Raw genomic sequence first — 57,671 nt, 5'->3', positions numbered from 1 at the left:
CGCGGCGAAGCTGCTCGGCCTCGTCAAGAACGGCTAGGAGAGACATGACCCACGCGAACGGCATCGAAGAGATCAAGGCCCTCGCGGGCGCGGACCTCGGCCACGGCGACTGGGTGGAGATCACCCAGGACCGGATCGGCCGGTTCGCCGACGCGACCGACGACCACCAGTGGATCCACGTCGACCCCGAACGCGCGGCCGGGGGCCCGTTCGGCGGGACCATCGCGCACGGATACCTGACGCTGTCCCTGCTGATCCCGCTGTTCTCAGATCTGCTGGAGATCACCGGCGTGCGGATGAGCGTGAACTACGGACTGGAGAAGGTGCGGTTCCCCAGCCCCGTCCCGGCCGGCGGCAAGATCCGCCTCGCCGGGAAGGTCGCCGAGGTCACCGACATCGCCGACGGGGTCCAGATGGTCCTCGACTTCACGATCGAACTCGACGGCTCCGCCAAACCGGCCTGCGTCGCGCGCGCCGTCTACCGGCACTACGCCTGACGAGGAGGAGAAGGCCATGCGGTCCCAGCGCAACGTCCAGCTCCGCCGAGCGGTCGCTTCGAGCTACCTCGGCAGCCTGATCGAGTACTACGACTTCCTGCTCTACGCCACGGCTTCCGCGGTGGTGTTCACCAAGGTGTTCTTCTCGGATCTCGACCCCGCGCTCGCGACGGTCGCCAGTTTCGGCACCTTCGCCACCGGCTATCTCGCCCGGCCGCTGGGCGGCGTGCTCTTCGGACATTTCGGCGACAAGCTCGGCCGCAAGCGGATGCTCGTGATGACCATGACGCTGATGGGTGTCTCCAGCTTCCTCATCGGGCTTCTGCCGACCTACGACCAGATCGGGCCCGCCGCGCCGGTCGGCCTGATCCTGTTGCGGGTGCTGCAGGGCGTCTCGGTCGGCGGCGAATGGGGCGGCGCCGTCCTGATGTCCGCCGAACACGCCACAACGCGGCGCGGCCTGTGGGCCAGCTTCGCGAACGCGGGCGCGCCGAGCGGGATGGTCGTGTCGACCCTGGTGATGACGGCGACGGTGGCCATCACCGGCGAGGCTGCGTTCCTGGACTGGGGCTGGCGAGTGCCGTTCCTGCTCAGTGTCGTGCTCCTGGCGATCGGGTTGTTCGTCCGCTCCCGGGTCGAAGAGACCCCGGCTTTCCTCGCCGCCAAGACGAAAGCGCCGCGACGCCGGTTCCCGCTCGTCGCCGTGCTGCGCGACCAGCCGAAGACGTTGCTGCTGGGCGTCGGTGTGGGGCTCGCCGCGTTCGTCGTGCAGGCGACGCTGACGACGTTCGTGCTCGCATACGGCGTCCAAGCGGGACATGGGCGGCAAGCCGTGCTGAACGCGCTCACCGTGTCGTCCGCGTGCGCCGTCGTGGGCATCATCGGCTGGTCGGCGGTCTCGGACCGGTTCGGCAGGCGGCCGGTCGTGATGATCGGCGCGGTGGTGACCGCGGTGTACGGGTTCCTGCTGTTCCCGCTCGTCGACAGCCGCAGCGGCGCACTGCTGCTCGTGGCGCTGGTGATCGGACAGGGCGTCTTGCACCCGATGATGTACGGGCCGCTGGCCGCGCTCTACACCGAACTGTTCGCCACCGAGAACCGGTACACCGGCGCCTCATTGGGATATCAGCTCGCCGGCCTCGGCGCGGGCTTCGCGCCGGTGCTGTTCGCCGAGTTCCAGCGCGCGTCCGGCGAGCCGTCGACGACGGCGGTGTCCTGGACGATCGCGGCGTTCTGCCTGCTCTCGGCAGGCTGCGTGCTGGCGCTGAAGGAGACGAACCGGCGAGACTTGATCGAGACGTCGCCCGCCAGGACCGCCGCTGTGGAAACCGTCGAATAGGAGACCGCGGATGCTCGACGAGGGAATCGGCGGCTGGCCCGCCCGCCGGGCGCGGATCTCGCCCGGGCGCACCGCCCTGCTCTTCGAAGACGAACCGACGACGTACGCCCGTCTCGCCCAGCGCGTCGCGAAGCTGGCTTCGCGACTGAGCGCGGCGGGCGTCCGCAAGGGCGATCGGGTGGCCTATCTCGGGCCGAACCATCCGGCGTTCGTCGAAACCCTGTTCGCGACCACCTCGCTCGGCGCGATCTTCGTCCCGCTCAACTTCCGGCTGACCGCCCCGGAGATCGAGCACATCCTCGACGATTCCGGTGCCACGGTGCTGATCCACGCGCCCCGAACCGTCCCCGACAGGCCCGCGGTCCGAACAGTCACACTGGACGACTACGAAACCTGGCTCGCCGAGCCAGGTGAGACCCCGGCAGACGTGACCGTGGCGGCCGACGACGTCGCGCTGATCCTCTACACGTCCGGTACGACGGGACGGCCGAAGGGCGCCGCACTCACGCACGCCAACCTGCTCTGGAACACCTTCAACCTGCTGATCGGGGTCGACGTCGGGGGAGACGAGGTCACCCTCGTCACCGCGCCGCTGTTCCACATCGCCGCGTTGGCGCAGACGCTGCTGCCCACCCTGGTCAAGGGCGGCTGCGCACTCATCACCCCATCGTGGGATGTGGACGGTTGCTTCGACCTGATCGAGCGGCACCGGGTGACGTGGATGTTCGGCGTGACAACGATGTACGCCACCTTGGCCGCGTCCCCGCGGTGGCCTTCCGCCGACCTGTCGTCGGTGCGGAGCGTGATGTGCGGCGGCGCGTCCGTTCCGGAGGAACTGGTGCGGACGTATCAGCGGCGCGGGCTCGTGTTCTGCCAGGGATACGGGATGACCGAGACCGCGCCGGGCGTGACGTTCCTGGAGGCGCGGGAGAGTGGTGGGCGGGCGGGCTCGGCGGGTGTTCCGGTGTTCTTCGCCGACGTCCGGCTGGAGCCGCCGGGAACGGGCGAGGTCCAGGTCAAGGGGTCGAACGTGACACCCGGCTACTGGCGGAACCCGGTCGCGACGGCGGCCGCGTTCACCGAGGACGGATGGTTCCGCACCGGCGATCTCGCGACCGTCGACGAGGACGGGCACTACCGGATCGTCGACCGGCTGAAGGACATGTTCATCTCCGGCGGGGAAAACGTGTACCCGGCCGAGGTGGAGAACGTCCTTTACGAACACCCGGCGGTGGCCGAAGCCGCGGTGATCGGTGTCCCGGACCACAAATGGGGCGAGGTCGGCCGCGCCTTCGTCGTCCTGTCGGGTGACGCCGGCGACGACGAGCTGCGACGGTTCCTGCTGGGACGGCTGGCGAAGTACAAGGTGCCGGTGCGGTTCGAGTTCGTCGAGCGGCTGCCCAGGACCGCGTCGGGAAAGGTGCGCAAGGCCGACCTGCGGACGGGCGCCTGAACCTGTCGGCCGGTGCGCTTACACTGTGGCCGCCGAGTTCTGGGGGTTTCAGGTGAGTGTGCAGAGTGACGAGTTCCACCGGATGTTGGAAAAGCTCGCGGACGTCGAGCGTTCCGACGCGAAGGAGTGGGAGTCGTACAGCGTGCGCGGCAAGCGGTTCGGGTACTACTGGCCGCGGACCCAGACCGTCGGCCTGAAGCAGACGCTGTCGGAACAAGAGGCGCTCGTGGCCGAACGCCCGGACGTCTTCGAGGTCCAGTTCACCGCCGGAGGATTCGGCTGGGTGGTCGTCCACCTCGACGGCATCGAGTCCGACGAACTGACCGAACTGGTTTACGAGGCCTGGCGGCTGTCGGCCCCCGAGGAACTCGTCGCGCAGGTTCCGCCGCCCTGTTGAGCGTTACTGCGATCGTGTGTTGACGTGCGTCACTGTTTCCGTGGGGTAGTGGTCGGGAACATTCCAGGTGGCTGTGCGTTGTAGAGAGTGTCGGTACGGATGGTGCCCCCGGGCCTCAAACTCCGCCTTCATGGAATACCGGTTCGGCCGGAGCCATGATGTGCCACTCGCCGAGAGGCGGCCCTCCGTACCGGCTTTTAGCTCCCGCTTCCGCTCGCAGGTAACCCCCAGGCCTTCGCTGAGCGGGAGCGGGTCTTTTCTTTATCCGGCGCGGATATTCGGCGTTGCTACGATCGAGTGTTGACGCACGTCACGTCAGGGAGAGCTCCGCGGCGCGGAACATTTCACGCGGCGGATCGTTGTACAGGGTGTCGGTACGGATGGTGCCCCCGGGCCTCAAACTCCGCCTTCATGGAATACCGGTTCGGCCGGAGCCATGATGTGCCACTCGCCGAGAGGCGGCCCACCGTACCGGCCACCGAACTCCCGCTTCCGCTCGCAGGAACCCCCAGCCTTCGCTGAGCGGAAGCGGGACCTTTTCTTTAATCACTTTGCCCGTGTCGGCATTCGATCTTCGTTAGGTAATCCCGGTTCCGTGATGCTCAAATACGCCGCCGCCAGCGGTCTGCCTCGTGACAGGGTCGACTGGTGCGATTGCGGCGGATCAGCAGGTGGCGGTGGCCAGGCGCGGTACTGGGCAGGATGTGAGCAGTCGTAGAAGCGGTGGTGTCTGATGTCCGGAGTCCAGAAAGCGCGTGATCATGCGGGTGGCCGGTCCGGGTGAACTTGCCCGCGAGGCGGTCCCTCAGATCCTCGAACGCTTCCTGCCAGTACGCTGTGACCTGGGGCCGCCGCGTGATCGTTTATCTTCACACACCGATGATCATCTGTGACCGCACCTGCCACTGTCAGCAGGAGAACGGCTCGTCGAAGGAGACGCAGTGCTGGGATTGCTGGGCTTCTACGACGAACTCGAAACCCGCTCCGGCCAGCCGAACGGATCGATCCGCGATGCCGTCCGGTCCGTCGGCGAGCCGGACGAGGCGGACCTGGTGGCCTACCTGGACGCCGGCCACGTCCTGATCGACGTCATGGAAGCGGGTCACGACGTCATCACCGGCAGCACCCACCGGCACTCTCCGGGATGCTCGTCACCGGTGACCGACGGCACCTGGTTGTGGCGCCAGGACTTCCCGCACTACCTGGAAGCCCACCACGTCTCGCTGCCCCGGACGTTCGTCGAACACGTCCGCGGCCTGAACTACCGAATGCCCACCATCACCGTCGCGCAGTTCGCTCCACACTACGACGAGACCATGCCCCTGGTCGGTTGGGCCTCGGCCGTCCCGTGGCGATCGACGGCGACCACGCTCGTACCTGAACCCCGACCAGTGAGCAGCAAAGCCCAGTTCGACGCGGCGACGCTGGCCCCCGACCGGAACCGGCCGCGAGACGGCGGGGGCAAGCGGCGTAAGCCACGGAAGGCGTAGGAACCAACAGCTCAGGAGCGATCTGCAGCTGGAGTACCAACTGAGAGGTAGAGCCCGTGTCGGCACTCGGGCATGCCGAAGGGCCCGTCGCCGGTGGCTGGCGGGCTCTTCGGGGTCAGGCGGCGCGGTGGAGGGTGTTGCGCCGGGGTAGTCGGAGCGGGTCTCGGTATTGGGGTGGGATGAACTCGGGTAACCCGTCAGCGGCCATTCGGACTTCCCATTCGCCGTGATGGATCAACCGGTGGTGGAAGCTGCAGAGTAGGACGAGGTTGCGCAGGTCGGTCCGTCCGCCGTCTGCCCAGTGGTGGATGTGGTGGGCGTGACAGCCCTTCGGCCGCCGGTGACAGCCCGGGAAGGCGCAACCCCCGTCGCGGATGTTCAACGCCCGTCGTTGGCCGGGGGTGACGAAGCGTCTGAGCCGTCCCACATCGAGGGGTTCTCCGGCTGCGTTGAGGACGACGGGCAGCATGAGGCAGTCGCAGGCGGCCATGCGGGCGTCGCGGGCGGTCATCTCTCCGACGAAATCGACGCACGCGGTCCCGAGACCGGTTTTCAGTTCATCGAGTCCGATGGTGACGTGCACCAGGGTCCGGTAGCCGTTGGTGCCGGGCTGGTCCGGGCAGGCGATCGCGAGATCCAACAGATCAGCGAACGCATCACCCTGACGTTCCGCCTTGCTCCGGAAGTCGCCTTCGCCGAACTCGTCGACCGGGCGAGGCTTGCTATAGGCCTCGATGAACGCTGCTGTGCGGGCGCCGAGTTCGTCGTCCAACAGGCCTTTGAGGTTCCAGAAGCCGTCTTTGCGGCGCTCCACAGTGAGTTCGCGACGGGGCTGGGTGGGTTCGGGGTCCTTGGGTTCTTTGCCGTCGGGGTCGAGCCATGCCAGCATCTGCTTCGCACATTTCGCGATCTCCGAAGGCCCGGCGTCCCGGCCAAGATTCGCGAGCTGATTCTCCGCACACGCCCGATCCTCCACCGAGGTCTCGGCCGGGATCTTCCGCAGCACGTCCAAGATCTGATCGATCCGCTGCTCACCGACCAGCCCCTCGGCCGCGACCGCCGCAGTGGCAGGCGCGAACGGCGGAACCTCGCTGCCATCAAGCGCACGCGTCGGATTCAACGCGACCGCACGCTTCACCACATCCCCCGCCTCACCACGGGTCAGACCCGCGAGATCAGCGAACCACGCCTCCGTAGTCCCATAGCCGTACAAATCCTTGGCGCCCCGAGACTCGATCTCCGCCAAGAACCGTCCCAACCCGGCCGCGGCGACCCGCATCACTCGCAGGAAGTGTCGCGCCCCATGGGCAAGCTCCAGTTTCCCGGCACGCCACAACTCCTGCGGCAGCTCGGGAAGAACGGGAACCTCGGTCTCGGACACCCCACAATAATACCCTAAACCTGTCGAACATGCGTTCGTAATGTTATGTGACGGCGAAATGGTGCGAATAACACTAGAGGGTGATTTGGCCGAATGTCGTGACTACAGAACCGCCGGAAAGGGGTCGCGGGTGGTAAGTGGCGTTAGAACGCGACTTACCACCCGCGACCTCCGGAGCCCCCGACGCCCAGCCCCACCAACCTTCAACGTTGCGAAAGTGCCCTTCGCAACACCGGCCGCGGGCAAGCGATCGACCGGCTCAAGCGTCCACGAGCGACCCTCCGGCCAACCGCATCCTCCTGTTTACCTTGATCTCCTTCAGGAACCGCTCATCGTGACTCACCACTACGAAAGCCCCCTGATAAGCCCCCAGCGCGCTCTCCAGCTGCCCGACGCTGACGAGGTCGAGATTGTTCGTCGGCTCATCCAGGAGAAGCAACTGAGGCGCGGGTTCGGCGAAGAGGACGCAAGCGAGCGTCGCGCGCAGCCGCTCGCCTCCCGAGAGCACACCGACGGGAAGCTGACTGCGGGCGCCGCGGAAAAGGAACCGCGCCAGCAAGGTCATCCGTTGCGACTCCGGTAGTCCCGGAGCGAACGTCGCGAAATTCTCGGCGATGGTGCGGTCCAGGTCCAGGAGGTCCAGGCGCTGCGAGAGATACGCGATCCGGCCTTCGGCTCGCTTCACCGTGCCACCACTGGGCTCGAGGTCTCCGTTGAGCACTCGCAGGAGCGTCGACTTCCCGGAGCCGTTGCCGCCGGTGAGCGCGATCCGTTCGGGGCCGCGGATCGTCAGGTCGACGCCGTCGCCTGAGAACACGTTCCGGTCGCCGTAGCGGACCTGGATGTGCTCGCCGTGAAAGACCGTGCGTCCGGCCGGGACGTTCGTACCCGGCAGGATCAGCGCGATCTTGTGGTCGTCGCGCAGCGAGCGCTCGGCCTCGTCGAGACGGCTCTTCGCTTCGCTGACCCGTGCGGCGTGGGTCTCGTTCGCCTTGCCGGCGGATTCCTGGGCGTTGCGTTTCATGGTGCCCGCGAAGATCTTCGGCAGCCCGGCGTTGCCGAGGTTGCGGGTCGCGTTGCCCGCTCGCCGGTCGGCTCGCTCCCGCGCCTGCTGCATCTCCCGCTTCTCGCGTTTGACCTGCTGTTCGGCACTGCGGACGTTGCGTTCGGCGACCTCCTGTTCTGCCTTGACCGCCGCCTCGTACTGGGTGAAGTTCCCGCCGTGGTACCGGAGATCGCCGCGATCGAGTTCGGCGATCCGGTCCATTTTGTCGAGCAGTTCCCGGTCGTGGCTCACCAGCAGGAGGCAGCCGGACCAGTCTTCGAGGACGCCGTAGAGCTTGCGGCGGGCATCCAGGTCGAGGTTGTTGGTCGGTTCGTCAAGGAGGAGGACGTCGGGTCGCTTGAGCAGCTGCGCGGCCAGGCCGAGGGAGATGATCTGCCCACCGCTCAGCGTGCGCAGGCTCCGATCCAGCGCGATGGCGTCGAGGCCGAGCCGGTCGAGCTGGGCGCGAGTGCGTTCCTCGATGTCCCAGTCGTTGCCGATGGTGGTGAAGTGCTCGTCGCTCGCGTCGCCGGACTCGATCGCGTTCAACGCCGCGAGCTGCGGAGCGATGCCCAGGACCTCGGTCACGGTCAGGTCCGCTGTGAGCGGCAGCGACTGCGGCAAGTAGCCGAGGACACCCTGCGCGGACACGGTCCCGGAGAGCGGCCGCAACTCGCCGGCGATCAGTTTGAGGAGTGTGCTCTTGCCCGCCCCGTTGGGCGCGACCAGGCCGGTCCGGCCACCGGGCACGGTGAAGGAAAGGTCGTCGAAGACCGGGGTGTCATCCGGCCAGGAGAAGGACAGGGCGGACACGACGACGAAGGCGTCTGACATGGAGAAGACCTCGCGAAGAATGCGGGCGCCTCAAGGCTGCACCGCGGCGGACGTGGCGTTGAGGGAACGACGACATGGCCACATCGGCGTTTCCCGCCGGTGGCCTGGCAACTCCGGCTCACCCGGAGATGTCGTCTTCACCTGCCACGTCTGGTCTCCCGCATCGTTGATCAGCTGCGCGTCCACCATAACAAAACCGGTCGCGGCCCGCCGGGGGATATCCGGCGGGCCGCGACCGCGGATCAGCTCAGGCCGTTGAGGCTGATCGCCCGTGCGTACCAGAGCGCGCTCTGCTTCGGGGTCCGCCGCTGGGTCGCGTAGTCGACGTGCACGAGGCCGAACCGTTTGGCGTATCCCTCGGCCCACTCGAAGTTGTCGAGCAGCGACCAGTAGAAGTACCCGCGTAGGTCGACGCCCGCCTCGATGGCTTCGTAGGCGGCACGCAGATGCGAGTCGAGGAACGCGATCCGGTCGGTGTCGGCGATGTCGCCGCCGATCATGGTGTCCGGATAGGACGCGCCGTTTTCGGTGATGTACAACGGGATCGGCCGGTATTCCCGGTGGACCTGGAGAAGGCACTCGGTGAGCCGCGAGGGCTGCACCTCCCAGCCGGAGTCGGTGCGCGGCGCCGTCTCGTCGGGCACGAAGTGGACGTCGGGGACGCCGAGCCAGTCGGGTCCCGCCGGTTCGCTGCCGGGCCGGGGCGAACCGGCGACCTGGTAGCCGCGGTAGTAGTTGATGCCCAGCCAGTCGATCGGGGCCGCGATCGTGTCGAGGTCGCCCTCCCGAATCAGCGATTCGATGCCGAGCGGCGCGAGGTCGGTGAGCAGGTCGGCGGGGTAGCGCCCGCGCAGGATCGGGTCGAGGAAGAGCCGGTTCTGCAGGCCGTCGATCCGGCGTGCCGCCTCGGCGTCCACAGTGGACGAAGGATCCGCGGCGGAGACCGGATACAGATTCAAGGTCACGCCCGAGGACGCGGCGGGCGCGTGCCGTCGAAGGACGTCCATCGCGAGGCCGTGGCCCAGCAGCAGATGGTGCGAGGCGGCGACGGCGGCGCGCGGCTCCCGCCGTCCGGGCGCGTGGATCCCGCCCGCGTAACCCAGCATCGCCGCGCACCACGGCTCGTTCAGCGTCGACCAGTTCGCCACCCGGTCGCCCAGATGCGCCACGATCGTTTCGGCGTACTCGGCGAACCGGAACGCGGTCTCGCGCGAAGCCCAGCCGCCCTGGTCTTCCAGCGCCTGAGGGAGATCCCAGTGGTAGAGCGTCGCCCACGGTTCGACGCCGGCTTCGAGGAGCCTGTCGACGAGCCGGTCGTAGAACGCGAGGCCCGCCGGATTCGGCGCGCCGCCGTCGGGCCGGATCCGGGGCCAGGACAGGGAGAACCGGTAGGCGCCGAGCCCGAGCCGACGCATCAGGTCCACGTCTTCGGAGTAGCGGCGGTAGTGGTCGGCACCCGGTTCGCCGGTGTCGCCGCCGACGACGGCACCGGGACGGCGGGCGAAGACGTCCCAGATCGAGTCGGTGCGGCCGTCGGCGTCGGTGGCCCCTTCGACCTGGAAGGCCGCGGTGGCGGCGCCCCACACGAATCCGGGCGGGAACAGCAGCGCGGTCTTCGCCCGGACACTGTCGGGATGAGCGGACATGGTCACCCTTTCACGGCACCTTGCATGATCCCGGCCACGATCTGGCGGCCGAGGAGGAGGAAGACGATGAGGATCGGGATGGTGGCCAGGGTCGTCCCGGCCAGCACCAGCGAGTAGTCGACGTAGTAGCCGCTCTGCAGCTTCTCCAGGGCGAGCTGGACGGTGGGATTGCCGGCGTCCAGCACGACGAGCGGCCAGAGGAAGTCGTTCCATGACGTCATGAACGTGAACATCGCCAGGATCGCCGCCGCCGGGCGGACCGCGGGCAGGCAGACGTTCCAGAAGATCCGGATCATGCTGCAGCCGTCGACCCTGGCCGCCTCGATCAGTTCGTACGGTACCGCGTCCACTGTGTACTGACGCATCCAGAAGACGCCGAACGCGGTCACCAGGTTGGGCACGATCACCGACTGCAGTCCGCCGGCCCAGCCGAACTCGGACATCGCCATGAACAAAGGGATGATGCCGAGCTGGGTCGGGACGGCGAGCGTGATGACGATGAACACGAACAGCCCGTTCCGGCCGCGGAAGCGCAGTTTGGCGAAGGCGAATCCGGCCAGCGACGAGAACAGCACCGTGGTGAGGGTGACCGTGCCGGACACGATCAGGCTGTTCGCGAGCGCCTTCCAGAACGGCACGGTGTCGAACACCCTGGCCGCGTTGGCGAAGAAGTTGCCGCCGGGCAGGAAGGGTGGGACCCGTTCGGTGAGCATCCCGCTGTCCCGGCTGGCCACCAGGAACGACCAGTAGAACGGGAAGAGCGAGCCCAGGACGAAGATCGTCAGCACGATGTAGGTCGCGCGGCGCGGCTTGCCGAGCGCCGAAACGCTCCGCTTGACACTGCTGGTGAGCACGGTCATTTCTTCTTCACCGCCGGAGTCCGGGCGAGCCTGCCGGTGAGGAAGAAGTTCACCAGCGCGATCAGCACGATGATCAGGAACAGCACCCACGCGATGGCCGACGCGTAGCCGAGTTCGTAGTTCTCGAAGGCCGTTTGGTACAGGTAGAGCGTCACGGTCTGGAACTGGTTGGACGAGCCGCCGTTGTTAGACCCGGGCATGGCGTCGAACAGTTTGGGCTCGGTGAAGATCTGCAGCCCGCCGATCGTCGAGGTGATCGTGACGAAGATCAGCGTCGGCTTCAGCAGCGGGAGCGTGATGCCGAAGAACCGGCGAGCGGGGCCCGCCCCGTCGATGAGGGCGGCTTCGTGCAGTTCCTTGGGGATGGCCTGCATCGCCGCCAGCACGATCAGCGCGTTGTAGCCGGTCCAGCGCCAGTTCACCATGATCGCGATCGCGGCGTGGCTGCTGAACCGGCCCGCCTGCCAGTCGACGGGGTCCAGTCCGATGGTCTGCAGCAGGCCGTTGACCAGGCCGTACTTTGGTCCGAACAGGTTCGCGAAGATGATCCCGAGCGCCACCAGGCTGGCGGCGTAGGGGAGCAGGATGCCGACGCGCCACCCGGTCGCCCCGCGCAGCCTGGCGCTGAGCAGGGCCGCCAGCATGACGGCGATGATCAGCTGCGGGACGCTGGAAAGCAGGAAGATGCTGACGGTGTTCTCGAGCGCGTTCCAGAACTGCGTGTCGGCGAACAGCTCCTTGAAGTTGTCCAGTCCGATGAAGTCCGGGGCGTCGTCGCCCGCCTCCCAGCTGAACAGCGACACATACGCCGTGTAGAGCAGCGGGAACAGCCCGACGATCCCGAACACGAGGAAGAACGGGGCGATGTAGAGGTACGGCGAGACCTTGACGTCCCACCGGCTCAGCCGGTGCCGGAGGGTGGGCCGGGGCGACGTGCGCACCCCGGCCTTACTCCCTTCCGGCGCGATCTTGTCGACGACGGTCATCGGTCAGCGCGTGATCTTCTTCGCGGCGTCGAGCAGTTGCGTCCAGCCCTCGTCGGCCGACTTGCCCTGTTCGACGGCCTGCAGTGCCGGGCTCGACGCGTTCTCCTGGATCTGGCCGTCACCCGGGCCCTTGTACTGCGGCTTGGCGACCTTCTTGGCCTGCTCCGCGAACAAATGCCCGACCTTGAGGTCACCGAAGTACGCGTCGGTCTCGCTCAGCAGCGCCGGGTCCTCGAGCGCCTTGACCTGGCTCGGGAAGGTGCCCTTGGCCTGGAACGCCTTGATCTGCTGCTCGGGCGCGGTCAGCCAGGCGGCGAGTTCGGCCGCCTCTTTCGGGTGCTTCGACTGCGTGGGCACGGTCAGGTACGAACCGCCCCAGTTGCCGCCACCACCGGGGAAGGCCGCGGTGACCGCCCACTTGCCGGCGTTCTCCGGGCCGGAGTGCTCCTCGATGACACCGAGCATCCACGCGGGACAGACCTTGGTCGCGAAGGCGCCCTGTTTGAACCCGGAGTTCCACTCGTTGCTGAACGCGGTCAGCTTGGCCGACTGTCCCTTCGCGACGGCCGCGGTCACCTTGGTCCAGGCGTCCTTGATGCCTTGGTTGCCTTCCAGCGCCAGCTTGTCGTCGTTGCCGATGTAGCCGGTGGGCAGCTGGTTGACCATGGCGTTGAAGTTCTGCGACGCCGAGTCGAACCATGCCTTGCCGCCGGTCTTGGAGACGTACTGCTCGCCCGCGGCGAAGTAGCTGTCCCAGGTCGCGAACAGCGGTTTGACCGCTTCGGGGTCGGTCGGCAGGCCGGCGGCCTGCAGCATGTCCTTGCGGTAGCACATGGCCAGCGGGCCGATGTCCGTGCCGTAGCCGATGACCTTGCCGTCCTTGGTCTTCGCCGCGTCGTACTTCCAGCCGAGCCAGCGGTCGGGGGAGGCGTCCGCCGGGCCGATCTTGGGCAGGTCGTTGAACTTCGAGCCCTTGTCGAGGACGTTCGACAGGTGCCCCTCCTCGACCGCGGTGACGTCGGCGAGGCCGGATCCGGCGGCGAGCTTCGTGATCAGATCCTGGTGGTACGGGCCACCCTGTCCGGTCTTGCGGTGGGTGACCTTGATGTTCGGGTGCAGTCGTTCGTACTCGGGAATGAGATTCTCGTAGCCGAATTCGGTGAACGTCGCCAGCGTCAGTTCGATCTTCGCGTTCGGGTCCGACGCGGCGGGTGCCCCGCCGTCGTCACCCCCGCAGGCCGCCACTCCGAACGCCGTCATGGTGATACCCAGTGCCAGCACCAGGCCGTTCCGGATGCTTCTCACGTGTCAAACCCCTTGCCGATGGGTGGGAACGCCGTCGCGTGACCGAAAGTGGGAGCGCTCCCAGAGGATGCGCAGAGTCTGTCGCCGCGCCATGGCCGTGTCAAGGGCTTGTAATAAGAGCGTTTCCATCAGGGGAGCGCTCTCAGTGTTCCGGGCGCGCGGACACTAAGCTGTGGGGGTACGGATGGTGCTGAAGGGTGAAGGTGACGCGGGTGGGGCCTCGACCAGGGGAAGACGACCGGCCGACGTTGGAAGACGTCGCCGCGTCGGCCGGGGTCAGCCGGTCGACGGCTTCCCGCGCGCTCAACGACGACGGCTACGTCAGCGCGCGTTCCCGCGAGAAGGTGCAGGCCGCGGCCCGCGAACTCGGCTACTCCCCGAACCAGGCGGCCCGGTCGCTGGTCACCCGTCGGACCGGCGCGGTCGCGGTCGTGCTGTCCGAGCCGGAGGCGCGGCTGCTCGACGACCCGTACCGCACCGCGGTCATGCGGGCCGGCTACCGCGAGCTGGCCGACATCGGCTGCCAGATGGTGCTGATCTTCAGTGACACCCGTGAGGACCTCGACCGCACGGTGCGCTTCCTCGACGGCGGGCACGTCGACGGCGTGCTGGTGTTCGCGCCGCACCGCACCGACCCGCTGCCCAAGGCGTTGCGGCAGCTGCGGATCCCGGTGGTCTACGGCGGGCAGGCGGCCGGACTCAAACGCGGCGTCCACGTCGTCGACTTCGACAACGAGGGCGGCGCCAAGCTGGCCGTCGCGCATCTGGTCGAGGCGGGTCACCGGCGGATCGCCACGATCGCGGGGCCGCAGGACCAGAGCGCGGCGATCGACCGGCTCTCGGGCTGGCGCAAGACCCTGCTCGACGCCGGATACGACCCGGCGGACCTGGTCGAAGAGGCCGACTTCACCCTCACCGGCGGTGCGAAGGCGATGTCGAACCTGCTTGAACGGCGTCCTGACCTCGACGCCGTCTTCGTGGCCAGCGACATGATGGCCCTCGGCGCACTCCGGACCCTGCATTCGGCCGGACGGCGGATCCCCTCGGACGTCGCCGTCGTCAGCTTCGACGACAACGCGACCCTGGCGCCGGAGATGGATCCGCCGCTGACCTCGGTGCACCAGGACCCGCGCGAGCAGGTCCACGCGATGGTCGAGACGCTGCTGGCGGTCATGGACGACCGGGATCTCAAGCCCCGCCAGCGGATCTTGCCGGTCTCGCTGACCCGTCGCGCGTCGAGCTGAACCCCGGGCGGCCGTGACCCGACTGTGACTCGGGTAGCGCTTGACCCCACTCGTGTTATCGCTAACACTTGCGGCACTCGTCACACGGGATGGAGACAGGCGATGGCGCGCGACACCACCGAAAGCGGCAAAACGGTCGTGTCCTCCGTGGGCAAGCAGGCGAGCCTCACCGACGTCGCCGCGCTCGCGGGTGTCTCGCATATGACGGTCTCCCGAGTCATCAACGGCACCGGCCCGGTGCGCGCCGAGACCCGCGTCCGGGTCAACGCCGCCATCGAAAAGCTCGACTACCGGCCGAATTCGGTCGCCCGAGCCCTGGTCACCGGCCGTTCGGGCACGCTGGGTGTGGTCGCGCTGGAGGCCAACCTCTACGGGCCGGCCAGCACGCTGAGCGGGATCGAGCACGCCGCCCGCGAGGCCGGCTACGCGACGACCATAACGAGTATCAGCCGTCCGGGCCGGTCGTCCATCGCCGACGCGGTGGAGCGGCTGCGGCGACAGGCCGTCGAAGGCATCGTCGTCATCGCCCCGCATGTCACCGCCGGTCGCGCTCTCGAAGCCGCGCCCAGTGACGTCCCGCTGGTGGCGGTCGGCGGTGGGGAAGAGGCGCCGGTGCCGGTCATCTCGGTCGACCAGTACGACGGCGCCCGCCGGGCCACCGAACATCTGCTCGGCCTCGGGCACGAGACCGTCTGGCATGTGGCGGGACCCGAGGACTGGCTGGAGGCGCTCGACCGCGAGCGCGGCTGGCGGGAAACCCTGCAACGGCACGGCGCGCGGATCCCGCCCGTCGTGCGGGGTGACTGGAGCGCGCGTTCCGGGTACGCGGCGGGGCGATCCCTCGTCGGCGAAAAGGGGCTGAACGCGGTATTCGTGGCCAACGACCAGATGGCCCTCGGTTTTCTCCGCGCCTGCACCGAGGCCGGGGTGAACGTGCCGGGGGAGGTGCGGATCGTCGGTTTCGACGACGTCCCCGAGGCGGCCTACTACACGCCTCCGCTGACGACGGTGCGCCAGGACTTCGTCGAAGTCGGCAGGCGCACGTTCGACCTGCTCCGCCGCCGGATGAACGGCGGCGAGGAACGTGCGCGTGACCTGGTGGTCCCCGAGTTGATCGTGCGGGAGAGCACCGGCATCTCGTAGTGCCGGAGCCTGTCCCGGCGCTGTTCCACCAGCAGAGTGTTAACGCTAACTCAAATGATCAGTGCGGATCTAGGAGTCGATGTGGCGAGAAAATCTTTGACGTCGATCGTGGCCGGGATGGCGGGCCTGCTCGTGCTCACCGCCTGCGGCGGTGGCGGCGGAACGGGAGTCGGCGGCGGCGCCATCACCCTCGGTTTCGCCCAGGTCGGCGCGGAAAGCGGCTGGCGGACGGCGAACACGAAGTCCGTCCAGGAGTCCGCGAAGGCGGCCGGGATCGAGCTGAAGTTCTCCGACGCGCAGCAGAAGCAGGAGAACCAGATCACCGCGATCCGGTCCTACATCCAGCAGAAGGTCAAGGTCATCGCCTTCTCGCCGGTCGTCGAATCCGGCTGGGACACCGTGCTCAAGGAGGCGAAGACGGCGAACATCCCGGTCATCCTCACCGACCGCGCCGTCGACTCGCAGGACAAGACGCTCTACAAGACGTTCCTCGGTTCGGACTTCGTCGCCGAGGGCAAGAAGGCCGGCCAGTGGCTGACCAAGGAGTTCGGCTCCGCCGCGGGCGACGTGAACATCGTCGAACTGCAGGGCACCACGGGATCTGCGCCGGCGAACGACCGCAAGAAGGGCTTCGCCGAGGTCATCGCTTCGCAGCCGAAGTACAAGGTCGTCGCGTCGCAGACCGGTGAGTTCACCCGCGCCAAGGGCAAGGAGGTCATGGAGGCCTTCCTGAAGTCCCAGCCCAAGATCGACGTGCTCTACGCGCACAACGACGACATGGCGCTCGGTGCCATCGAAGCGATCGAGGCGGCCGGGAAGGTCCCCGGTAAGGACATCAAGATCGTCTCCGTCGACGGCGTCCGCGACGCGCTGCAGGCACTGGCCGACGGCAGGATCAACCACGTCGTCGAATGCAATCCGCTGCTCGGCCCGCAGCTGATGGACCTGGTGAAGAAGGTCGCCGCCGGTGAGCAGGTGCCGCCGCGTATCGAGACCGCCGAGACCGAATTCGACCAGGCGGCCGCGAAGGCCGCGCTGCCCCAGCGTCAGTACTGACGAAGGCCGGACGATGACAGAGCCCACCGCGCTGCTGCGGATGAGCCATATCCGGAAGGAATTCCCGGGTGTGGTCGCCCTCGACGACGTCTCCTTCCGGATGTTCCCCGGCGAGGTGCACGCGCTGATGGGCGAGAACGGCGCCGGGAAGTCCACCTTGATCAAGGTGCTCACCGGTGTGTACGGGGTGGACGCCGGAACGATCGAACTCGCCGGGAACCCGGTCGCGTTCAGCGGCCCGGGCGAGGCGCAGCGTTCCGGCGTCAGCACCGTGTACCAGGAAGTGAACCTCTGCCCGAATCTGTCGGTGGCGGAGAACATCTGCCTCGGCAAGGAGCCGCGACGGCGCGGCCGCATCGACTGGCGCGAGATGCGCCGCCGGGCGGCCGCGCTGCTGGCCAGGCTGGACGTCGAAGTCGACGTCTCGGCCGAACTGGGCGGCTGTTCGATCGCGGTACAGCAACTGGTCGCGATCGCGAGGGCGCTCGACGTCGACGCGCGTGTCCTGGTCCTCGACGAACCGACGTCCAGTTTGGACACCGGAGAGGTCGAGCAGCTGCTGAAAGTGGTGCGGGCACTGCGAGGGGAGGGGATGGCGATCCTGTTCGTCTCCCACTTCATCGAGCAGGTCTTCGCCGTCGCGGACCGGATGACGGTACTGCGCAACGGGAAGCTCATCGGCGAGTACCGCACCGAGGAGATCACGCCGGTCGATCTGGTGACCAGGATGATCGGCAAGGAACTCGCCGCGCTCGAAGACATCGAGGAGGCGGGTCACAGCCGGTCCGAGGTCGACGGCGCGCCGGTGTTCCTCGAAGCGGACGAGGTCGGCCGCAAGGGCGGTGTCGCTCCGTTCTCGCTCGACATCCGCGAAGGCGAGGTCGTCGGGCTGGCCGGGCTACTCGGATCCGGCCGGACCGAACTGGCGCGGTTGCTCTTCGGTGCCGATCACTCGGACAGCGGTTCGGTGCGGATCAACGGAGAGCAGGTGTCGCTGAAGACACCGCGGACCGGACTCGACCAGCGCATCGCGTTCTGCTCGGAGAACCGCAAGACCGAAGGCCTCGTCGAGGAACTCACCGTGCGGGAGAACATCGTGCTCGCGCTGCAGGCGTCGCGGGGCTGGGCGAGGCCGATCCCGCGGCGGCGCCAGGACGAGATCGCCGCTCGCTACATCAGGACGCTCGACATCCGGCCCGCGAATCCCGAGGCGAAGGTCGGTGACCTGAGCGGCGGCAACCAGCAGAAGGTGCTGCTCGCGCGCTGGCTCATCACCGAACCGCGGCTGCTGATCCTCGACGAGCCCACCAGGGGCATCGACATCGGCGCCAAGACGGAGATCCAGCGGCTGGTGACGCGGCTGTCGAATGAGGGGATGGCGGTGGTGTTCATCTCCGCCGAACTCGAGGAAGTGCTCCGGCTGAGTCACCGCGTCGTCGTGCTGCGCGACCGCGCGGTGGTCGCGGTGCTGGACAACGACTCCCTGACCGCGGACCAGGTCATGACGACGATGGCGGAAGGGGTCGGCCGATGACCCGCTTGTCCAAGCACCGGTTGTTCTGGCCCGTCCTGGCGTTGCTGGCCTTGCTGCTCGGCGACCTCATCGCACAGCCGTCGTTCTTCGCCGTCGAACTGCGCGACGGGCACCTCTACGGGAACCTGATCGACATCCTGAAGAACGGGGCGCCGCTGATCCTCATCGCGATCGGCATGACCCTGGTGGTGGCGACGCGGGGGATCGACCTCTCCGTCGGCGCCGTGGTCGCGATCAGCGGCGCGCTGGCCTGCCTGCACATCAGCGGGCTCGGTGACCAGAACGGCCTCGGCGGGACACTCGCCGCTGTCGGGATGGCCCTCGGCCTGGCCGTCGCGCTCGGCGCGTGGAACGGCTGGCTCGTGGCGGTGCTCGGTATCCAGCCGATCATCGCGACGCTGATCCTGATGGTGGCCGGACGCGGGATCGCCCAGCTGATCACCGGCGGCCAGATAATCACGATCAACTCGCATCCCTACGAATGGATCGGCAGCGGGTTCACCTTCGGGCTGCCGAGCGCGATCCTCATCGCGCTGGCGGTGTTCGCCATCGCCGCGGTGCTGGTCCGCCGGTCCGCGCTGGGCCTGCTGGTCGAATCCGTGGGTGGCAACCCGGAGGCGGGCAGGCTCGCCGGCCTCCGCTCGGCCCGGCTGATCTGGCTCACCTACGTGTTCTGCGCGCTCTGCGCCGGGATCGCCGGGCTGATGATCAGCGCGAACGTGCACAGCGCCGACGGCAACAACGCCGGGCAGTTCATCGAACTCGACGCGATCCTCGCGGTCGTCATCGGCGGCACCCAGCTGACCGGCGGCCGGTTCTCGCTCACCGGTTCGGTGATCGGCGCGCTGCTCATCCAGACGCTGACGACGACGGTCTACGCGCTGGGCATCGCGCCGCAGGCGATCATGCTGTTCAAGGCGCTGGTCGTGCTGGCGGTCTGCCTGCTGCAGTCGCCCGCCTTCCGCAAGAAGCTCGCGAGACGGCGGAAGTCCGCCCCGCCGTCACCCGTCGTCCGGCCGGAGAAGGTGGAGGCAAGGGTATGACCACCGTGCTCGCCCGCGTCAAGGGCTACCGGCCTCGCCAACGGCATCTGCCGATCCTGGCGACGATGGCCATGCTCATCGGTGCGTACCTCTTCGGCGCGTCGAGCTACACGGCCTTCGGTTCCGGCCAGGTCGTCCTCGACCTGTTCATCAACAACGCCTTCCTGCTGGTGGTCGCCGTCGGGATGACGTTCGTGATCCTCACCGGCGGGATCGACCTCTCGGTCGGTTCCGTGGTCGCACTGTCCACGGTGGTCTCGGCCGATCTGCTGCAGAACCAGGGCTGGCCGGTGTTCGCGGTGATCCCGGCGGTGCTCGCGATCGGGGCCGCGCTCGGGTTCGGGATGGGCGTGCTGATCCAGGTCTTCGAGATCCAGCCGTTCATCGCGACCCTGATCGGGATGTTCTTCGCCAGGGGGCTCTGCTACACGATCAGCACCCAGGCGTACTCGATCGACGATTCGACCGTCGCGACCCTCGCGCAGACGCAGATCCCGCTCGGCGGTGAACTGCACGTCTCGATCGGTGTGGTCGTCGCGTTCGTGGTGGTCGCCGTCGCCGCGTATGTCCTTTATGGAACGCGATTCGGGCGGACGGTCTACGCGATCGGCGGAAACCCGAAGTCCGCGCTGCTGATGGGTCTGAACGTGGGCCGCACCAGGATCGCGGTCTACACGCTCAGCGGGTTCTGCTCCGCGCTCGGCGGGCTGCTCCTGGTGCTGTACAAGTCTTCCGGCGACCCGCTCAACGGCGTCGGGCTGGAACTGACCGCGATCGCGGCCGTCGTCATCGGCGGCACGCTGCTGACCGGCGGCTCCGGCTACGTTCTCGGCACCGTGCTCGGGATCATGGTGCTGGGCATCATCCAGACCCTGATCACCTTCGACGGCACGCTCAACTCCTGGTGGACCTCGATCATCACCGGGGCGCTGCTGTTCGCCTTCATCGTCCTGCAACGGCTCGCCGGCAGGCGCGCCACTTAAGGAGGGTGAGGAAAGGTGTGTGTCTCATGCGGACCCCCGGAGCCCGGCCTCAGGGGAGGTGTTGCGAAAGCCACTTTCGCAACCTTCAACGTTGCGAAAGTGGCTTTCGCAACACCAACGGTGGCTTCCGGCCAGAAATGTGAACGCTAACATCGCGGGAGAAGAAGTGAGTACAGGGGAACCGCTGGTCGTCGGCGTCGACTTCGGGACGCTGTCCGGCCGGGCCGTCGTGGTCCGGGTCCGCGACGGCGCGGAACTGGGCAGCGCGGTGTCGGAGTACCACCACGGCGTGATCGACCGGATCCTGCCGGAGACCGGCCGCGGCCTGCCGCCGGACTGGGCGTTGCAGGTCCCGTCGGATTACGTCGACGTCCTCCGCGTCGCCGTGCCGGAGGCGATCCGGGCGGCCGGGGTGGATCCCGCCGACGTCGTCGGCATCGGGACCGACTTCACCGCCTGCACGATGGTGCCGACGACGGGCCAGGGCACCCCGCTGTGCGAACTGCCCGAGTTCGCCGGTGAGCCGCATGCCTACGTGAAGCTGTGGCGGCACCATTCCGCGCAGCCGCAGGCCGACCGGATCAACGCGCTCGCGAAGGAGCGCGGCGAATCCTGGCTGCCGCGTTACGGCGGGCTCATCTCCTCGGAGTGGGAGTTCGCCAAGGCGCTGGAGATCTTCGAAGAGGCACCCGAGGTGTACGCGCGGATGCGGCACTGGGTGGAACTCGCCGACTGGATCGTCTGGCGGCTCACCGGCACCTACGTCCGCAACGCCTGCACGGCCGGGTACAAGGGGATCCTCCAGGACGGCCGGTACCCGGGCGTCGGGTTCCTGGAGGCGCTGGCCCCCGGTTTCGGATCCTTTGTGGACGAGAAGCTCGCGCACCCGCTGGGCGCGCTCGGCGACAAGGCGGGCACCTTGAGCGCCGAGGCCGCCGGATGGACCGGGCTGCGAGAGGGGATCGCGGTCGCGGTCGGCAACGTCGACGCGCATGTCACCGCGCCCGCCGTCCAGGCTGTCGAGCCCGGGCAGATGGTCGCGATCATGGGCACCTCCACCTGCCACGTGATGAACGGCGCCGAACTGCGCGAGGTGCCGGGGATGTGCGGCGTCGTCGACGGCGGAATCGTGGCAGGGCAGTGGGGTTACGAAGCCGGGCAGAGCGGTGTCGGCGACATCTTCGCCTGGTTCGTCGAACACGGCGTCCCTTCGTCCTATGTGGACGACGCGCGCGAGGCGGGCGTCACCGTCCACGAACTGCTCACCCGGCTCGCCGCGGCGCAGGAGATCGGCGAACACGGCCTGATCGCACTGGACTGGCACAGCGGGAACCGGTCGGTACTCGTCGACCACGAGCTTTCCGGGGTCGTCGTCGGGCAGACGCTCGCGACGCGTGCCGAGGACACCTACCGGGCGCTGCTGGAGGCGACCGCGTTCGGCACCAGGACGATCGTCGAGACCTTCGAACGCGCGGGTGTCCCCGTCACCGAACTCATCGTGGCGGGCGGCCTGGTCAAGAACGCGCTCCTGATGCAGATCTACGCCGACGTCACGAACCTGCCGCTTTCGGTGGCCGGTTCGGCGCAGAGTCCCGCGCTGGGATCGGCGATCCATGCCGCGGTCGCCGCCGGAGCGCATCCGGACGTCCCGGCCGCGGCCGTCGCGATGGGCTCTGTCCGCCGCGCGGTCTACCGGCCGATCGCGGAGAACGTCAAGGCCTACGACGACCTCTACACCGAGTACGCCGCGCTGCACGACTACTTCGGCCGCGGCGCCAACGACGTCATGCACCGTCTCGCCGCCCGCCGTCGCGCGGCCGCGTCCGTCCGGAAAGGACAGCACCGATGAGCCTGGCCGCCGAGATCACGGACACGTTCGAAGAACTGCGGGACACGGTCGCCCGGCTCCACAGTGAACTGACCCGGTACGAACTGGTCATCTGGACCGCGGGCAACGTCTCCGCCAGGGTCCCGGGCCACGACCTGATGGTGATCAAGCCGTCCGGGGTGTCCTACGACGCGCTGACCGCCGACACGATGGTCGTCACCGACCTGTACGGCGAGGTCGTTTACGGTGACCTCGCGCCGTCGTCGGACACCGCAGCGCACGCCTACGTCTACCGGCACATGCCGGAGGTCGGCGGCGTCGTCCACACGCATTCGACGTACGCCACCGCGTGGGCGGCCCGCGGCGAGTCGATCCCGTGCGTGCTCACGATGATCGCCGACGAGTTCGGCGGCGAGATCCCGGTCGGCCCGTTCGCGCTGATCGGCGACGACTCGATCGGGCGGGGCATCGTCGAGACGCTCCGATCGAGCCGTTCACCCGCCGTGTTGATGCGCAACCACGGCCCGTTCACCGTCGGCCGCACCGCCCGGGACGCCGTCAAGGCCGCGGTCATGGTCGAGGACGTCGCCAGGACCGTCCACATCGCCTCCGCGCTGGGCAAACCGGAGCCACTGTCCGAACAGGACGTCGACCGGCTCTACGCGCGCTACCAGGACGTCTACGGCCAGCAGGGAGAGAAGTGAGCACGCAGCGGAAGACCGAGGTCTGGTTCCTCACCGGAAGCCAGGCGCTCTACGGCGAAGAGACCCTCGAACAGGTCGCGGGTCAGTCGTTGCAGATCCAGCGGATGCTGGCCGACACCGGCCGGATCTCGGCCGGGATCGTGGCGAAAACCGTGCTCACCGAGCCGTCGGCGATCCGGCGGGTCATGCTCGACGCGAACGCGGACGACGCCTGTGTCGGCGTGATCGCGTGGATGCACACGTTCTCGCCGGCCAAGATGTGGATCACCGGGCTGGACGTACTGCGGAAACCGTTGCTGCACCTGCACACCCAGCTCAACGAGGCCCTGCCGTGGCAGTCCATCGACATGGACTTCATGAACCTGAACCAGGCCGCGCACGGCGACCGCGAGTTCGGGTACATCCAGACCCGGCTCGGTGTCCCGCGCAAGACCATCGCCGGGCACGCGGCCGATCCGGCGGTGGCGGAGCGGGTCGACGCGTGGGTGCGCGCGGCCGTCGGGCGTCAGACGATCGGCTCGCTGAAGCTCGCCCGGTTCGGCGACAACATGCGCGACGTCGCGGTCACCGACGGGGACAAGGTCGAGGCGGAACTGAAGTTCGGCGTCTCGGTGAACACCTACGGCGTCAACGAGCTCGTCTCGCTGGTCGACGCGGTGCCGGACGCGGAGATCGACGTGCTGGTCGAGGAGTACGCCGACTCGTACGCACTCGCGCCGGGGCTGGCCAAGGGCGGCGAGCGGCACAAATCGCTGCGATACGCGGCGCGGATCGAGCAGGGCCTGCGTACCTTCCTGACGCGCGGCGGGTTCGGCGCCTTCACCACGAACTTCGAGGACCTCGGCGGGCTTCGTCAGCTTCCCGGGCTCGCCGTGCAGCGGCTCATGGCCGACGGCTACGGCTTCGGCGGCGAAGGGGACTGGAAGACGTCCGCACTGCTGACCGCGGTGAAGGCGATGGGCCGCGACTCCGAGCGCGGAACGTCCTTCATGGAGGATTACACCTACCACTTCGGCCCCGGCGAACCGAAGATCCTCGGCGCGCACATGCTCGAAGTCTGCCCGAGCATCGCCGCCGCCCGGCCGTCGTGCGAGATCCACCCGCTCGGCATCGGCGGCCGTGAGGATCCGGTCCGGCTGGTGTTCGACGCGGCCCCCGGTGACGCCGTGGTGATCGGCATGGCCGACCTCGGCGACCGGTTCCGCCTGGTGGCCAACGAGGTCGAGGTCGTCGCACCGGACGAGCCGCTGCCGAACCTGCCCGTGGCGCGCGCGGTGTGGAAGCCGGCGCCGTCGCTGGCCACGTCCGCCGAAGCGTGGATCACCGCGGGCGGGCCGCACCACACCGTGCTCACCCAGGCCGTCGGCGCGGAGACCATCCGCGATTTCGCCACCATGCTCGACGTCGAACTGCTGGTGATCGACGGCGAGACGACGCCCGCGTCGATCGCGGACCGGATGCGCTGGAACCAGGCGTACTACCGGCTCGCACAAGGTTTCTGAGCGGTCCCCACCGGAGGAGAAGGAACAATGAAGTTCACCAAACTGGCCACCTTGGCCATGGCGATCGGCGTCGGCGCGGCGCTGACCGCCTGCGGTTCGAGTACCAAGATGGGAGAGCAGCAGCCGGCGGCGGGCGGTGGTGCCGCGGGCGGCCTCGTCGGCGTCACGATGCCGACCAAATCGTCGGAGCGCTGGATCCACGACGGCGACAACATCAAGGCGGCGCTGGAGAAGCTGGGTTACCAGGTCGACCTGCAGTACGCCGAGGACGACATCCCCACCCAGGTCAACCAGATCGAGAACCAGATCACCAAGGGCGCGAAGCTGCTGGTGATCGCCTCGATCGACGGCACGGCCATCACCACGCAGCTGCAGGAGGCCGCGGACAAGAAGATCCCGGTCATCGCCTACGACCGGCTGATCCGCAACACCCCGAACGTCGACTACTACGCGACCTTCGACAACTTCAAGGTCGGTGTGCAGCAGGCGACTTCGCTGCTCACCGGGCTCAAGGTGGTCAAGGAGGACGGCTCGCCGGGCGAGGCCAAGGGGCCGTTCAACGTCGAACTGTTCGCCGGTTCCCCGGACGACAACAACGCGACGTTCTTCTTCAACGGCGCCATGTCGGTGCTGAAGCCGTACCTGGACAACGGGACGCTGGTCGTCAAGAGCGGCCAGACCGCGTTCAACGTCGCGGCGATCCTGCGCTGGCAGGCGGCGACCGCCCAGCGGCGCATGGAAGACCTGCTGACCAAGACCTACAGCTCCGGCGCCAAGGTGCAGGGCGTGCTCTCGCCGTACGACGGCCTTTCCATCGGCATCCTTTCGGCACTCAAGAGCAACGGCTACGGCACGCCGGGTCAGCCGTACCCGGTCGTCACCGGCCAGGACGCCGAGGTCGCGTCGGTGAAGTCCATCATCGCCGACGAGCAGTACTCGACGATCTTCAAGGACACCCGCAAGCTCGCCGAGACCACGGTGAAGATGGCCGACGCGGTACTCAAGGGCGGCAAGGCCGAGACCAACAACACCACGGACTACGACAACGGGCAGAAGGTCGTCCCGGCGTTCCTGCTGGAGTCGGTGATCCTGAACAAGGGGAACTACCAGAAGGAACTCATCGACTCGGGCTACTACAAAGCGGAACAGCTGAGGTAGTCGACGTGACCGACGAAATCCTTCGGATGCGGGGGATCACCAAATCCTTCCCCGGGGTCAAGGCGCTGCAGGACGTGAACCTGTCGGTGCGGCGGGGCGAGATCCACGCGATCTGCGGCGAGAACGGTGCGGGCAAGTCCACGCTGATGAAGGTGCTCTCGGGCGTCTACGCGCACGGCTCGTACGACGGCGAGATCGTCTTCGACGGCGAGCCGTGCGCGTTCTCCGCGATCCGCGACAGCGAACGCCGCGGCATCGTGATCATCCATCAGGAACTCGCCCTCTGCCAGCAGCTGTCCATCGCGGAGAACATCTTCCTGGGCAACGAGAAGGCCCGCGGCGGCCTGATCGACTGGAACCGGACCAACCAGCAGGCCGGCGAGCTCATGCGGCGCGTCGGCCTGCGGGAGAACCCGGTGACGCCGGTGCTCGACATCGGTGTCGGCAAACAACAACTGGTCGAGATCGCCAAAGCACTGTCCAAAGAGGTCAGACTGCTGATCCTCGACGAGCCGACCGCCGCGCTCAACGACGACGATTCCGCGCATCTGCTCGATCTGCTGCGCGGCCTGCGGGACGACGGCGTCACCTGCGTCCTGATCTCGCACAAGCTCAACGAGATCGCCGCGATCGCCGACTCGATCACCATCCTGCGCGACGGCAGGACGATCGAAACGCTGGACGCGGCCGAGGTCACCGAAGACCGGATCATCGCCGGGATGGTCGGGCGGAAGCTCGAGAACCGCTTCCCGCCCAGGGAACCGCGGATCGGCGACGAGGTTCTCCGGATCGAGGACTGGACCGTCCACAGCCCCACCCAGCACGGCCGGGTCGTCGTCGACGGGGCGAGCCTGACCCTGCGACGCGGTGAGATCGTCGGCCTGGCGGGCCTGATGGGCGCCGGGCGGACCGAACTCGCGATGAGCGTGTTCGGCCGCTCCTACGGCAAGGACATCTCCGGGCGCCTCCTCAAGGACGGCAAGGAGATCGAGGCCCGCACGGTCGGCGAGGCCGTCGGGCACGGGCTCGCCTACGCCACCGAAGACCGCAAGCGGTACGGCCTCAACCTCATCGAGGACATCCAGCGCAACGTCTCCGGCGCCGCACTCGGCAAGCTCGCCCGCCGCGGCTGGGTGGACGAGAACGAGGAACACCGCGTCGCCGAGGAATTCCGCAGGAGCATGAACATCAAGGCCCCGGACGTGAAGAGCGTGACCGGCACGCTGTCCGGCGGCAACCAGCAGAAGGTCGTGCTGTCCAAGTGGATCCTGACCGATCCGGACGTGCTGATCCTCGACGAGCCGACGCGCGGCATCGACGTCGGCGCGAAGTACGAGATCTACACCATCATCAATCGCCTCGCCGACGAGGGGAAGGCCGTCCTGGTCATCTCGTCCGAGCTGCCGGAGCTGATCGGGCTGTGCGACCGGATCTACGCGTTGTCGGCGGGCCGGATCACCGGTGAGGTCGGCCGGGCCGAGGCGACGCAGGAGGTCCTCATGCGCGCGATGACCAGGGAACAGGAGTAAGTCATGAGCACCGCCTCCGCAGACACGATCACCGGTGTCCCGGACGAGAAGGGATCCCCGCCGGCCAGGGCGCCGCGCCGGATCTCGTTCAACCCGCGCCAGAGCGGCATCTACGTCGCGTTCGCGCTGATCGTCGTACTGTTCTCGATCCTCACCGGCGGCGCGCTGCTGGAACCGCAGAACATCTCGAACCTGATCGTGCAGAACTCGTACGTGCTGATCCTCGCGATCGGCATGATCCTGATCATCATCGCCGGGCACATCGACCTGTCGGCCGGGTCCGTGGTGGCGCTGACCGGCGCGATCTCGGCCGTGCTGATGGTGAACGTCGGCATGGCGTGGCCGCTGGCGCTGCTCGTCACGCTGGCCGCCGGCGCCGTGATCGGCGCCTGGCAGGGGTATTGGGTCGCCTACTTCGGCATCCCCGCGTTCATCGTGACGCTGGCGGGGATGCTGGTGTTCCGCGCGCTCACCCTGACCGTGCTGGGGAACCAGGGGATCGGCCCGTTCCCGGATCCGGTCCGGACGCTGGCGAACGGCTTCACCGGCGGCTACCTCGGCAACATCGGCCTCGGCCCGCTCGGCGGCGCCGACCTGGTCAGCCTGCTCGTCGGGGTGCTGGCCATCGGCGGCGCCGTCTTCACCCAGTGGCGTAAGCGCACGGCCCGGCTCAACTACCTCCAAGAGGTCGACCCGCTGCCGATGTTCCTGCTGAAGATCGCCGCGGCGGCCGTCGTCGTGCTGTTCGTGGTGGTCCAGCTGGCGCGGTACAAGAACCTGCCGTGGGTGCTGATCCTGCTTTCGGTGCTGGTGATCGGGTATTCGCTGGTGACGACGCGGGCGGTGTTCGGCCGTCATATCTACGCGATCGGCGGGAACCTCCAAGCGGCGACGCTGTCCGGCGTGAAGGTCAAGGCGGTGACGTTCTGGATCTTCGTCAACATGGGCGTGCTCTCCGCGCTCGCCGGGATCATCGTGGCCGGACGGCTCAACCAGGCCGGGCCGACCGCGGGCAACATGTTCGAACTCGACGCGATCGCCGCGGCGTTCATCGGTGGCGCCGCGGTCCAGGGCGGGGTCGGCAAGGTGGTCGGCGCGATCACCGGCGGCCTGATCATGGGCGTGATCAACAACGGCATGTCCCTCATCGGCGCCCCGACCGAGAGCGTGAACCTGGTCAAGGGATTCGTGCTGCTCGCCGCCGTCGCCTACGACGTCTGGACCAAACGGCGGTCCCGCGTCACGGGGTCGTGAGTGGCGATTCGGGTTCTAACCCGAATCGCCACTCACGACCAGCCCGACCCACACCTCACCCCGGCTCTCCTCGCAACGTCGCGAAAGGAAGTGCTGTGCGCAGCAGGTTCGTCCGGATCAGTGTGCTGTCCCTGACCATCGCCGCCGGTGTCCTCGTGCCCGTCCCAGCTTCGGGCCAGACACCGGTGACCGACTACACCCTCGCCGTGGACGCGGCGGGGCGTGGTGCCACGATCGACCGTTCGATGTACGGCGTCTTCTTCGAGGACATCAACCGTGCCGCGGACGGCGGGCTTTACGCCGAACTCGTGCAGAACCGGTCGTTCGAGTACGACAAGGCCGACAACGCGTCGTACACCTCGCTGACGTCGTGGGCACCCACGTCGCTCGGTGGGGGAACGGGCACGGTCGCGGTCGCCGACGACGATCAGCGGCTCAACGAACGGAACCGGCGTTACCTGCGGCTCGGCCTTTCCAGCGGTGAATACGGTGTCGCCAATTCCGGCTACAACTCCGGGATCCGGGTCGAAAAGGGGAAGCAGTACGACTTCTCGGTGTTCGCCCGGACCGATCGGACGGCGACGCCGCTCACCGTGGCCGTCACCGATCCGGCCGGGAAGGCGCTGGCCGATCCGCTGCGCGTGCAGGTCCGGGGCGACGGCTGGGTGAAGTACAGCGGCACCGTCCGGGCGCGGGAGTCGAGCGCGCTGGGCAGGCTCGCGCTCACCGCCTCCGGCGGCGGGACCCTGCGGCTGGACATGGTGTCGTTGTTCCCGCGCGACACCTACCAGGGCAGGCCCAACGGGATGCGGGCCGACCTCGCGGACAGGATCGCCGCGCTCAAGCCCGGTTTCGTCCGGTTCCCCGGCGGCTGCCTCGTCAACACCGGCAGCCACCAGGGTTACGAGGCGCCGAACTGGGAACGGAAGCGTTCGTACCAGTGGAAGGACACGATCGGCCCGGTCGAGCAGCGGGCCACCAACGCGAACTTCTGGGGCTACAACCAGTCCTACGGCATCGGCTACTACGAATACTTCCAGTTCTCCGAAGACATCGGCGCGATGCCGCTGCCGGTGGTGCCCGCACTGGTCACCGGCTGCGGGCAGAACCGGGCGACCGACGATCCCGCGTTGCTGCGGCGGCACATCCAGGACACGCTCGACCTCATCGAGTTCGCCAACGGCCCGGTCACCTCGACGTGGGGCAGGAAGCGGGCCGAGATGGGGCATCCGGCGCCGTTCAACCTGACGCATCTCGGTGTCGGCAACGAGGAGAACCTGCCGAACGAGTTCTTCGCCCGCTTCACCGAGTTCCGCGAGGCGATCGCGGCGAAGTACCCGGGGATCACGGTGATCAGCAACTCCGGGCCCGACGACACCGGGACGACGTTCGACCGGCTGTGGCAGCTGAACCGCGACGCGAAGGTCGCGATGGTCGACGAGCACTACTACAACAGCCCGCAGTGGTTCCTGCAGAACAACCAGCGTTACGACAGCTACGACCGCAACGGCCCCAAGGTTTTCCTCGGTGAGTACGCCTCGCTGGACAACAAGTTCGGCAACGCGCTCGCCGAAGCCTCCTACATGACCGGTCTGGAGCGGAACGCCGACGTCGTCAAGCTGGCGTCGTACGCGCCGCTGCTGGCGAACACCGACTCCGTGCAATGGCGGCCGGACATGATCTGGTTCGACAACCAGCGCTCGTGGGGTTCGGCCAGTTACGAGACACAGAAGCTGTTCATGACCAACGTCGGTGACCACGTGGTGCCGAGCAAGGCGTCCTCGACGCCGGCGACGGTGGCGCCGATCTCGGGCGCGATCGGACTGTCCACCTGGGCCACGAGCGCCGCCTACGACGACGTCAAGGTCACCGGAGCCGACGGGACGCAGCTGTTCTCGGACGACTTCTCCGGTGACGATTCTCGCTGGACGAAGGTGGCCGGCCGCGGTTCGTGGACGGTGTCGAACGGCGCCTACGTCCAGTCCGACCAGGCCGCCGAGAACACCTTGGTGACCGCAGGCGATCCGTCGTGGAGCAACTACGACTTCTCGGTGAAGGCGACCAAGACGGCGGGCAAGGAAGGGTTCCTGGTCGCGTTCGGCGTCAAGGACACCGGCAACAACTACTGGTGGAACCTCGGCGGCTGGAACAACACCGTCTCCGCGGTCGAGAAGACCGAGGGAGGCGGCAAGCAGACCCTGGTGCAGAACGACACCCGCATCGAGACCGGCAAGCAGTACGACCTGCGGGTCGAGGTCCGGGGCCGCCAGGTGACGCTGTACCTCGACGGGCGGAAGTGGGGTGCCTTTACCGACGACAAGGTCGCCGAGCCGTTCCGCCAGGTCGTCACGCGCGACGTCAAGACCGGCGAACTCCTGGTCAAGGTGGTCAACGCGCAGAACTCGGCCGCCCGCACCCGGGTCGACCTCGGGACCCACGTCCAGCCTGGCTCCACGGCCCGCGTGACGACGCTGCAGGGCTCGCCCGACGACGTCAATACCGCTTTCGTGACACCGATCGCGCCACGAGAGTCGCGGTTCTCCGGCGTGGCGAACGCCTTCGGCTACACGTTCCCACCGAACTCCGTGACCTTCCTGCGCTTCCCGGCCCGAGTGAAGGGATGACCATGTCGATCGACCGACGCGACCTGTTCAGAGCCGGCGGCGGCTTGCTGGCCGTAGGTGCCCTGGGCACCTTGCCCCAGGCTTCGGCTCAGGCCGCCGAAGCTCCGTCCACACCGTTGACCACGAGGAATCCGCTGGTCGAGCAGCGGGCCGACCCGTTCATCACCCGGCCGGTCGACGGGATGTACTACCTGACCGGGTCGGTGCCCGAGTACGACCGCATCGTCGTGCGCGGCGCTTCGACGATCGACGGCCTGGCCACGGCCAGGGAGAAGACGATCTGGCGGCGTCCGGCAGGATGGGCGGCCACATCTGGGCGCCCGAACTGCATCGCATCGACGGCCGCTGGTACGTCTACTTCGCGGCGGGCGATTCGGACAACGTGTTCCGCATCCGGACGTACGTGCTCGAGTCGGCGTCGGACGACCCGCGCGCGGACACCTGGGTGCCGCGTGGGCAGATGGTGACCGAATGGGACACCTTCACGCTCGACTCGACGACGTTCGAGCACCGTGGCAAGCGATACTTCGCGTGGGCCCAGAGCGAGCCGGGGATCGAGACCAACAGCAATCTCTACCTGGCCGAGATGGCCTCGCCGCTCGCGCTCAAGGGTGATCCCGTGCGGCTCGCCGTGCCGACGCTGCCCTGGGAGATCCAGGGTTTCAAGGTCAACGAGGGGCCCGCGGTGCTCGTCCGCAACGGCCGGGTGTTCATGACCTACTCGGCGAGCGCCACCGATTCCCGGTACTGCATGGGACTGCTGACCGCGGACGAGCGTTCGGACCTGCTCGACCCGCGCTCATGGACGAAGTCACCGCAGCCGGTGTTCACCACGAACGAAGCGACGCGGCAGTACGGTCCGGGGCACAACTCGTTCACCGTGGCGGAGGACGGCCGGACGGACGTTCTCGTCTACCACGCCCGCGACTACCGCGACATCACCGGCGATCCGCTGTACGACCCGAACCGGCACACCAGGGTCCAGAAGCTGTACTGGAACGACGACGGCACCCCGGGTTTCGGCGTGCCGGTGGGCAAGGGCGGGCCGTGCGTCCGGCTGTCCCCTTTGGACGCTCCGGCGTTGTACGTGCGGCACTACGAATACCGGCTGACGGCGGACGGAAACATTCGGGAACTCGCCGACTCGCAGTTCCGTGTCGTGGCGGGTTTCCGCGGGGCAGGCACCGTCGCGCTGCAGTCGGTGAACTTCCCGGACCGATACGTCCGGGTGGTGGACGGCGCGACGGTACGGATCGATCCGTACGACGAGAGCGACGCGTACGGCCGGGCGGCGAGCTTCACCCAGGTGCCGGGCTTGTCCGACAGGCAGGCGGTGTCCTTGCGCCTCCTGGGTGACCCTGCCACCTATTTGGCCCACGACAATGGAAGGATCTTGCCCTTCCGTCCCGGTGCCGGGGTACGAGATCGTCAACGGGTCAGCTTCCGGCTCAGCTGAACTCTCTGGGAGGTTGAACGCAGTGCTGCGAACACGCCCCATGATCCTGGTCCTGGCGATGCTCGCCGGGACGCTCGTCGCCGCCGGGTCCCCGGCCGCGGCAGGCGGTCCGCCCGCCGACGTCCAGTCCTATCTCGACGATCCTCGAAAGGTGGCCGAAGGACAGGAGCCACCGCACGCGAATCTGCGTCCGTACGCGGACGTGTCCGCCGCTGCCCGCCGGGACGAACGAAGTCCCTACACGATGTCGCTCGACGGCAAGTGGCGGATCGCGATGGCGGACAACCCGTCCCAGGTCCCGGCGGGTTTCCACGAAGACGGCTATGACGCGTCGAAGTGGCGCGAGGTCTCCGTCCCGCACACCTGGCAGACCGACGGTCTGGACCACCCGATCTTCCGTAACATCGCCACCGAGATCCAGCCCGACGATCCGCCGCGAGTACCTCGTGACGTCAACCCGACCGGCGCCTACGTCCGGGACTTCTCACTGCCCGCCGACTGGACTGAACGCGAGACATTCCTGCGCTTCGAGGGTGTCACGTCGGCGTACTTCGTCTGGGTCAACGGGCAGTACGTCGGTTACGACCAGGGCGGGTACACGCCCGCGGAGTTCGACATCTCGCCGGCGCTGCGACCCGGTCCGAACCGGATCGCCGTGCAGGTGCACCGCTGGAGCGCGGGCGCGTACCTGGAGGACGTCGACCAGTGGCGGTACTCGGGCATCTTCCGCTCGGTGACCCTGCACTCGGCGCCGGGCACGTTCGTCCAGGACATCGGCCTCACCACCGATCTCGACGCCACCTACACCGACGCCACGCTGAAGGCCGCGGTCGAGGTCGCCGCCAAACCCGGCGGAACGACGGGCAAGCACCGCGTCGGGCTCAGCCTGCGTGACGCCGCGGGCAAGGAGGTCGGAACGACGAGCGGCGACGTCGATCCGGGCGGGAAGACCGCGCTGAACCTCCCGGTGCGCGATCCCGCGAAATGGACCGACGAGACACCGAACCTGTACACGGCGGTGGTGACGCTGACCGCGCCCGACGGCCGGGTCACGCACATCACCAGCGAGACGGTCGGGTTCCGCGAGATCGAGATCCGCGACAAACAGTTGCTGGTCAACGGGAAGCGGGTGTTGTTCAAGGGCGTCAACCGCGCCGAGACCGATCCCGATCACGGCAGGCACGTGCCTCGCCGGGCCCAGGAGCGCGACGTCGCGCTGATGAAGCAACTCAACGTCAACGCGGTCCGGACTTCGCATTATCCGTCGGACCCGTACTTCTACGAACTGGCCGACCGGCACGGGCTCTGGATCGACGACGAGATCGACATCGAGACCCACAACCACGAGAACTGCGCGAGCTACTGCCAGGCGAACGACCCGGCCTGGCGGGACGCCTTCTTCGACCGGATGATCGGCATGGTCGAACGGGACAAGAACCATCCGAGTGTCTTCCTGTGGGACACCGGCAACGAGGCCGGTCTCGGTGCGCACCATTTCGCGCTGGCGGAATGGCTGGACGCGAACGAACCGACCCGGCCGATCTACCACCAGTCGAACAACCCTGACGGCGATGCTCCCTTCGCGGACGTCTGGGGACCGCGGTATCCGTCCCCGGAGAAGTTCGCCGAACAGGCGAAGAACACCACCAAACCGCTGATCTTCGGCGAGTACGCCCACGCGATGGGCAACAGTCTCGGCAACTTCCGGGAGTTCTGGGACACCATCCGGGCGAATCCCCAGACCCAGGGCGGGTTCATCTGGGACTGGGCGGAGCAGAACATCCGGCAGCCGATCCGGACCACGCCGGACACCTCGGGCAACGACATCTCGGCGCACGTGACCGGGAAGCCGGACCTGGTCGAAGGGCATCGCGGGAAGGCGCTGGGACTGTCCGGCCTGGACGATTTCGTCGAGGTCTACCGCGACCGGAAGCTCGACATCACCGGCAAGGCGCTCACGCTCGACGCGTGGGTCAAACCCGGTAAATGGACCGGCGATTTCCGCATCCTCGGCAAGGGCGACCACCAGTACGCGCTGAAGATGAAGACCGAGGACACCCTGGAGTTCTTCATCCACAGTGGAACGTGGCAGGCCGTGCAGGCGAAGGTGCCCGCCGACTTCTACGGGAACTGGCACCGGGTGAGCGGCACCTACGACGGCACCGCGCTGCGGCTCTACCTCGACGGCAAGGAGATCGGCGCCAAACCGTTCACCGGCGCGATCGACTCGTCGTCGGCGGAGGTCAACATCGGCCGTGACTTCGAAACGTCGTGGAACGACCCGTCGGACATCGGCTGGATGGGCCGCGGCGCCGTCGACGACGTCCGCATCTACGACCGGCCGCTGTCCGCTTCGGACCTGTCCGGCGGCACTCCGGTCGGCGGCGCACTGCTGGCGCTGGACTTCGACAGCGTCACCGATCGCGGGAGTCACCTGTCCTACGGTTCCAGTCTGTCCGGTGTGGACGGTCTGATCGGTTCGGATCGTTCGGCGCAGCCGGAGACCGCGCAGATGGCGTGGGCACATCAGCCGATCCGGTTCGCCTACTCCGGCGGCACGCTGTCGGTGACCAACGAGCGGCGGTTCCGCGGGACCGGCGACCTGAACCTGCGATGGCGGGTCCAGGAAGGATCGCGGATCGTCGCTCGTGGTGAACAGCCGTTGCGGGTCGGCGCCGGATCGGCAGGGAAGGTCTCCTTGCCGGTACCGGCGAATCCGGCCGATCGGGAGCGGTTCGTCACCGTCGAAGCGGTGACCGCTCAGGGCGAGCCGATGCTTCCGCGAGGGCACATCCTGGCGCACGACCAGTTCTCCCTGGGTGGCACCCGGATTCCGGGCCTGGACCGGACACCGCTCGACGGGAAGTCCGTCAGCGTCGGTGAGGACACGGCTTCGGTGACCGCGTCCGCGGCCGGCGTCACGTACAAAGTGGACAAAAACACTGGTACGTTGTCGTCGATCCGGTACCAGGGCAAGGAATTGCTGAGCACGGGTCCGAAGCTCGACGCTTGGCGGGCGCCGATCAGCAACGAGACCTTCGCCTGGGGCCGGGCCGAGGGCGAGGACTGGCGGAAGGCCGGCCTCGACCGGTTGAAGACCACGGTCACCGGTGTCCGGGTCGAGAAGGACGGGGCACGGGGTGCGCGGGTGATCGTCGACAGCCGGGTCGCGGCGCCGGACGTCGCCGGGGCGTGGTTCGACCAGACGATGACCTACACCGTCGACAAGACCGGGACACTGAGCCTCGGCAACAAGGTGGTGCCGCAGGGGAGTGTGCGGACATTGCCGTACCTGCCCCGGATCGGCGTCTCACTCGCCGTGCCGGACTCCTACGACAGGTTCGCCTGGTACGGGCGGAAGGCCGAGAGTTACGTCGACCGCAAGGACGGGACACCGATCGGCGTGCAGTCGAGCACGGTGGACCAGCAGTACGTCGAGTACCACCGGCCGCAGGATCACGGCAACCACACCGACAGCCGGTGGGCGCTGCTGACCGACGGCCGGACCGGCGGCCTGCTGGTCGGGGGAGCGAACGACGTCAGCGCGACGCCGTTCGACGACCTCGACCGCGCGGCGTACCCGTTCCAGCTGCAGCGCAACAAGGGCTGGTTCACGCTGCACGCGAGCCACGCGGTGACCGGGGTCGGGGACACGCCCAACCCGGTGCGGGAACACAGCCAGGTCCAGCAGGACAGCACCTACGAGTACACGCTGTCGCTGCGCCCGCTGACCTCGCAGGAGGCGCGGGCGGGCCTGCCGACCGGCGGCTGATGGTCCGTGAAGGCCTCCTTCCCTACCCTGAGAGTAGGGAAGGAGGCCTTCACGTCAGGCCCAGCTGGCGTCGCCCGGTCTCGGTGAGGTCGTCCCGGGTCGGGCGGCCGGTCCAGCCGGTCTCGTAGTCCTCGGCGGCGAAGTCGCCGGGGCTGGCCCCGGTGAGGAACGCTTCCCCGCACTGCGCGGCGTAGGCGGCGTTCTTCTCGCAATGGGGGCTGGCCGGGATGTACATGACGTTGCCCCAGCCCTGCTGGTCCTCCACCTCGGCGACCGAGTGGATCACGTCGCCGTGCCACCAGACGGTGTCGCCCGGCTCCACCTCGGGGATCGGCGTCAGCGCGGGCAGCAGCGGCGCGTGCCAGCGTTCGTTCACCGGCAGGGCTTCGCCGTTCGCGGCGCCGCAGAGGTCGTCGTCGGCGACGTCGTCCTGCAGGGCACGCAGCAGCAGGTACACCATCGCGGACGGGATCGGCACGACGTGCAGGACGCCCTCGGTGGGCCGCATGTCGGAGAGCGCCGTCCAGCCCTGAAAGGTGCGGAACGCGGAGCACATCACGGTGGACGGGAACTCGTTGACCTCGGTCCGGTAGGCGCCGTCCCACGGGTCGTAGGCGTCGAGATCGCCGTCGAAGACGTGGCGGAACACGTTCTGGTAGGCGGGAAGCAGCCAGCGTTCGACCGACCCGGAATCAGTGTGCGCCGAAAGGCCGGGGGAGTTCGTGCCGGGCGCGCGGCGGCGGACGCGGTCGGGGTAGGCGGTGTCGCGGGTGGGGTCGAACCAGACGCGGCCTTCGGATTCGTGCTTCCAGAAGCCGTTGAGGAAGCCGCGTACCGCGACCATGGCGGCGTCCTCGCGCGCCTCCATCTGCGGACGGGACCAGTAGATCGGGAAGATCGCCGGCTTGCCGGCCGCGAGCCCGCCGAACACGCCGTCGTCCAGGTACCGGTAGGCCTTCTCGAACTCGTTGCGTCCCAGGTAGTCCACGAGTTCGCGATCCCAAGCCTCGGCACGCTCGCGGGGGAAGGTGTTCTTGACGATCGCGCAGCCACGGCGGCGGACGGCGTCCACGAGATCGCCGGGGACCGTACCGGCGGCGACGTCCTCGAACCGGATGACCGGCCACACCTCTTCGCCACTCTCACGTCGGGCGACGATCTCCGCGACTTCGGCCCGCATCAGCCTCTCCGCTTTGGCGAACGCGGCCGCGACGTCGCCTATGCGGGCGCGGAGCCGGGCCTTGGTCTCGCGGATGGCGGCCGGGATGTCTTGGGGGAGTTCGGTGGTCAGGGTCATCGCTGAACCTCCGCTGATTTGGTAAGGTCACCTAACTAGAATGGCTCTGCCAAGGTAGACCGGCGAAAGAGGGGAGCGCAAGGGTGCCGTTGCCGCAATCCGTCCTGCGCGAGGCCACCGACCGGCGTCTGCTCGACGAGGTCGTGAGCCGGGGGCGGGTGACCAGGGCCGAACTGGCCGCGACCACCGGGCTGTCGAAACCGACCGTCTCCGAAGCCGTCCGGCGGCTGACCGAGAGCGGCCTCCTGGAGGCGACCGGAGCGCAGGAGACCGGACGGCGAGGACGGGTCGGCACCTTCTACGAACTCGGGCCGTCTGCGGGCCGCGTACTCGCGATAGAGGTCGGCCAGTCCGGTGTACGGGCCTGGTCGACCGACCTCGCGGGCACGGTGCTGGGCGAATACGAGCATCCGGCCGGAGCCGCGGGGGACACCGACGCGGTGGTCGCGGCCCTGCGCGCGGTCGTGTCCGAAGCCTCGGCAGGGAAAGGGATCCTGCGCGCTGTCGCCGTCTCGATGGCCAACCCGGTCGACCCGAAGACGCACGAGGTCGTCGCCCTCCCGGACTCACCGTTCCCCGAAGGCCTGCTGAGTCCCGTCGACGTCCTGGCCGATCTGGTGGAAGCCCCGGTGCTGGTGGACAACGACGTCAACCTGGCCGCGCTCGCCGAACAACGGGCAGGCGGGGCCGTCGGCGTATCGAGCTTCGCCTACGTCTACGTGGGCGCGGGTCTCGGCGTCGGGCTGTACATCGGCGATCGGCTCGTCCGCGGCGCGCACGGTCTGGCCGGCGAGATCGGCTATCTGCCCGGCGCGGGATCCGGGACGCTCGCCGCGGAACTGGCCGACGGTTTCGGCCGCGCGGACGCGCCGTCGAACGACGTCGAAGCGGCGCTGCGGATTCTCGACAACGGCGAAACCGGAGCACTGTGCGGCATCGTCGTGCGCGCCGTCGCGTCCATCACCGCGGTGGTCGACCCGGAACTGGTCTTGCTCGGTGGCCCGGTCGGTTGTCACCCGGCGCTTCTGGAGCCGGTGCGCGAAGCGCTCTCGCCGAGTCCGACCCGTCTCGAACGCGGAACGCTCGGAACGCTCGCTTCACTCCACGGGGCTACGTATTCGGCATTGGAACACGCACGGACCGCCGCTGTCCGGGTGATGTCGGGCTGAGTTCGGCGCCGGGTCTTCCGAAGTCGCTAGTCTCGATCTTCGACTGAGAGGGAGGACTGAATTCATGGCGGAATGGGCCGATCTGGTCGCGTTCGTACGGCACGAATATCGGGTGGTAAAGGACGAACCGGACGAAATCCGAATCCGGTTGTCCTATGGTGACGACGACTACGAAGAGCGGGCCCAAACCGTGGTCATCGCGCGCGAGATCTTCGACCGCCGCGAGGACTGGGTGCAGATCGCGACGCCGTTCGCGCGGATCGACGAGGTCGACCTGGCGACCGTGCTGACCGAGATCGGCAACACGATCGTCGTCGGCGGCCTGGTGGTCATGGGCGAACACCTGGTGCTGCGCCATTCCCTCCCACTGGTGAACCTCGACATCAACGAGTTCACCGACCCGCTCGAACTCGTCGCCGGTTCGGCCGAACTGCTGGAGCAGCAGTTCACCGGTCGAGACGACTACTGATCTCGGCGAACGAGGTGACGAGCTCGCATTCGTCCTCGCTGAGCTTGTTGATCGCCGCCCGGTAGGCCTGCGCCTGGGCGGTGCTCGGCAATTTGCCTTCGAGCAGGTCAGGGAGCCCGAGTTCGAAGCCGCACCGGGCCCGGACCCCGTAGCGATGCCGCGTCCGCGCGACCGCGGTGGCGACACGGAGTCCGTGCTCGGTGCCCGGCGGCGTGGCCTGCCGGTCGATCTCGATGGCCGCGAACCGGAAACCGTTGGCCTGATCGCATTTCGCGCAGCCAGTGGGGCCCGCGCCGAGTTCGCTGTCGCATTCGGCGCAGCGCAGGTGGCTGAAGGCCGCGTCCACCACGCGCCATTCGAACGCGGAGGTATCGGCGACGACCATCTCGGCGAGATCGGTTTCCTCGCCTGTCCCGGCGGTGACACCGTATTCGGAAAGGAAACGCCGCCAGCGCTCGCCGATACTCGCCTCGACAGCGGCCAAGGCCTCGGCGGGACGGCCGCCCCGCGGCAGAGCGGTCATGATCAGAACCCTAATCGGAGCCCGAGGGGAAGGCTATTTCGCCCGGATGAGGGTGTCGGCGTCGATGCGGACGGCCGTCGCGGGGAACGACCGTCAGCTCATGGGTTTCGCTGGGGCGGGCCTGCTGTCACGGTAGTGCAGCGTGATGCGCACCCGGGCCGTCGTCGCGGAGGTGGTCGAACCCGCCCGGTTCAAGATCGTCTCCCTTCGCGCTCGCCGATGTCGGACGGGTTCCGTGGCCCTATCGTGATTGGTGCGCTTTTTCCAACGCGGAAAGGAAAGTGACCGGGGACTGCGCGCCGGAAACGCCATGGGTCCCGTTCAGAACGAAGAACGGGACCCCGTTGACACCGATCCTGCGTGCCTCGGCGAAGTCCGCGTCGACCTCGTCCGCGTACTTCGTGCCTTCCAGTACTTCGCGCGCCTCGTCCTCGGGGACGCCGACCTCCGCGCCCAGCCGGACCAGTGTCTCGAGGTCGTCCAGGACCTCGGCGTCGCAAAGGTGTGCTTTGAGCAGCCGTTCGTGCATCGGACCACCCAGCCCGTGCCGGTCGGCGAGATGGTTGAGGCGGTGGGCGTCGAGGGTGTTGACCGCGACGGCGTTGCGGAGGTCGTAGGTGAGGCCCTCGGCGGCGGCGAGTTCGGTGACCTGCCCTGTCATCGCTTCGACCTGCTCCGGCGGTGCGCCGGTCTTCTTGGCGAGCATGTCCCGTACCGGCTCGCGATGGCCCTTCGGATGCGAGGCGTCGAGCTGGAAACTGTGCCAGCGCAGCTCCACGTCGGCGGCGTGCTCGAACTCGCCGAGCGCGGTCTCCAGGCGTCGTTTGCCGATGTAGCACCACGGGCAGACGACGTCGGACCACACGTCGATGTACATGATCACTTCCCTTGGTTACTTCTTGTTCCCAAGGTCAACTTACGCCACTGCCGGCCGGCCTGGTGGGATGGACAGGTGACCGGAAAATGGGGAGGCCTTGCGGCTCTGCTCGCGGGGTCCTTCGTACTCCTGCTCGACACGACGATCGTCGCCGTCGCGAGTCCGAGGATCCAAAGCGATCTCGGCGGGGATGTCACCGGGCTGTTCTGGGTGACGGCCGCCTACCTGCTGGCGTTCTCCGTACCTTTGCTCCTCGCCGGCAGGCTCGGCGACCTCTTCGATCCGAAACGCGTCTACCTCTTCGGCATGGCGGGCTTCGCCGTCGCGTCCGCGCTATGCGGTGTCGCGTCCTCGATCGGCTGGCTCATCGCCTTCCGCGTGCTGCAAGGCCTGGCCGCGGCCGCGATGTCACCCCAGCCGCTCACCCTCATCCGGCGGCTCTTCGCCGAAGGGGAACGTGGACGCGCCATCGGTATCTGGGGCTCGGTCGCAGCCGCCGCCACCCTGCTCGGGCCGATTCTGGGCGGGCTGCTGACGGCGAGCCTGGATTGGCGCTGGATCTTCTGGGTCAACGTGCCCTTCTGCGGTGTCGCCGTCGTCCTGGGGAGCCGCTTGATCCCCGGGAGCAGGGGAGGCGCCGCGCGATTCGATCTGCTCGGTGCGCTGCTGAGTACGGCAGGTCTGAGTCTTCTCGTGTGGGCCCTGCTTTCGTGGACCACACTCTCGCTGCCCGCGTTCGCTCTGGCCGTCGTGCTTTTCGTCCTCTTCTATTACCGCGAACGTTCCGAAGGTGCGGACGCCCTCGCGCCTCTGGCGCTCTACCGGTCCCCGGGATATCTGTCGGCGAGTCTCGCGATGGCGTCACTGGGTGCGGCCGTGCTCGCGATGACCCTGCCGACGATGCTCTACATACAGGAAGTGGGCGGTCTCGGACCTTTCGAGGCCGCCTTGGTGATGGCGCCGGACGCCGCCGTCGCGATCGTTCTGTCGCCGTTCGCGGGCCGCTGGGTCGACCGCGCGGGCGGCCGTCGTCCGGCGATCCTCGGGATGAGTCTGCTCACGGTGAGCCTGGTGCTGATGGGCCTCGTGATCGTGCTGGAACTGAATCCCTGGTGGATCGCCGGTGGTGCCGCGATCCTCGGGGCCGCCAACGCGGTCGCCTGGTCACCGCTGTCGACCACCGCCATGGCTTCGGTCGAGTCGGCCGCCGCCGGTGGCGCATCGGGGCTGTTCAACACGGTGAGGCAGGTCGGCGCGGTGGCGGGCGTGGCCGGGACCGGTGCCGTGCTGGCGGGGCTCGGGTCGAATCCTGTGCTGGCTTTCGGGATTGTGTTCGTTCTCATCACGCTTGTCGCCGTCGGCGGGATTGTCGCTGCGATCCGGCTTCCTTCGAGGGCTGAGCTTGAGCCGGAGTCGGCTGGGCGGTGAATTCCTTCTGTGGCCGGATCCGGGGTCGTGAGTGATGTCGGCTGGTCGTGCCGAGATCACCCTCTAGTGTTATTCGCACAATTCCGCGGCTACGTAAAATTACGAACGCATGTTCGACTGGTTTCGGGTATTCTTGAGGGGTGTCCGAGATCGAGGTTCCCGTTCTTCCTGAGCTGTCGCAGGAGTTGTGGCGTGCCGGGAAGCTGGAGCTTGCCCATGGGGCGCGACACTTCCTGCAAATGATGCGGGTCGCCGCGGCCGGGTTGGGGCGGTTCTTGGCGGAGATCGAGTCTCGGGGCGCGAAGGATTTGTACGGTTATGGGACTACCGAGGCGTGGTTCGCTGATCTCGCGGGTCTGACCCGTGGTGAGGCGGGGGATGTGGTGAAGCGTGCGGTCGCGCTGAATCCGACGCGCGCGCTTGATGGCACCGAAGTCCCGCCATTCGCGCCTGCCACTGCGGCGGTCGCGGCCGAGGGGCTGGTCGGTGACGAGCGGATCGATCAGATTCTGAAGGCACTGCAGCAGATCCCGGCCGAAACCTCGGTGGAGGATCGGGCGTGTGCGGAGAATCAGCTCGCGAATCTCGGCCGTGACGCCGGGCCCTCGGAGATCGCGAAATGTGCGAAGCAGATGCTGGCGTGGCTCGACCCCGACGGCAAAGAACCCAAGGACCCCGAACCCGCCCAGCCCCGTCGCGAACTCACTGTGGAGCGCCGCAAAGACGGCTTCTGGAACCTCAAAGGCCTGTTGGACGACGAACTCGGCGCCCGGACGGCAGCACTGATCGAGGCCTACTCCAAACCCCGCCCGGTCGACGAGTTCGGCGAGGCCGATTGGCGTACCAAGCCCGAACGCCAAGGTGACGCGTTCGCGGACCTTCTGGATCTGGCGATCGCCTGCCCGGATCAGCCCGGGACCAACGGCTACCGGACCCTCGTGCACGTCACCATCGGCCTCGACGAACTCAAAACCGGGCTCGGGACCGCGTGCCTGGATTTCGTCGGGGAGATGACCGCCCGCGACGCCCGCATGGCCGCCTGCGACTGCCTCATGCTGCCCGTCGTCCTCAACGCAGCCGGAGAACCCCTCGATGTGGGACGGCTCAGACGGTTCGTCACCCCCGGCCAACGACGTGCCCTGAACATCCGCGACGGCGGCTGCGCCTTCCCGGGGTGTCACCGGCGGCCGAAGGGCTGTCACGCACACCACATCCATCACTGGGCAGACGGCGGCAGGACCGACCTGCGCAACCTCGTCCTACTCTGCAGCTTCCACCACCGCCTGATCCACCACGGTGAGTGGGAAGTCCGGATGGCGGCCGACGGGCTACCCGAGTTCATCCCACCCCAGTATCGGGACCCGCTCCGACTACCCCGGCGCAACACCCTCCACCGCGCCGCCTGACCGCCTGCCCCGAAGAGCCCGTCGGCCGCACCGGCGACGGGCCCTTCGGCATGCCCGCAGATCGAGTTGAGCCGTTGTTGCCGCGGCTGGACGACCGTAAGGCGTTGTACGGGATCATGGCTCGGGCATGACCTGCTGGCGCCGGCTGCCAGACTGGACCGAGGCCGGGGTGTGGAAGCTGCTGCCGGCGGAGTTGCATGGGGCGAATCAGCCGGATTGGTCACGGGCGGCGGTCGACGGATCGCGGGCGTTCGAGCCCGCACCGGGTCGGAACACCACGTCATCACCGACGGCACCGGCATCCCACTGGCAGCCAACCCGGCCGTCGGGAACCGGCACGACGTCACCCAGCTGATGTCGCTGATCCACTTCATTCCGCCGTCGACCACAACGGCTCTACGCCGATCGCGCCTCCGACCACGACAAGTACCGCAAGCTTGCTCGCGCCGCCGGAATCACGCCTCTCAAAGCCCGCCGAGGCGGCGTCTACGTATCCGATGGGAGGTCCGTGACGACATCTGCGAAGGTTTACTCGCCCTCGGCTGCGCCTTCGCGCTACGAGCGTGGGACCGACGGTTGTCGGCGATGCCGACGTGGGCCCGACTGTGTGGATTTTGGGACGTTAGATGACCCGAAATCCACACAGTGCCTCATCATCGGCCCGATGAGCCCAGCCGCGCTCCACAACACGAGGAACGCGTGCGCGGAGCCACCTCGACCGTCGGCCGAAGTATGCTTCGACGTCGAGTTTCCGAGATCCGTGGAGAAACGCATGAGCGCCGGCAAAGTGGTCGTGAACAGGGTCATGTCGCTGGACGGCTTCATCGCCGGCCCCGGCCACGCGATGGACTGGGTCGCCGAGTATCTGACCCCGGACACGTTCCCTGAGGTCATGGCGGCCACGGGTGCCATGCTCGTCGGCCGGGGCACTTACGACGTCGCCAAGCGGATGGCCGAGCAGGACACCCCTTATGAAGGGGGCCCGCAGTTCGTCCTCACTCACGAGCCTCCGGGCGAACCGGACCCGAGCGTCACGTTCCTCACGTGTGGTGTCGAGGAAGCCGTGGCCACGGCACGCGAGGCCGCCGGCGACAAGAATTTGGAGATCCTCGGGGCCGACGTCGCGGCCCAGTGTCTGCGGCTCGGGCTCGTCGACGAGATCTTGGTGTATGTCGTCCCGGTGCTGTTCGGCGATGGTGTCCGCTTCTCGCCTCCGGGTCTCGGCAGGATCGAGCTGGAACCGTTCGCCAACACCCAGTCGGACGGGGTCACGATGCTCCGCTTCCGCGTTCGAAAGTAGACGCGGCCCTCCGGTAGCCGTCTGCCGCCGAACGGCGTATCACCGGTCGATCGTCCACAAAGGACACAAATCTCTCGGTCTTCCCAGAACGTGTCCGTCCCGCTACCCTGCATGGGAGCGCTCCCAGTCGCCCGTCCGGCCAGAGGAGAGGATCAATGAGACCCAGAAGAGCCCTGCCCGCCTTGACCTTGGCGGCGCTGCTCTCGACCGCCATGATGACCGCGGCCCAGCCCGCGATGGCGGCGGTGTCGTGCACGGCCGAGTACAGCGTCACCAACGAATGGAGCACCGGTTTCGGCGCCACCGTGACTATCCGTAACCCTGGCACCGAGGCGATCAACGGCTGGGACCTGACCTGGACGTTCGCGGACGGTCAGCGGATCACCCAGCTCTGGAACGGGGTGCCGAACCAGACCGGCGCCGCGGTCTCGGTGCGCAATGTGGACTGGAACCGCGCGATCCCCGTGGGCGGCTCCGTCCAGTTCGGTTTCAACGGCAGCAAGGGGGCCGCGAACCGGGCGCCGGTGGACTTCGCCGTCAACGGGACGGCCTGTACGGGCGCCAACAAGGCCCCGGTGGTCGCCTTGACCAGTCCGGCGAACAACTCCAGCCATCCCGTCTCGACCGTCGTCCCGCTCGTCGCCGATGCGAGCGACCCCGACGGCACGATCGGGAAGGTCGAGTTCTACGCCGGGACCGAGCTGCTCGGCACCGATACGTCGGCGCCGTTCGAGCTCGGCTGGACCCCGGCCGCGGCGGGCCAGTATTCCGTCGCGGCCAGGGCTTATGACGACAAGGGCACGTCGACGGTGTCCTCGCCGATCGCGGTCAGGGTGCTCGCCGCCCCGACGATCGTCGCGACCCCGGCGACGGTCTCCGTTCGACAGGGGACCACCGCCACTGTGGACGTGACCTTGGCGAGTCCGCCGACGGCGACCGTGCCGGTCACGGTCGCCCGGACCTCGGGCAGTGCCGATCTCACGTCTTCCCCGGCGCGACTGAGTTTCACCACCGGCAACTGGAACGTCGCCCAGAAGGTCACGATCTCCTCGGCGGCCAACGGGGGAGCGCTGGGTACAGCCACGTTCTCCGCCACGGCGGCGGGTTACGACGCGGCCACCATCACGGCGAGTGAACTCGATCCCTCCACACCGGAGTTCAAGGCCGCGTTCCTGACGCAGTACAACAAGATCAAGGATCCGGCAGGCGGCTACTTCCGGCGGTTCGGCGACCTGCTGGTGCCTTACCACTCGGTGGAGACTCTGCTGGTCGAAGCCCCGGACCACGGCCATGAGACGACGTCGGAGGCGTTCAGCTACTACCTGTGGCTCGAAGCCGCATACGGCCAGCTTCAGGGTGATTGGGCACCGTTCAACGCGGCGTGGGCGGCGATGGAGAAGTACATCATCCCGGCGCACGCCGACCAGCCGACGAACGACAAGTACAACGCCGGAAAGCCGGCCACCTACGCACCGGAGCATCCCCGGATGGACAGCTATCCGGCGGTGCTCGACTCCGGTGTCCCGGTTGGATCCGATCCGATCGCGGCCGAGCTGAAGACGGCCTACGGGACCGACGACATCTACGGGATGCACTGGCTGCTCGACGTCGACAACACCTACGGCTTCGGACGCTGCGGCGACGGCAGCAGCACCGCGCCCGCGTACATCAACACCTATCAGCGGGGCTCGTCGGAGTCGGTGTGGGAGACGATCCCGCAGCCGTCCTGCGACACCTTCGCCCACGGCGGGCCGAACGGGTACCTCGATCTGTTCACCAAGGACGCTTCCTACGCCAAGCAATGGAAGTACACCAACGCGCCGGACGCCGACGCGCGGGCCGTCCAGGTCGCTTACCTGGCCCAGAAGTGGGCGACGGCGCAAGGCAAGGGCGCACAGGTCGACGCGGTCGTGAAGAAGGCGTCGAAGATGGGCGACTATCTGCGGTACGCCATGTTCGACAAGTATTTCAAGAAGATCGGCGGTTGCACGAGCCCGAGTTGCCCGGCGGGCACCGGCAAGGACAGCGCGCACTATCTGATGTCCTGGTACTACGCGTGGGGCGGCGCGACCGACACCTCGGCGGGCTGGGCCTGGCGTATCGGTGACGGCGCGAATCACCAGGGGTATCAGAACCCGCTCGCCGCCTACGCGCTGGCGAATGATCCGGCATTGAAACCGCGGTCGGCGACAGGTGCTTCGGACTGGGCGAAGAGCCTGGACCGGCAACTGGAGGTCCTGCAGTGGCTGCAGGCGTCCGAAGGCGGGATCGCCGGCGGCGTCACCAACAGCTGGGAAGGGAAGTACGGCGCACCGCCCGCGGGGACGCCGACCTTCTACGGCATGTTCTACGACGCCCATCCGGTGTGGCGGGACCCGCCGAGCAACCGCTGGTTCGGTTTCCAGGTGTGGAACCTGGAACGGGTCGCGTCGCTCTACCAGCTGACCGGCGACGCCAGGGCGAAGAAGATCCTGGACAAGTGGGTGCCGTGGGCGATCGCGAACACCACCGGCGGCGCGGACTTCCGCATCCCGTCCGATCTCGAATGGACCGGGGCGCCGGAGACCTGGAACCCGTCGAATCCGGCGGCCAACACGGGTCTGCACGTCCGGGTGCTGAACCACAGTCAGGACGTCGGGGTCGCGGCGGCGTACGCCAAGGTGCTGCTCAACTACGCGGCCAAGTCCGGTGACGCGGCGGCGAAGACCACCGGCGAGGCCCTGCTCAACGGGTTGCTGGCGCATACCGACTCGCTCGGGATCGGCACTCCGGAGACCCGGACCGACTACGGCAGGTTCGACGACACCTACAACGCCACCACGGGAGAAGGGACCTACGTACCGCCCGGCTGGACCGGCAAGATGCCCAACGGGGACGCCATCGGCGCGAACAGCACGTTCCTGTCGATCCGGTCGTTCTTCCGGGACGATCCACAATGGCCGAAAGTCCAGTCCTATCTGGACGGTGGTCAGGCCCCGTCGTTCACCTTCCACAGGTTCTGGGCGCAGGCCGAGATAGCGACCGCGTTTTCCCTGCACGTCCAACTCTTCGGCTGAACAGGAGGACATCGGTGACATCCTGGCGTTCACGCACACTGAGGTGCTTGATCGCCGCGTTGGTCGGGCTCGCCTGCTTGACGGCGGTGAGCCCGACCGCATCCGCGGCGGGAACGGGGACCGGCTACTGGAGCGCCCGCGGGGCGCAACTGGTCGACGCGAAAGGTGATCCGGTCCGGATGACCGGCATCAACTGGTTCGGCGCCGAGACGGCGAACTTCGCCTTCCACGGCCTGTGGAGCCGGAGCTACCGCGACATGGTCGCGCAGATGGCGGGTCTCGGCTACAACACCATCCGGATCCCGTACTCCAACCAGATGCTCGACGCGGGGTCGGCGCCCACGAGTATCGACCTGGCGAAGAATCCCGATCTGGCCGGACTTTCCGGGATCCAGATCATCGACAAGGTGATCGCCGAGGCCGGCTCGCGAGGGATGCGGGTGATCCTCGACAGGCACCGCCCGGACGGTGCCGGGCAGTCGCCGCTCTGGTACACCGCCGCCTATCCCGAGTCGCGCTGGATCGACGATTGGAAGACGCTCGCCGCGCGATACCAGGGAAATCCCACCGTGGTCGGCGCGGATCTGCACAACGAGCCGCATTCGGTGTCCGGCGGCGGAGGTGCTTGCTGGGGTTGTGGAGACCCGGCGGTGGACTGGCGCCTCGCGGCGGAAAGGGCGGGTAACGCCGTCCTCTCGGTCAACCCGGACTGGTTGATCATCGTCGAGGGGGTCGACTGTGTCGCGGGCACCGGCTCGCCGCAATGCGGCTGGTGGGGCGGGAACCTCTCCGGTGCCCGGCAGTTCCCCGTCCGGCTGAGCAAACCGGACAAGCTGGTCTACTCGGCGCACGAGTACGCCACTTCGGTGTTCGCGCAGCCGTGGTTCGACGATCCGGCGTTCCCGGCGAACCTGCCCGCGTTGTGGGATCACTGGTTCGGCTATCTGGAGAAGGAGAACATCGCGCCGGTGCTGCTCGGTGAGTTCGGCACGACGCTGCGGGATCCGCGTGACGGGGTCTGGCTCCAGAACCTGATGCGCTACCTGGGATCCGGCCCGACCGGGACGGATTTCACGTTCTGGTCGTGGAATCCCAACTCCGGTGATACCGGCGGCATCCTCAACGACGACTGGACGACGGTGAACACGGTCAAGCAGGGGTATTTGAGCCCGTACTTGATCCCGCCGTCGGGTGGCGGGCCGTCGGAGCCACGACCGGGTTGCACGGCGGCGTACCGGGTCGAGAACACCTGGAACGGTGGATTCACGGCCTCGCTACGGCTGACCAACACGAGTTCGGCCCCGGTCGCGAACTGGACGGCAGCCTGGACCGCACCTCCCGGGGTACAGGTGGTCGGCGGGTGGAACGCGACGGTCGTCCAGCAAGGGACGGCGGTGACGGCGGCGGCGCCTTCCTGGGCGCCCTCGCTGGCCGCCGGCGCGAGTGTTTCGATCGGGTTCCAGGCCACTGGACCGGCATCGCCGTCGCCGTCGGCGTTCACCCTCGGAACGGCATCCTGCGCGACAGGATGAGACGCGGTGGGTCGCCACGCCAGCGGGGTCGTGGCGACCCACCGCCCGGTCAGGATTCGCGGGGATGCCGCCGCGCGAGCGCCTCCGAACCTTGGGCGAGCAGCGTGACGTCGGCGCCGACCAGCACGAACGAGGCGCCGGCGTCGAGGTACCGCTGAGCCTGGGCGGGGTCGAAAGCGTTGACGCCCACCGGCTTCCCCTGCGCGCGGACGGCCTCGAAGGTGCTCAGGACCGCCGCGGTGACGTCGGGATGGGTCTGTTGTCCGAGCAGTCCCATCGAAGCGGCGAGATCCGACGGGCCGACGAACACCCCGTCGACGCCGTCGACGGCGGCGATCCCGGAAGCCGCTCCGACGCCGGCCGTGGACTCGATCTGGACGAACAGCGACGTGTGCTCGTCGGCGTTCGGCAGATAGCCCTCGACCCGGTTCCAGCGCGCGGACCGGGAGAGCGCGCTGCCGACCCCGCGCACGCCGCGCGGCGGATAGCGGACCGCCCGGACGACGGCCTCCGCCTCCTCGGCGCTGTCGACCATGGGGACGAGCAGGTTCTGCGCGCCGAGGTCGAGCAGTTGCTTCAGTGCGACGGCGTCGCCGGACGGGGCGCGCACCAGCGGCGTGATCGGGTAGGCGGCGATCGTCTGCAGCACAGTCTGCACCGTTTCCAGCCCGACGGGTGAGTGCTCGGTGTCGATGAGCAGCCAGTCGAGCCCGGAGCCCGCGCAGATCTCCGCGACGACGGGGCTGCCCGAGGTGACCCACATGCCGATCCGCGGACCGGTGGACTGGGCCAGCTCTTCCCGGAACGTCGGCGCTAGACGAAGCGGCATGTGATCGCCCCCAGGTCCCGGTAGTCGGCGGTCACGGTGTCGCCCTGGTGAACCCACATCGGCCGGGTGAACGACCCGGCCAGCACGATGTCGCCCGCGTCGAGCTTGTCCCCGTGCTGCGCCAGCTTGTTCGCCAGCCAGGCGACACCGCTGGCGGGATGGTTCAGCACCGCGGCGGCGACGCCGGATTCCTCGATGGTCTCGTTGCGGTACAACAGCGCCGAGACCCAGCGGAGGTCGACGGCGTCCACGGCGACCGGGTTGCCGCCGTAGACCATGCCGCCCATGGCCGCGTTGTCGCTGATCGTGTCCACGATGGTCCGTCCCGCCATCTCGATGCGCGAGGACAGGATCTCCAAGGCGGGCACCACGTACTCGGTCGCGCGGAGCACGTCGAACACCGTCGTGTCCGGTCCGGCGAGGGAATCCCGGAGTACGAAGGCCAGTTCGACCTCGATGCGCACGTTCGAGAACCGGCTGTGCTCGATCACCGAGCCGTTCTCGAAGACCATGTCCGCGAAGATGGCGCCGTAGTCCGGTTCCGTGATCCCGGTGGCCGCCTGCATCACCTTCGAGGTGAGGCCGATCTTACGGCCGACCGGCCGGCGTCCCGCCGCGATACCCCGGCGCCGCCACTCGTTCTGCACGGCGTAAGAGTCCTCGACGGTCATGTCCGGATAGCGCGCCGTCAGCAGCGGAATCGTCTCGCGGGCCGTCTCGGCGGCCGCGAGTTCGTCGGCGATCGCGGTGATCGTTTCCTGATCGAGCATTTCCCCGCCTCAGAGCTGGTTGCCGAGTTTGTACTCGCCTTGTTTCCATGCCGGCAGTTCCTCGGCCTCGTCGCCCTTGCGGGTGTAGGAGAAACCGTCGGCGCCGATGGTGACCTCGAGTTCGCTGTCGTCGGTCCTGGCGACCACCGGCTGCGGTTTCCCGTCGAGGTCGAGCACCAGAGACGCGTCGGTGTACCAGGACGGGACGACCGGCGTGCCCCACCAGTCGCGGCGCTGGTTGTCGTGCACGTCCCAGGTGACGACGGGGTTGTCCGGGTCGCCGGTGTAGTAGTCCTGCGTGTAGATCTCGACGCGGTGCCCGTCGGGGTCGCGCAGGTAGAGGTAGAAGGCGTTCGAGACGCCGTGTCTGCCGGGACCGCGTTCGATGTGGTCGGACATCCGCAGCGAACCGAGTTTGTCGCAAATGGACAGGATGTTGTGCTTCTCATGGGTGGCGAACGCGACGTGGTGCATCCGCGGTCCGTCGCCGCCGGTCATCGCGGTGTCGTGCACGGTCGGCTTGCGCCGCATCCAGGCCGCGTAGGTCGTGCCCTGGTCGTCCTGGATGTCTTCGGTGACCCGGAAGTTGAGGTCTTCCATGTGCTTCACCGCGCGGGGTACGTCCGGGGTGACCTGGTTGAAGTGGTCGAGCCGGACCAGCGCGCCGGGAAGGTGCAGGTCGTAGCGCCAGCCGAGCCGCTCGACGTGCTGGACGTCGTGGAAGAACTCGATCGGGAAGCCGAGCGGATCCTGCACGCGCACCGAATCGCCGATGCCCTTGGTGAAGCCGTCCTCGCGACGCTCGACGCGGCAGCCCAGTTCCGTGTAGAACGCGACGGCCTTGTCGAGGTCCTCCGGCGAGCGCACCCGGTAGGAGAACGCCGCGACCGCGGCCACCGGACCCTGGCGCAGCACGAGGTTGTGGTGGATGAACTCGTCGATCGTGCGGAGGCTGATCGTGGTCTCGTCCTCTTCGGTGACCGTCAGGCCGAGGACGTCGGCGTAGAACGCGCGCGAGCGTGCCAGGTCGGTGACGACGAGTTCCATGTACGCACAGCGCAGGACGTCCGGCGGTGGCGACGACGGCGTGGGGATCGGGTTCATGGCGACATCCTTTGTGGACGAAGAATCGGGGTCAGGCCTTGCCGAAGGCGGGGTTGTGCACCTCGCCGAGATTGATGTGCACCGCCTGCTGGTCGGTGTAGAAGTCGATCGAGCGGTAGCCGCCCTCGTGTCCCAGTCCGGACGCCTTCACCCCGCCGAAGGGGGTGCGCAGGTCGCGGACGTTGTTCGAGTTGAGCCACACCATCCCGGCCTCGACCGATTGCGCGAAGTTGTGCGCCCGCTTGAGGTCGTTGGTCCAGACGTAGGCAGCGAGCCCGTACTTCGTGTTGTTCGCCAGCGCGAGTGCTTCTTCGTCGCTGTCGAACGGGGTGATCGCGACGACCGGGCCGAAGATCTCCTCCTGGAAGATCCGGGCGTCCGGTTTGACGTCGGCGAACACCGTCGGCGCCACGTAGTTCCCGGTCGGGAAGCCGTCGGGACGGCCGCCGCCGGCGACGAGCCTGCCTTCGGTCTTGCCGATCTCGATGTACTTCATGACCTTGTCGTAGTGCTCGGGGTGCACCAGCGCGCCGACCTCGGTCGCGGGGTCGCTGGGATCGCCCACGACGACGCGTTTGGCCTGCTCGCCGTAGCGCTCGACGAACTCGTCGTAGATGGAGCGTTCGACCAGGATCCGGCTGCCCGCGGTGCAGCGTTCGCCGTTGAGGGAGAAGACGCCGAAGATCGTCGCGTCGATCGCGGTCTCCAGGTCGGCGTCGGCGAAGACGATGGCGGGGGACTTGCCGCCCAGTTCCATCGACAGTCCTTTGAGGAACGGCGCGGCGTTTCCGAAGATCAGGCTTCCGGTGCTGCTTTCGCCGGTGAACGAGATCAGCGGGACGTCCGGATGCTTCACCAGCGCGTCACCGGCGTCCTCACCGAAGCCGTTGACGAGGTTGAACACACCCGGCGGGAGCCCGGCCTCTTCGAAGATCTCCGCCCAGAGCGACGCCGAAAGCGGGGTGAATTCGGCGGGTTTGAGCACGACGGTGTTCCCGGTCGCCAGCGCCGGCGCGAGCTTCCACGACTCCAGCATGAACGGCGTGTTCCACGGGGTGATCAGCCCGGCGACGCCGATCGGCTTGCGGTTGACGTAGTTGATCTGGCGCCCGGGCACCTTGTAGGTGTCGTCGGCCTGCGCGACGATCAGGTCGGCGAAGAACCGGAAGTTCTCCGCGGCCCGGCGCGCCTGGCCGAGCGCCTGCGAGATCGGCAGGCCCGAGTCGAAACTTTCCAGCGCCGCCAGACGCTTGTCCCGCGCCTCGACGACGTCGGCGATGCGGTTCAGCACCCGCGAACGCTCTCGCGGCAGCAGCTTCGGCCACGGTCCTTCGGTGAACGCCTTCCGCGCGGCGGCGACGGCGCGATCGATGTCGGCCTTCTTGCCCGCGGCGGCCCGCACATAGACTTCGTTGGTCACCGGGTCGATCACGTCGAAGACGGCGCCGTCGGCCGAATCGGCGAGCTCGCCGCCGATGTAGTGCCGGATCCGCTCCGGGACACCGTCCGGGATCGGCCGGGGAGTCGTGGTGGTCAAAAGTCCTCCTCGATTTCTTTCAGTGATCCCGCGTCCGCGATCGACGTCGGCAGGGCGCCGGTGGTCGTCCGCGTCGCGGTGGCGGACAAGGCGCCCTGCCGCCGCGATAGCGGGGCCTTCGGCCGGGGCGGGATCATGCGTCCGGTCGCTTTCTCAGGTGGTTCTTCAGCTCCGCCAACAGTCCTCCAGTCAGCGGTTCGCGCGCTCTCGGGCGTCCAAAAAGGCCTGCATGGTGGCCCAGCGGTGATTGCGCGCGGCGAATTCGATGTCCAGCGGGTCGGCCTTCTCGGAGATCAGCCGGAGGATCTGTTCGTGCTCTTCGACCGACCGGTGCGCGCGGTCGGGGACGAACGCGAACGTGGAGTCGCGTAGTCCGGACAACCGGGTCCAGCCCTGGTGTACGAGGTCGAGGATCTGCGGGTTGGGGCAGCATTCGAACAGCAGCGAGTGGAACTGCTGGTTCAGCGCGGTGAACTCGTGGGCGTCGAAGTGGTCCAGCAGGGCGATCATCCGCTCGTTCACCCTGCGGGCCTTCGCGATGTCCTGCTCGGTCAGTCCTGGCGCGGACAGCGCGGTGGCGACGCCTTCGACGACGCCGAGGGTCTGCATGGCGTGGACGTATTCGTTCTGGTCCACCATCGCCACCCGCGCGCCGACGTTGCGTTCGAAGGTCACCAGCCGTTCGGCTTCCAGCCGCCGGATCGCCTCGCGCACCGGGACGACGCTCATGTCGAGCGCGCCGGCGATCTCGGCGAGGACGAGCCGGTAACCGGGTCCGTACTCGTGCCGGGCGATCCTCTCGCGGAGCCACTCGTAGGCGAGTTCGGACTTGCTGGCCGTCTTCACTGCTTCTTCTGCCATGCCTCATACCTTTCCCGCCACAACGGGTTCAACGGGAAGAGCCCCTCGATCGGGCGGCCCTGGCCGACCTGTCCGGCGATCCAGGCGTCCTCGTCCTCCTGGATCAGCGCGGCGGTGACGACCTCGTCGGCGAGGTGCGGCGGGATGACGATCACGCCGTCGTCGTCGCCGACGATGATGTCGCCGGGCAGGACGGTGGCCCCGCCGCAGGCGACCGCGACGTCGACGTCCCACGGCACGTGCTTGCGGCCGAGGACCGCCGGATGCGCGCCCTGCGAGAACACCGGCAGACCGGTCTCGGCGACGGCGTCGAAGTCGCGGACCCCGCCGTCGGTGACCACTCCGGCCGCGCCGAGGTAGCGGGCCCGCAGCGCCAGGATGTCGCCGAGCGTGCCGGAGCCCGCGTCGCCACGGGCCTCGATGACGATCACTTCTCCGGCGCCGACGGAGTCGAAAAGCCGCTTCTGCGCGTTGTAGCCGCCGCCGTGGGACTTGAAGAGGTCCTCGCGGTTCGGGACGAAACGCAGGGTCCTCGCCGTGCCGACGATCTTCGATCCCGGCAGGTTGGGCCGCACACCGTCGATCGCGACGTTGTTCAGCCCGCGCTTGCGCAGCTGGGCGGACAAGGCCGCGACCGGCGCGCGCAGAAGCTTCGCCCGGAGTTCTTCGCTGAGCGCGGGGCTTTCCTCTTCCTCCACCGGCTCGGTGGCGGAGGTGCCCCAGGCCTCGGCGCGCTGCCTGTCGTCGACCTCGGGCCGGCTGCCGATGTCGGAGAACGCCCGGATTCCCTGCGTGATGGTCGTGTGGAGCCGTCCGCTGCTGGCGGAGGTGCCCGGAACGTCCACTTCGACCACCACGACGTCGCCGGGGGAGACCACGGTGGATCCGGCGGGGGTGCCGGTGAGGATGACGTCGCCAGGTTCGAGCGTGAAGTGCTGGGAGAGGTCGGAAACGAACTGCCGCAAGGGGAACAGCATCCCGGCCGCGGTGTCCTCCTGGACGAGGTCGCCGTTCACCCAGGTGCGCACACGCAGGGCCGCCGGGTCGATGTCGTGCGCGTCGATCAGGCCGGGGCCGAGGGGGGTGTAGCCGTCGCCGCCCTTGGAACGGACGTTGGAGCCCTTGTCCGCGGCACGGAGGTCGTAGAGCCCGAAGTCGTTGGCCGCGGTCACCGCGGCGACGTGGTCCCACGCCTTTTCCGGTTTGACCCAGCGGGCCGTGGTGCCGATGACCAGCGCGATCTCGCCCTCGAAGGCCAGGAGTTCGGTGCCGGCCGGGCGTTCGACCGTGCCTCCGGACGCGCCGAGCGAGCTCGACGGCTTGAAGAAGTACGACGGGTCCGCCGGACGTCGTCCGCGCTGCTCGGCCCGCGACGCGTAACTGAGATGGACCGCGATGATCTTGCCCGGTCGCGTTCCCAGCGGGCCCGCCTCGCGACTCGACGGCGCCGTTGCCTCGTAGATGTCCATGCCTTCCCGCTCCGTCCGGCCGATGTGTTCGACCCTTGCTTCGTATCTAATAACGTATATGATTCCGTGCCACAGTGGCAAGGCGGTCACCGAGTGGCCTTCGCCTCGCCCAGGGATCCCTGCGGGCCGCCACTCGCGTCAGGCCTACGTCAAAGGAGCCAAGGTGTCGAATCCAGCGCAAGGCGAGCGCACGTCCGGGCGAACCGCCCCGCCGTCCTCCGACCGGCGTCGTGTCGCGTTCGCGACCGTCGTGGGCACCACGGTCGAGTGGTACGACTTCTTCGTTTACGCGTCCGCGGCCGGTCTCGTCTTCGGCAAACTGTTCTTCTCCGGCCTCGGCACGAACAGCACCCTCGTCTCCTTTGCGACGGTGGGGGTGAGCTTCCTGTTCCGTCCGCTCGGTGCTTTCCTCGCCGGACATTTCGGCGACAAATACGGCCGCCGGGTGGTCCTGGTGCTCACCCTGATCCTGATGGGGGCCGCGACCACGCTGATCGGTGTCCTGCCGACCTTCGACCAGATCGGCGTCCTCGCGCCAGTGCTGCTGATCCTGCTGCGGATCCTGCAGGGGGTTTCGGCGGGCGGTGAATGGGGCGGCGCGGTCCTGATGGCCGTCGAACACGCGCCGGAGAACCGGCGCGGGCTCTTCGGTGCTTCCCCGCAGATCGGTGTCCCGCTCGGTCTGCTGCTCGCCTCCGGCGTCCTGGCGCTGACCAGTCTGCTCGTCCCCGGGCAGGCGTTCCTCGACTGGGGCTGGCGGATCCCGTTCCTGCTCAGTGTCGGGCTGATCCTGGTCGGCCACTACGTCCGGCGCCGCGTCGAGGAGAGCCCGGTCTTCCGGGAGATCGCCGAACGTCGTGAGCGGACCAGGACCCCGATCGTGCAACTGTTCCGCAAGCACGCGCTGCTCGTCCTGGTGGCCGCGCTGGTGTTCGCGGGGAACAACGCCGTCGGCTACATGACCACCGGCGGCTACATCCAGAACTACGCGACCAACCCGAAGGGCCCGATCGGGCTCGAACGCGGTCCGGTGCTGTGGGCGGTGACGGCGTCGGCGGCGACCTGGCTGGTCTCGACGTGGGCGGCGGGCGCGGTGTCCGACCGGATCGGCAGGCGGCGGACGTACGTGCTGGGCTGGATCGCGCAACTCGCCGGTGTCGCCGTCCTCTTCCCGCTGGTGGACAGCGGGAACATCGTGCTCCTGGCGCTGGGCCTGATCATTCTGAGTGTCGGGCTCGGATTCACCTACGGTCAGCAGGCGGCGTTCTACGCGGAGCTGTTCCCCGCGTCGATCCGGTTCTCCGGGGTCTCGATCTCCTACGCGCTCGGCGCGATCCTCGGTGGCGCGTTCGCGCCGACGATCGCCACCGCGCTGGTCGGGGCCACCGGGACGTCGTTGTCGGTGGCCGTCTACCTGGCCGGGATGACGGTCATCGGCCTGATCGCCACGCTGCTCCTGCGTGATCGCTCGGGGATCCCGCTCGGGCCCGACCACGAGGCCGAGCAGACCGTGAGCCCGCTTCGCTTCGGTAAGTGATTTCGCCGTCCGTGACGCTCGTGGTGGTCAACCGCCGAGAGCGTCACGGACGGCCTTCGCCGCCGCCTTGAGCCGTTCCGCGAGCTCGGCGGGGGACCGCGTGCTCGACAGATAGACGACCGCGAGCGCCGCGGGACTGTGCCCGCGCAGGGGGAGCGGCACCGCGACCGCGCTCAGGTTCTCGATCACCTCACCGTGGCTGTCCGCGTATCCGCGGGCGGCCACTTCCCGTATTCCCGCCGTCCACTCCTCCTCCGGCAGCTGCGCAAGGATCGCGCGGCCGGGGGCGCCGGCGGTGAACGGATGCCTGGACCCCGGGCGCTGCGCGACGGACGCGACGGCGTGCCGGGGTTCCACGCTGACCAGGGTCACGCATTCTTCGCGGTCCAGTACCGCGACGAAACACGTCATGCCGAGTTCGTTCGCCACGGCGGTCAACTCGGG

Annotated in this window: 46 protein-coding genes (2 of these 46 only partly in view); 29 read left to right on the top strand and 17 right to left on the bottom strand. The window is 67.9% G+C overall.

What is annotated here, in order from left to right; translation table 11 throughout:
• From H5J31_RS11520 to H5J31_RS11495, 6 genes are all read left to right on the top strand, one after another.
• On the top strand, positions 1-37 hold the end of the coding sequence (locus H5J31_RS11520; RefSeq protein WP_181772498.1) for an amidohydrolase family protein. 845 nt of this gene lie to the left of the window's left edge; the window shows 37 of its 882 coding nt (coding positions 846-882); its start codon lies beyond the left edge, outside the window; the stop codon is at positions 35-37.
• 7 nt (positions 38-44) lie between these two features.
• Positions 45-497, top strand: coding sequence for a MaoC family dehydratase (locus tag H5J31_RS11515; RefSeq protein WP_181772497.1), 453 nt, complete (start codon positions 45-47; stop codon positions 495-497).
• A gap of 16 nt (positions 498-513) precedes the next feature.
• The gene (locus H5J31_RS11510; protein ID WP_181772496.1) at positions 514-1,836 is read left to right on the top strand and encodes an MFS transporter; all 1,323 of its coding nucleotides are present in this window, start codon (positions 514-516) and stop codon (positions 1,834-1,836) included.
• A 10-nt stretch (positions 1,837-1,846) separates the two neighbouring features.
• Positions 1,847-3,289, top strand: a complete 1,443-nt coding sequence (gene menE, locus H5J31_RS11505) for an o-succinylbenzoate--CoA ligase (protein WP_181772495.1) — start codon at positions 1,847-1,849, stop codon at positions 3,287-3,289.
• A gap of 52 nt (positions 3,290-3,341) precedes the next feature.
• Positions 3,342-3,686 (top strand): MmcQ/YjbR family DNA-binding protein, encoded by a 345-nt coding sequence (locus H5J31_RS11500; protein ID WP_181772494.1) that lies wholly within the window; start codon positions 3,342-3,344, stop codon positions 3,684-3,686.
• Positions 3,687-4,627: 941 nt separating this feature from the next.
• Entirely contained in the window at positions 4,628-5,176 is a 549-nt protein-coding gene (locus tag H5J31_RS11495) for a hypothetical protein (protein ID WP_181772493.1), read from the top strand.
• A gap of 115 nt (positions 5,177-5,291) precedes the next feature.
• On the opposite strand, the gene H5J31_RS11490 is transcribed toward H5J31_RS11495, so the two are convergent.
• The 6 genes from H5J31_RS11490 to H5J31_RS11465 all read right to left on the bottom strand — a co-directional run bounded on the left by H5J31_RS11490 (position 5,292) and on the right by H5J31_RS11465 (position 13,233).
• Complete coding sequence (locus H5J31_RS11490; protein ID WP_181772492.1) at positions 5,292-6,557, bottom strand: HNH endonuclease signature motif containing protein; 1,266 nt, start codon at positions 6,555-6,557, stop codon at positions 5,292-5,294.
• A 259-nt stretch (positions 6,558-6,816) separates the two neighbouring features.
• Positions 6,817-8,436, bottom strand: a complete 1,620-nt coding sequence (gene abc-f / locus H5J31_RS11485; RefSeq protein WP_181772491.1) for a ribosomal protection-like ABC-F family protein — start codon at positions 8,434-8,436, stop codon at positions 6,817-6,819.
• A 242-nt stretch (positions 8,437-8,678) separates the two neighbouring features.
• Positions 8,679-10,088: a GH1 family beta-glucosidase gene (locus tag H5J31_RS11480; RefSeq protein WP_407925041.1), complete on the bottom strand. Its 1,410-nt coding sequence runs from the start codon at positions 10,086-10,088 to the stop codon at positions 8,679-8,681.
• Complete coding sequence (locus H5J31_RS11475) at positions 10,085-10,942, bottom strand: carbohydrate ABC transporter permease (RefSeq protein ID WP_181772490.1); 858 nt, start codon at positions 10,940-10,942, stop codon at positions 10,085-10,087. The genes H5J31_RS11480 and H5J31_RS11475 overlap by 4 nt, the downstream gene beginning before the upstream one ends.
• On the bottom strand, positions 10,939-11,928 hold the full coding sequence (locus H5J31_RS11470) for a carbohydrate ABC transporter permease (RefSeq protein WP_181772489.1): 990 nt from the start codon (positions 11,926-11,928) through the stop codon (positions 10,939-10,941). Before H5J31_RS11470 ends, H5J31_RS11475 begins: the two co-directional genes overlap by 4 nt.
• 3 nt (positions 11,929-11,931) lie before the next feature.
• The gene (locus H5J31_RS11465; RefSeq protein WP_181772488.1) at positions 11,932-13,233 is read right to left on the bottom strand and encodes an ABC transporter substrate-binding protein; all 1,302 of its coding nucleotides are present in this window, start codon (positions 13,231-13,233) and stop codon (positions 11,932-11,934) included.
• Positions 13,234-13,430: 197 nt separating this feature from the next.
• Between H5J31_RS11465 and H5J31_RS11460 the strand changes: the two genes are divergently transcribed.
• From H5J31_RS11460 to H5J31_RS11400, 13 genes are all read left to right on the top strand, one after another.
• Positions 13,431-14,477, top strand: a complete 1,047-nt coding sequence (locus H5J31_RS11460) for a LacI family DNA-binding transcriptional regulator (protein ID WP_181772487.1) — start codon at positions 13,431-13,433, stop codon at positions 14,475-14,477.
• Between the two features lie 102 nt (positions 14,478-14,579).
• On the top strand, positions 14,580-15,620 hold the full coding sequence (locus tag H5J31_RS11455; protein WP_181772486.1) for a LacI family DNA-binding transcriptional regulator: 1,041 nt from the start codon (positions 14,580-14,582) through the stop codon (positions 15,618-15,620).
• Positions 15,621-15,737: 117 nt separating this feature from the next.
• A complete protein-coding gene (locus tag H5J31_RS11450) occupies positions 15,738-16,676 on the top strand; it encodes an ABC transporter substrate-binding protein (protein ID WP_181772513.1) in 939 nt (312 codons plus the stop codon).
• Positions 16,677-16,689: 13 nt separating this feature from the next.
• The gene (locus H5J31_RS11445) at positions 16,690-18,210 is read left to right on the top strand and encodes a sugar ABC transporter ATP-binding protein (RefSeq protein ID WP_181772485.1); all 1,521 of its coding nucleotides are present in this window, start codon (positions 16,690-16,692) and stop codon (positions 18,208-18,210) included.
• Positions 18,207-19,253 (top strand): ABC transporter permease, encoded by a 1,047-nt coding sequence (locus H5J31_RS11440; protein WP_181772484.1) that lies wholly within the window; start codon positions 18,207-18,209, stop codon positions 19,251-19,253. The genes H5J31_RS11445 and H5J31_RS11440 overlap by 4 nt, the downstream gene beginning before the upstream one ends.
• Entirely contained in the window at positions 19,250-20,236 is a 987-nt protein-coding gene (gene yjfF / locus H5J31_RS11435) for a galactofuranose ABC transporter, permease protein YjfF (protein WP_181772483.1), read from the top strand. The genes H5J31_RS11440 and yjfF overlap by 4 nt, the downstream gene beginning before the upstream one ends.
• Before the next feature lie 166 nt (positions 20,237-20,402).
• A complete protein-coding gene (gene araB / locus H5J31_RS11430; RefSeq protein WP_181772482.1) occupies positions 20,403-22,085 on the top strand; it encodes a ribulokinase in 1,683 nt (560 codons plus the stop codon).
• Positions 22,082-22,768: an L-ribulose-5-phosphate 4-epimerase gene (locus H5J31_RS11425; RefSeq protein WP_181772481.1), complete on the top strand. Its 687-nt coding sequence runs from the start codon at positions 22,082-22,084 to the stop codon at positions 22,766-22,768. The genes araB and H5J31_RS11425 overlap by 4 nt, the downstream gene beginning before the upstream one ends.
• Positions 22,765-24,270: an L-arabinose isomerase gene (araA, locus tag H5J31_RS11420; RefSeq protein ID WP_181772480.1), complete on the top strand. Its 1,506-nt coding sequence runs from the start codon at positions 22,765-22,767 to the stop codon at positions 24,268-24,270. Before H5J31_RS11425 ends, araA begins: the two co-directional genes overlap by 4 nt.
• 27 nt (positions 24,271-24,297) lie before the next feature.
• Positions 24,298-25,428 (top strand): multiple monosaccharide ABC transporter substrate-binding protein, encoded by a 1,131-nt coding sequence (chvE, locus tag H5J31_RS11415; protein WP_181772479.1) that lies wholly within the window; start codon positions 24,298-24,300, stop codon positions 25,426-25,428.
• A 5-nt stretch (positions 25,429-25,433) separates the two neighbouring features.
• A complete protein-coding gene (mmsA, locus tag H5J31_RS11410) occupies positions 25,434-26,957 on the top strand; it encodes a multiple monosaccharide ABC transporter ATP-binding protein (RefSeq protein ID WP_181772478.1) in 1,524 nt (507 codons plus the stop codon).
• Between the two features lie 3 nt (positions 26,958-26,960).
• Positions 26,961-28,211 (top strand): multiple monosaccharide ABC transporter permease, encoded by a 1,251-nt coding sequence (gene mmsB / locus H5J31_RS11405; protein ID WP_181772477.1) that lies wholly within the window; start codon positions 26,961-26,963, stop codon positions 28,209-28,211.
• 95 nt (positions 28,212-28,306) lie between these two features.
• A complete protein-coding gene (locus tag H5J31_RS11400; RefSeq protein WP_181772476.1) occupies positions 28,307-30,835 on the top strand; it encodes an alpha-L-arabinofuranosidase C-terminal domain-containing protein in 2,529 nt (842 codons plus the stop codon).
• 187 nt (positions 30,836-31,022) lie between these two features.
• Here the strand turns inward: H5J31_RS11400 and H5J31_RS40205 are convergent, their stop codons facing one another.
• Entirely contained in the window at positions 31,023-31,145 is a 123-nt protein-coding gene (locus H5J31_RS40205) for a hypothetical protein (protein ID WP_268879751.1), read from the bottom strand.
• On the opposite strand from H5J31_RS40205, the gene H5J31_RS11395 reads away from it, so the two are divergent.
• Both H5J31_RS11395 and H5J31_RS11390 read left to right on the top strand, forming a co-directional pair.
• Complete coding sequence (locus tag H5J31_RS11395; RefSeq protein ID WP_236004937.1) at positions 31,134-32,291, top strand: family 43 glycosylhydrolase; 1,158 nt, start codon at positions 31,134-31,136, stop codon at positions 32,289-32,291. The genes H5J31_RS40205 and H5J31_RS11395 overlap by 12 nt on opposite strands.
• 22 nt (positions 32,292-32,313) lie before the next feature.
• Positions 32,314-36,063: a glycoside hydrolase family 2 TIM barrel-domain containing protein gene (locus H5J31_RS11390; RefSeq protein WP_181772475.1), complete on the top strand. Its 3,750-nt coding sequence runs from the start codon at positions 32,314-32,316 to the stop codon at positions 36,061-36,063.
• Between the two features lie 49 nt (positions 36,064-36,112).
• On the opposite strand, the gene H5J31_RS11385 is transcribed toward H5J31_RS11390, so the two are convergent.
• Positions 36,113-37,360, bottom strand: coding sequence for a DUF1479 domain-containing protein (locus H5J31_RS11385; RefSeq protein WP_181772474.1), 1,248 nt, complete (start codon positions 37,358-37,360; stop codon positions 36,113-36,115).
• A gap of 83 nt (positions 37,361-37,443) precedes the next feature.
• On the opposite strand from H5J31_RS11385, the gene H5J31_RS11380 reads away from it, so the two are divergent.
• Positions 37,444-38,529, top strand: a complete 1,086-nt coding sequence (locus tag H5J31_RS11380; RefSeq protein ID WP_181772473.1) for an ROK family transcriptional regulator — start codon at positions 37,444-37,446, stop codon at positions 38,527-38,529.
• A gap of 64 nt (positions 38,530-38,593) precedes the next feature.
• Positions 38,594-38,998, top strand: a complete 405-nt coding sequence (locus H5J31_RS11375) for a hypothetical protein (protein ID WP_181772472.1) — start codon at positions 38,594-38,596, stop codon at positions 38,996-38,998.
• Here H5J31_RS11375 and H5J31_RS11370 read toward each other — a convergent pair.
• Both H5J31_RS11370 and H5J31_RS11365 read right to left on the bottom strand, forming a co-directional pair.
• Entirely contained in the window at positions 38,976-39,521 is a 546-nt protein-coding gene (locus H5J31_RS11370) for a hypothetical protein (RefSeq protein ID WP_181772471.1), read from the bottom strand. The genes H5J31_RS11375 and H5J31_RS11370 overlap by 23 nt on opposite strands.
• Positions 39,522-39,762: 241 nt before the next feature.
• Positions 39,763-40,398 (bottom strand): DsbA family oxidoreductase, encoded by a 636-nt coding sequence (locus H5J31_RS11365; protein WP_181772470.1) that lies wholly within the window; start codon positions 40,396-40,398, stop codon positions 39,763-39,765.
• Positions 40,399-40,473: 75 nt separating this feature from the next.
• On the opposite strand from H5J31_RS11365, the gene H5J31_RS11360 reads away from it, so the two are divergent.
• The 5 genes from H5J31_RS11360 (at position 40,474) to H5J31_RS11335 (ending at position 49,120) form a co-directional block, all read left to right on the top strand.
• On the top strand, positions 40,474-41,826 hold the full coding sequence (locus H5J31_RS11360) for an MFS transporter (RefSeq protein WP_181772469.1): 1,353 nt from the start codon (positions 40,474-40,476) through the stop codon (positions 41,824-41,826).
• A 149-nt stretch (positions 41,827-41,975) separates the two neighbouring features.
• Positions 41,976-43,232 (top strand): HNH endonuclease signature motif containing protein, encoded by a 1,257-nt coding sequence (locus tag H5J31_RS11355; protein WP_181772512.1) that lies wholly within the window; start codon positions 41,976-41,978, stop codon positions 43,230-43,232.
• A 772-nt stretch (positions 43,233-44,004) separates the two neighbouring features.
• Entirely contained in the window at positions 44,005-44,532 is a 528-nt protein-coding gene (locus H5J31_RS11345) for a dihydrofolate reductase family protein (RefSeq protein WP_181772468.1), read from the top strand.
• A gap of 155 nt (positions 44,533-44,687) precedes the next feature.
• On the top strand, positions 44,688-47,588 hold the full coding sequence (locus tag H5J31_RS11340) for a glycoside hydrolase family 48 protein (protein ID WP_181772467.1): 2,901 nt from the start codon (positions 44,688-44,690) through the stop codon (positions 47,586-47,588).
• 47 nt (positions 47,589-47,635) lie between these two features.
• Positions 47,636-49,120 (top strand): cellulase family glycosylhydrolase, encoded by a 1,485-nt coding sequence (locus tag H5J31_RS11335; protein ID WP_181772517.1) that lies wholly within the window; start codon positions 47,636-47,638, stop codon positions 49,118-49,120.
• Between the two features lie 49 nt (positions 49,121-49,169).
• Here H5J31_RS11335 and H5J31_RS11330 read toward each other — a convergent pair whose 3' ends face one another.
• The 6 genes from H5J31_RS11330 to H5J31_RS11305 form a co-directional block, all read right to left on the bottom strand.
• Positions 49,170-49,949: an HpcH/HpaI aldolase family protein gene (locus tag H5J31_RS11330; RefSeq protein ID WP_181772466.1), complete on the bottom strand. Its 780-nt coding sequence runs from the start codon at positions 49,947-49,949 to the stop codon at positions 49,170-49,172.
• Positions 49,934-50,719: a 2-oxo-hept-4-ene-1,7-dioate hydratase gene (gene hpaH, locus H5J31_RS11325; RefSeq protein ID WP_181772465.1), complete on the bottom strand. Its 786-nt coding sequence runs from the start codon at positions 50,717-50,719 to the stop codon at positions 49,934-49,936. Before hpaH ends, H5J31_RS11330 begins: the two co-directional genes overlap by 16 nt.
• A 9-nt stretch (positions 50,720-50,728) precedes the next feature.
• Complete coding sequence (gene hpaD / locus H5J31_RS11320; RefSeq protein ID WP_181772464.1) at positions 50,729-51,823, bottom strand: 3,4-dihydroxyphenylacetate 2,3-dioxygenase; 1,095 nt, start codon at positions 51,821-51,823, stop codon at positions 50,729-50,731.
• A 31-nt stretch (positions 51,824-51,854) separates the two neighbouring features.
• The gene (hpaE, locus tag H5J31_RS11315; RefSeq protein ID WP_181772463.1) at positions 51,855-53,360 is read right to left on the bottom strand and encodes a 5-carboxymethyl-2-hydroxymuconate semialdehyde dehydrogenase; all 1,506 of its coding nucleotides are present in this window, start codon (positions 53,358-53,360) and stop codon (positions 51,855-51,857) included.
• Between the two features lie 189 nt (positions 53,361-53,549).
• Entirely contained in the window at positions 53,550-54,221 is a 672-nt protein-coding gene (locus H5J31_RS11310) for a GntR family transcriptional regulator (RefSeq protein ID WP_181772462.1), read from the bottom strand.
• On the bottom strand, positions 54,203-55,690 hold the full coding sequence (locus tag H5J31_RS11305) for a fumarylacetoacetate hydrolase family protein (RefSeq protein ID WP_181772461.1): 1,488 nt from the start codon (positions 55,688-55,690) through the stop codon (positions 54,203-54,205). The genes H5J31_RS11310 and H5J31_RS11305 overlap by 19 nt, the downstream gene beginning before the upstream one ends.
• Before the next feature lie 163 nt (positions 55,691-55,853).
• On the opposite strand from H5J31_RS11305, the gene H5J31_RS11300 reads away from it, so the two are divergent.
• Positions 55,854-57,227, top strand: coding sequence for an MFS transporter (locus H5J31_RS11300; protein ID WP_181772460.1), 1,374 nt, complete (start codon positions 55,854-55,856; stop codon positions 57,225-57,227).
• A 27-nt stretch (positions 57,228-57,254) separates the two neighbouring features.
• On the opposite strand, the gene H5J31_RS11295 is transcribed toward H5J31_RS11300, so the two are convergent.
• Positions 57,255-57,671, bottom strand: partial view of an IclR family transcriptional regulator gene (locus tag H5J31_RS11295; protein WP_181772459.1) — the 3' portion only. The gene runs 273 nt beyond the window's last position; the window shows 417 of its 690 coding nt (coding positions 274-690); its start codon lies off the right edge, out of view; it ends in the stop codon at positions 57,255-57,257.

The organism is Amycolatopsis pittospori (assembly GCF_013870525.1).
GTDB lineage: Bacteria > Actinomycetota > Actinomycetes > Mycobacteriales > Pseudonocardiaceae > Amycolatopsis > Amycolatopsis pittospori.
The sequence above is the reverse complement of the archived record's forward strand: the minus strand, read 5'-3'. Positions and strand labels throughout refer to the sequence as shown.

Bases quoted from the DNA above. Each gene is read 5' to 3' on its own strand.
- H5J31_RS11515 (WP_181772497.1), top strand. From the start codon at position 45: ATGACCCACGCGAACGGCATCGAAGAGATCAAGGCCCTCGCGGGCGCG.
- H5J31_RS11510 (WP_181772496.1), top strand. From the start codon at position 514: ATGCGGTCCCAGCGCAACGTCCAGCTCCGCCGAGCGGTCGCTTCGAGC.
- menE (WP_181772495.1), top strand. From the start codon at position 1,847: ATGCTCGACGAGGGAATCGGCGGCTGGCCCGCCCGCCGGGCGCGGATC.
- abc-f (WP_181772491.1), bottom strand. From the start codon at position 8,436: ATGTCAGACGCCTTCGTCGTCGTGTCCGCCCTGTCCTTCTCCTGGCCG.
- H5J31_RS11475 (WP_181772490.1), bottom strand. From the start codon at position 10,942: ATGACCGTGCTCACCAGCAGTGTCAAGCGGAGCGTTTCGGCGCTCGGC.
- H5J31_RS11470 (WP_181772489.1), bottom strand. From the start codon at position 11,928: ATGACCGTCGTCGACAAGATCGCGCCGGAAGGGAGTAAGGCCGGGGTG.
- H5J31_RS11455 (WP_181772486.1), top strand. From the start codon at position 14,580: ATGGCGCGCGACACCACCGAAAGCGGCAAAACGGTCGTGTCCTCCGTG.
- H5J31_RS11450 (WP_181772513.1), top strand. From the start codon at position 15,738: ATGGCGGGCCTGCTCGTGCTCACCGCCTGCGGCGGTGGCGGCGGAACG.
- H5J31_RS11445 (WP_181772485.1), top strand. From the start codon at position 16,690: ATGACAGAGCCCACCGCGCTGCTGCGGATGAGCCATATCCGGAAGGAA.
- H5J31_RS11440 (WP_181772484.1), top strand. From the start codon at position 18,207: ATGACCCGCTTGTCCAAGCACCGGTTGTTCTGGCCCGTCCTGGCGTTG.
- yjfF (WP_181772483.1), top strand. From the start codon at position 19,250: ATGACCACCGTGCTCGCCCGCGTCAAGGGCTACCGGCCTCGCCAACGG.
- H5J31_RS11425 (WP_181772481.1), top strand. From the start codon at position 22,082: ATGAGCCTGGCCGCCGAGATCACGGACACGTTCGAAGAACTGCGGGAC.
- chvE (WP_181772479.1), top strand. From the start codon at position 24,298: ATGAAGTTCACCAAACTGGCCACCTTGGCCATGGCGATCGGCGTCGGC.
- mmsB (WP_181772477.1), top strand. From the start codon at position 26,961: ATGAGCACCGCCTCCGCAGACACGATCACCGGTGTCCCGGACGAGAAG.
- H5J31_RS11395 (WP_236004937.1), top strand. From the start codon at position 31,134: ATGGGCGGCCACATCTGGGCGCCCGAACTGCATCGCATCGACGGCCGC.
- H5J31_RS11385 (WP_181772474.1), bottom strand. From the start codon at position 37,360: ATGACCCTGACCACCGAACTCCCCCAAGACATCCCGGCCGCCATCCGC.
- H5J31_RS11375 (WP_181772472.1), top strand. From the start codon at position 38,594: ATGGCGGAATGGGCCGATCTGGTCGCGTTCGTACGGCACGAATATCGG.
- H5J31_RS11370 (WP_181772471.1), bottom strand. From the start codon at position 39,521: ATGACCGCTCTGCCGCGGGGCGGCCGTCCCGCCGAGGCCTTGGCCGCT.
- H5J31_RS11365 (WP_181772470.1), bottom strand. From the start codon at position 40,398: ATGTACATCGACGTGTGGTCCGACGTCGTCTGCCCGTGGTGCTACATC.
- H5J31_RS11345 (WP_181772468.1), top strand. From the start codon at position 44,005: ATGAGCGCCGGCAAAGTGGTCGTGAACAGGGTCATGTCGCTGGACGGC.
- H5J31_RS11340 (WP_181772467.1), top strand. From the start codon at position 44,688: ATGAGACCCAGAAGAGCCCTGCCCGCCTTGACCTTGGCGGCGCTGCTC.
- H5J31_RS11330 (WP_181772466.1), bottom strand. From the start codon at position 49,949: ATGCCGCTTCGTCTAGCGCCGACGTTCCGGGAAGAGCTGGCCCAGTCC.
- hpaH (WP_181772465.1), bottom strand. From the start codon at position 50,719: ATGCTCGATCAGGAAACGATCACCGCGATCGCCGACGAACTCGCGGCC.
- hpaD (WP_181772464.1), bottom strand. From the start codon at position 51,823: ATGAACCCGATCCCCACGCCGTCGTCGCCACCGCCGGACGTCCTGCGC.
- H5J31_RS11310 (WP_181772462.1), bottom strand. From the start codon at position 54,221: ATGGCAGAAGAAGCAGTGAAGACGGCCAGCAAGTCCGAACTCGCCTAC.
- H5J31_RS11305 (WP_181772461.1), bottom strand. From the start codon at position 55,690: ATGGACATCTACGAGGCAACGGCGCCGTCGAGTCGCGAGGCGGGCCCG.